The sequence below is a fragment of the Anaerobacillus alkalilacustris genome (genome assembly GCF_001866005.1).
In the GTDB taxonomy this organism is placed as follows: Bacteria; Bacillota; Bacilli; order Bacillales; family Anaerobacillaceae; genus Anaerobacillus; species Anaerobacillus alkalilacustris.
Genome location: NZ_MLQR01000016.1, coordinates 115,343 through 160,993, shown reverse-complemented (window position 1 = coordinate 160,993; position 45,651 = coordinate 115,343). Strand labels below are relative to the sequence as shown.

The window sequence follows — 45,651 nt, the reverse complement described above, 5'->3', positions numbered from 1 at the left end:
AGTAAGCGAAAAACATTGCAAATTAGCCGATATTTAAAGGCTACTTTGTGGAAACCAGCGCATATCTGGCTTCGAAAGATTGAAGGGAAAGCCCTCCCTTAATACGCAATTTGTCGTCGTTGCACCAGTCTAATTGTAAATAAATTTCCAAATGGATGGAGCCATCTTTAGTTGGGTATTAACTTTTTTGGCTCTAAACAAAGAATTAATTAAACTGAAAATTATGACAATATTTATACAACGCTAGTGTCTTTGGGTTAATGTCATAATTTTATTAACTTATTAATTTCTCACTTATACAATGAAGCGCCTTGATAATAATATTATGTTTTCTTAGTGTGACAATATTTATACAACGCTAGTGTCTTTGGGTTAATGTCATAATTTTATTAACTTATTAATTTCTCACTTATACAATGAAGCGCCTTGATAATAATATTATGTTTTCTTAGTGTGAAACGCGTTTTCTTAAAGAAAACGAATTAAGAAAAAATAAATGTTGTTAAAACCATACAAGTTTTGCTTATAATAGATAATGTCGATTATATATTTAACGATAATAAATATTTAACAGCTTCTTTTAATAAAAAGAAAATAACATTGAGATTCGTATGAGGTGAATAGAATGGAACGGTTACAAAAAGTTATTGCACAAGCAGGTATTGCTTCAAGGAGAAAGGCAGAGGAGCTTATTGTTGATGGCAGAGTTACTGTAAATGGTCAATTGATTCGAGAATTAGGAACAAAGGTTACACCGAATAAAGACAAAGTTGAAGTGGATGGAGTACCAATTGACCGTGAAGAACCTGTTTATTATATGTTATATAAACCAACTGGAGTCATTTCAAGCGTCAGTGATGATAAGGGGCGGAAAGTAGTAACAGATTTCTTCGATCATGAACATCGATTATTTCCAGTCGGTAGATTAGATTATGATACATCTGGTTTACTTTTATTAACAAATGATGGAGAGTTTGCTAATCAATTAATGCATCCCAAATATAAAATTACAAAATTGTATGTTGCAAAAGTACAAGGCGTTCCAAGTAGAGATAAATTAAGGCAACTTGAGAAAGGTATAGTTTTAGAAGATGGCAAAACAGCTCCTGCAAAAGTGAAGTTTGTATCCGGCAATACAAAAAATGGTACTTCAATCATAGAAATCTCAATTCATGAAGGAAGAAATCGTCAAGTGCGTCGGATGTTTGAAGCAATCGGGCACCCTGTATTAAAATTAAAAAGAGAAATGTATGGATTTTTAACTTTAAAAGGCTTAAATCCAGGAGAAGCTAGAACTTTAAGGCCTCATGAAGTAAAACAGTTACGTGAACTATCTGAAAAAAACAAAAATAAATAAGGTTTTATTAGTGAATGTTAGACGGTAAAACAGGAGAGAGGAAAATGAATAATCGTCATATATTTACGCGTATTGTAGTATTATCGTGTATTGTAATTGCAGTAGGTTATGCTATGTATTCAACTTTTATAGATCAAACAGAAATTGTAAATGTAGGTGATTTGGCCCCGAACTTTGTATTAAAGGATTTAGAAGGTAATGAAGTTGAATTAGAACAATTAAAAGGTAAGGGGATATTATTAAATTTTTGGGCTACTTTTTGTCCACCATGTAGAGAAGAAATGCCTTATATGGAAAACAGTTATGAAAAGTATAAGGGTGAAGGTATTGAAATTCTTGCAGTGAATTTTGATGAAGATCCTATTGTCATTGAAAAATTTGTTGATCATTATGAATTGTCCTATCCCATCTTATTGGATAGCGGGTTAAGTATTACGCATTTGTACGGAGTAAGAGAGTTACCGGCTACGTTTTTGATTGATGAAGATGGTTTTGTTATTGAGAGAAGACTTGGGGCTTTAACAGAACAAATGATAGAAGATTACGTAAAGCGCATACGACCTAATATTGATTAATAACAGCATAAATTTAGATAAATAAGCATGTGAGCATTTATTTATGACTAAGTAATGTAAGCCTATATTATCTACCATGAAGCTTTGAAGTGAGTAATTACTTCGAAGCTTCTTTCACATTATATAATAGTGTTAATGTGACAAAATTAAACTATTCAAAATTAGATGTTATGTTAAAATGTATGTATATGTAATATACTAATACTGGAGTATTAATTAATTATATTAAAAGATATTCTTACATACATTAAGGTAATTATACTTAGAAAACGAATAATTAACATTTATATTTTTTTAGTTTGGGGGAGTTAACATGTCAAAAGAAGCCAAAATTTTAGTTGTTGATGACGAGGAGCGTATTCGTCGCCTTTTAAAAATGTACTTAGAAAGAGAAAATTATGATGTAGAAGATGCAGAAAATGGAGAAATTGCTCTTCAGATGGCTGTTGAAAATGAGTACGATTTAATCTTATTAGATATTATGATGCCTGGTATGGACGGTATTGAAGTTTGTCAAGAACTTCGAAAGTCTAAAGCGACACCAATTATTATGTTAACTGCTAAGGGTGAAGAAGCAAATCGTGTTCAAGGTTTTGAAGCAGGAACGGATGACTATATCGTAAAACCTTTTAGTCCAAGAGAAGTTGTATTACGTGTGAAGGCTCTACTTAGGAGAGCATCTTCTACAAAGTTTTTACAAACGGAAACGTCTACGAAGGATGTATTAGTATTTCCTCATTTAACAATAGATAATGATGCTCATCGAGTTACTGTTAATGGGACTGAAATTAGCTTAACTCCGAAAGAATACGAATTGCTCTATTACTTAGCCCAATCTCCAGACAAGGTTTTTGCAAGGGAGCAATTATTAAAAGATGTTTGGAATTATGAATTTTTTGGAGATCTACGGACTGTAGATACACATATTAAACGCCTTAGAGAAAAGTTAAATCGTATTTCTCCAGAAGCTGCATCTATGATTTCAACTGTTTGGGGTGTAGGGTATAAGTTTGAGGCAGTGAAGGAGTAATGTTCTGGAGAAGTGTTGTAGGAAAATTATGGTTTACCATCTTATTATTAGTGTCTGTTGTACTAACAATTTTAACAATTATGCTACTACAGTACTTTGAGAAGTTTCATACAGATCAAGCTGAGGAGCAGTTAAAAAATCATGCTTTTTTGATAGCATCAATACTAACAGAGTATGAAACAGAGGAAGCTGCACTTACTACAAGTAAGCAAATAGTTGATAATTATAATGCTAAATTGTTATTACTACTAAATGAGGATGAATATTTGCACTTTCCTGATGAAGAAAACATTCCTGTTGAGTTATTTAAACAAGATCATCAGCTCAGAAGAGTAATAACTAACAATGAAGTCGTAATAACCAGAGGGGATTTTCCGTTTTATCTAAATGGAGAACAGATTCATAACGAAGTTCTTGTAGTTGGATTGCCGGTTGAATTAGTTCAAGACGGCAACGGGGTTTTATATATGTATCAAAACTTAGAAGTAGTTGAAGAAGCAGCTGCCCAAACTAAAAATATTATATACCTCGCTGCAGGGATTGCAATTATTCTAACGACCATATTTGCATTCTTTTTATCAACAAGAATTACAGCACCACTTCGCAAAATGAGGCAAGCATCACTAGAAGTTGCTAAAGGGAACTTTGATACAAAAGTACCAATTCTAACTAGAGATGAGATAGGTTCACTAGCCATGGCATTTAACCGTATGGGTAGGGTGTTAAATACAAATTTAACTGCTTTAAATCAAGAGAAAGAGCAGTTGTCAAGAATTTTAAGCAGTATGGCAGATGGGGTTATAACATTGGATCGAAAAGGTTCCATTGTTGTTACTAATCCCCCAGCGGAGCAATTTATACAAGCTTGGTATTTTGAACAAAGTGTCAATAACGAAAATAGAGATGATTTGCCAAAAGCAATAAAAAAACTTTTTCAACAAGTAGTAGCTCTTGAAAAGGAACAGATGGCAGAAGTTGATGTTCAAGGACGTACATGGGCAGTGCTAATGACCCCCCTCTACGATGAAAATTTCGTCCGTGGTGCGGTTGCAGTTTTGCGTGATATGACTGAAGAACGTCAGCATGATAAGTTGAGGAAAGACTTTATAGCAAACGTTTCACATGAATTACGAACGCCAATTGCAATGCTCCAAGGCTATAGTGAAGCGATTATTGATGATATTGCTGGATCTGAAGAAGAGAAAAAAGAGTTGGCACAAATTATATATGATGAATCTTTGCGAATGGGTCGACTAGTGAATGAATTACTTGACTTGGCTCGAATGGAAGCAGGCCATATTGAATTAAACATCGAGTCAATTAACATAAGGGAATTTTCTAGAAGGGTTTTAAGGAAGTTCCAAGGAATGGCTAAAGATCATAACATACAACTAAAAGCAGAAATTGCAGAAATTAAGCAAGAAATAATGGTAGATTGTGATCGAATTGAACAAGTGTTAACAAACTTAATCGATAATGCTATGCGTCATACTAGTGATAATGGATCAGTGATCTTAGCGATATCTGCATTTAGAGAAGGAATTAAATTTGATATACGGGATACGGGCTCAGGGATTCCAGAAGAAGACTTGCCATTTGTGTTTGAAAGGTTCTATAAAGCAGACAAGGCCAGAACAAGAGGTCGGTCTGGCACAGGATTAGGACTTGCTATTGTAAAAAATATTGTAGAAGCGCATAGTGGTCATGTTTCAGTTCATAGCAAATTAGGTGAAGGAACGACATTTTCTTTCTTTTTACCTTCGAAAAACGAAGAATAATAAATGTTTTTCACGAAACATCTTGTTTCATAAGAAACATTTAAGTGACGCTTTCAAGACTTGCTTAGCTAGTCAGTAAAAGACCTAGAGAGAGTTTACCTTAACAATCTTTCTGGGTTTTCTTACACTTAGGATATCCCAAGTGTTGTAGTGGAAGGAGAATTTTTTTATGTTTGATTATCACGTACACTCTAAAATTTCTGCAGATTCGAAAATGGAGATGAAAGATGCTTGTCAGACAGCAATTGAGAATGGAGTAAAGGAAATTGCTTTTACTGAGCATATAGATTATTTTTATCCCAATTGTGAATTAGTGTTTGATTTTGAATACCATGAGTATGAAAAATCAATACGAGAGGTAGAAGAGCTTTTTAAAGGTCAGTTGACCGTATTGAAAGCTGTTGAAATAGGTATACACCCATATTCAAATAAACAGAGTAAGGAATTTACTGACAGACATTTTTTTGACTTTATTTTAGGTTCTGTACATATTGTTGATGACTTAGACTTACATAATGGTGATTATTTTAAAAATAAAAACGTTGATGAAGCAATTAAACTTTATTTTGAAACAATAAATCGATATGTAAAAGATTACAAGGATTTTAATGTACTAAGTCATTTCACCTTAATAAAAAGGTACTTACATTTTGTTAACTCCCATTGGAAAGAAGTTAAATGGGAAAAGTATTTTGATGTGATTGAGGATACGTTTAAAAGTTTGATTGGATCCTCTCGTGGAATTGAAGTAAACATGTCTGGTTACCGTTATCGGCTCGATTGTGCACTTCCAGAATTACCTTTTTTAAAACTTTACCGACATTTAGGTGGAGAAATTATTACGGTCGGTACGGATGCTCATAGTAAGCACTTTGTTGGAAAATATTTAAATACTGGTTATAAATTACTGGATGAAGCCGGTTTTAAATACGTGACTACGTTCAAGGAGAAAAAACCTGATTTTCATTCAATTAAAGAAATGATTTAAAAAAAGGATGACTAAGATTCATAGTGAATTTTAGTCATCCTTTTTCGAATACAAACAAAACATGTTTGTGGAATCCTACTTCTGAGATTTTCTAGAAGATACAGAAGTACAATTAAGCTGAACTTCAATTAGTCGAAGTTTACCTTCCCCCACTAATTGTTAGTTTAACTTATCAACCATTAAGAGTGGGATAAATTTTTACGTCGATGAATAGAAGGTATTTTTTTCTTAATAGTCGAGAAGTTATACAGTGTGTATGAAAGCTCGAGGTACATAATCTGTATCATTCGAGCTTTTTTTCCGTTCCGAATTTATTTATTTAGGTCTTTATAAATTTCCCTCATGACGTGTGCTAACTCTGGGATAATTAGTTTGTTCATTGCAAGTTTTACAGCACCTGAAGAACCTGGCATAGAAAAAACAGCTGTTGCTCCTCTAACTCCTGCTATTGCTCGACTTAAGATTGCAGCTGGACCAATGTCTTCAGCGTAACTTAGGTATCTAAAAATCTCTCCAAAACCTGGCATCTCTTTATCTAACATTCCTTTAACAGCTTCGTATGTAGTATCTCTAAATGTTATACCAGTCCCCCCGTTTAATAAAACAGCCTCAACTTCTTTTTGTTCAGATGCCTCTCGAATCAAAGATTGAATTTGCGTGTATTCATCTTTAACAATACGGTAATCAACTACTTTATATCCACCTTGTTCTAATAATTCTTTCATAAGCTGTCCGCTCTTATCGGTCTCCATTGTTCTAGTATCAGAGACTGTGATAATCAAACAGTTAACAGATTTTGGTGCTTCTTTTCGATGTTCTTCTACTCCCATCTAGTGAAAATCCTCCTTAAGTCAAGTAAATAATTACAAATGGATTATATCACATAACAAAAAAAGAAAAAAATACTGGTTTATTACGGTAATAATAGGTATAATGATAAAAGTAAATTAATAGTAATCTTTAAGGTCATTTCATAAAAATGGAGTGTTAATAGGGAAGTTGGTGAAAGTCCAACACGGTCCCGCCACTGTAAACGTTAGAATACTTTCAAGATATTCCACTGTCTTTTTAGATGGGAAGGAAAAAGTATTTGCAATGCGTAAGTCAGGAGACCTGCCTTAAAGAACATGTTGTTCCTTCGAGGAAAAGGTAAACAGAATGTACAGCATTCTTATTTTTAAAATAATGTTGTTATATATCTGATTTATTTAAGCTCCTTGAAAAAGGAGTTTTTTGCATAATCAGAATTTATAAATTTCTAACTTGGAAACTGTCTAGCTTCAGCGCCTACGAGCTTGGTCACTTCAGTCAAGCTATTGACTTCAATAACTACATGAATAACGTCTCTGAATAGCTTCATGCAGCTTTGCTCCTGCGATTACTCGTCGCACAAAACACTGCTTCGAGGAAGCTTACTACGAAGCAATACTAGAAGACGCAGAAGCACGTAGGAAGCCAAAAAGCGGCTTCTGTCAAAGGTCTTCCAGTGCCTTTCGCTCGTGACCAAGGCGCTTGCGCTTTTCTTGTTTTCTAAAAATGGTAACAAATCCTTAACTTTTATTTACACAACAAAATTAGAAAAGGGGAAATAAAATGAAACAAAAATTACTATTATTTATGAGCGTCTTTTTTGTTCTTATGATGATTGGATGTTCAGAAACTGTTAACGAAGAGCCGGAGAGTAAATTAAGTCAAGCAGAAATTATTATTGTTATTGATGAAATCTCTGATAATCATCAAGTAGAGTTTGTAGATGGTACAAGTCTAATGGCAATCATGAAAGAAAATTTTGAAATTGAAACAGCTTTTGAAGATTCTTTTATTATCGGAATAAATGAAGTGCTTGCCGATGATGAAGCAAAGCTTGGTTGGATGTATTACATTAATGGCGACTTTGCTACAAGTGGGGCAAATGATTATATTCCAGAAGATGGCGATGTAGTTGAATTTAAATACGAATCTTGGGAATAAACGATCAATCAAACTACTAACGACAATGGCTATGCTATGTAGTTTAGCAGTTGTTGGAAGGTTAGCATTTACTTTCATTCCAAATGTTCAACCGACAACAGCAATTATTCTGTTGTCGGCTTTGTCACTTGGAGCGATTCCAGGAATTATGATTGCAATCGTTAGTACTCTAGTGACAAACTTTATTTTAGGAACAGGAATATGGACATTATGGCAGGTAGTGTCTTGGTCAATGATTGCACTAATTACAGGATTATTTAAGAATTTTCATCAACGATTACCTGTTTTTGTCTTATCTTTATATGCAGGGCTATGTGGGTTGATTTACGGGTTTATTATTTCGATACCCATGTCAAGGTTTGTAGGTAATTTCTGGGGATATTATCTTGCGGGGTTGCCTTTTGATATTAGTCATTCGATTGGAAATATTGTTTTCTTTTCAATCTTTTATCCTATATACTTTAAAATATTCAAAAATCAATTTAAAACTTTTTAAGAATTAGGGTGTGTTTATATGATGTTGTATACAAGGACTGGTGACGAAGGTAAGACAAGTGTTATTGGAGGTAGGGTAGATAAAGACCACATCCGTGTGGAAGCCTACGGCACAATTGATGAGCTTAACTCTTTTGTAGGTCTTGCTACAACTGAGCTTGAAAATAAATTGTTTCCGGATATTATATGCGAATTACAAAATATACAACACGAGTTATTTGATTGTGGTGGCGATTTAGCTACTGTAACTTCTCAATCCTCTTTTAAGGTTACTAGCGATATGATTCAATTTATGGAAGAGAGAATTGATATATATATTGTTGAAGCGCCTGAGTTACAAAGATTTATTTTGCCAGGTGGAGCTAAAGCAGCAGCAACGATCCATATTTGTCGAACTATAACTAGGAGAGCGGAACGGCTTGTTGTACAGCTTCACAAAGAAAATGAAATAAATCCAAATGTGTTAAAATATTTGAACCGGTTATCAGACTATTTTTTTGCGATAGCACGAGTTATTAATTTTCGTTCCGGAGTAAAGGACGTAGAATATAAACGAAGCGATATTGTTTTCCGCGGTGATAGAAAAGGGAAAATAGAATAAAAAGAAAATATACCAAGATAAAGAAGTGAGTTGTATAATAATTACAGCTCACTTTTTTTGTTTGAAATTTTTTCCAAAAATAACTCATCTGTTTTGGATTTTTTACATATATTATTTCGTATGAAATTGAAGGGGGACTTTGGATGAAAAGAGTTATTGCTGCTTTCATTTCAATTTTCTTTTTAACCAGTTGTTATGTAATTTCCGAAGAGGAGGTTGAAGAGAAAAAAGTTAGTGAAAAAGCTTATCTACTTCGCGATACACATATTAAAGAGAGAAAAGAACTAGAGTTTATTTGGACACTTTTTGATGGAAGAACAGGGGATGTAGTTATGACAGTGGAAGTATCTGAACTAGGCTATGTTAAAGGTGAAGGCTTAGAAGAGGAATTAGTTATTCAATTTGCTCAAAACTTAGCACAAGGTATAGATCAACCCTTGGTAAATCCAACCATTACGCGGACTGGAGAAGTGAAAGCTGGACAGAAAAGAGTTATTTTGTCGGAAATGGAGTTAGTCGAGAAAATGATGAGCCTCGCATATTACAATAAGCATTTTCACTTACCGATTTATGAAGAAGAACCATCAGTAACATTAGAAGACTTAGAGATTATTAAAAATTTATTGTTGAGTTCCTATACTACTTATTTCAATCCAAATGTCCATGGGAGGTCGGTAAATATTAACCTTTCATCTGAAGCGATTGATCATTTTGTATTAGGTCCTTCTGAAGTATTTTCATTTAATAAAGCTGTAGGACAAAGGACTAGGGAAAGAGGTTATCAAGAAGCAAAGGAAATTGTAAATAAACAATTTGTACTTGGAATTGGTGGAGGAATCTGTCAAACTTCGTCAACTCTTTTTAATGCGATTGATAAAGCTGGCTTAGAAGTTGTTGAACGCTATACTCATTCAAGAGAAATTGGATATGTTCCAACTGGCAGAGATGCAACTGTATCATGGGGGGGGCCAGACTTTAAATTTAAAAACCCTTACGATATTCCAATATTAATTAGTGCACAGACGAATCTTAAAACAGGTAAAGTTGAAGTACATGTGTATAGTTCTCAGATGCCAGGAAAAGCTATAGCTTCTAATCAATAATAGTTTGATTATTTTAATCAAACTGATTTGTACTTAAGGGTCATAGACCCCCACCTCTAAGCGTAGCTTAGGTGGGAACTTCTATTCAGGTGGAGTTGGGACTCCATCTGAATTTCCGATGTTCTAGCGAAGCTAGAACGAGTTCTCTTACACATAATTATTTTGAAAGTGTTAGGTCCACTTGTGTTGGTCAAAGTATACTGAAACAAGTGGATCATAATTGAAAATAATTTGAATAATAACTAATCATTTTGGAAAATCCTAAAAACGTTTCGTCCATTTATGGAATTATTTTAGTTATAAATATGATTGTACTTCCATAGGATAGGATTGTAGTAAAAATGATTTGTAAATATAGGGAGGATTACATGTACGACTATCTAAGGCGCTTTTTAATTGTTTTTGCTGTTGCTCTTTGTATAGGTTTATTGTTTGTTAGTGCAACAGTATCCTTTGCAGAAGCTAATGAAAAGTATGAAACGGTAAACTTCATTTGGCCAACAGTAGGAATGGTATCAGATACATTTGGAACGAGAAGTGGAAAACATTACGGAATTGATATTGCAGCACCTAGAGGAACAGAAGTAGTATCAGTTAGTGATGGAGTTGTAACTAAATCTTATTACTCTAACACGTACGGAAATGTTGTGTTTATTGAACATACCGATGATTTTGAAACAGTTTATGCGCATTTACATAAACGTATAGTAGAAGAGGGAGATATTGTGTACCAAGGTGAGCAAATCGGTACAGTAGGCGATACAGGTAGATCTTCTGGAGATCATCTACATTTCGAAGTTCATAATGGTAATTGGACAATGGCAAAAAATAATGCCATTGATCCTTTTCTATTATTAGGTGAAGATCAGAATACTTTTTTTGTTTTATCGGATGATGTTAAAGAAAATAAACAATACAAAGTTGCATCGGCCTCTACAAAGCCTGAACTAGAGTTTCATGAAGGTAGTGGTAGTCAATATACAGTAGTTAAAGTTAAGAAAGGCGATACTTTATGGAGTATTGCTGATAAATATCAAGTATCGGTCCACGATATAAAAATTTTGAACGGACTTAAATCGGACAATATTCTTGTTAACCAAAATATTAAAATTGTTTCAAAAGGTAATTATATTGTCCAAAAAGGGGACAACCTTTGGAAAATAGCAGAACAATCGGGTGTTTCTATTACAGAATTAAAAAAAATTAATGACTTACAAGGAGATACTATAAAAGTAGGGACGTTATTAAAAGTTAGAAAAGAATAATAAAACTATACAAGTTAATACATAAGAGAGCTTAAAGAATATGTTTTTCGTATTCTTTAAGAACTTTGTAAGGTGTTTGTCAAACAATCTTGATACAAATTACGACATATTTTTCTTCACTATAATAAGTTTAAAAGTTATAATAGTGTAAATAGTTTGTAATTAAATAGTATTTAACCTTTATATTATGAAAATCAAGCGTGACGGCTAAAGGCAAGAGCATACTTCACTACTACCTATTTCAAATAAAAAGTGGACAAGGTATCTAAAATGGAGTTCAAGTCACATACGCTTTAAGATGAGAGGGGATTTTTATGTTAACAGATTATCATAACCACCTTGAAAGAGGGACATTGACACTGGAGTATTTAAAACAGTTTACTGACCAAGCGAAACAGAAAGGGATCGAGCATTTTGGTATATCTGAACATGCTTATCATTTTTACCAAACTAAAAATATCTTAAGTAATCCGTGGGTTGATGAACGCAGATTTTATGATATGGATGATTACGTGAAACTTTTTCAGCAAGCATGGGATGCAAATATTGATGTGAAAATGTCAATAGAGATGGATTATACGCCTGGTAAACATAAAGAAATGGAACAATTTATTAAAAGTTATGACTTTGATTATGTTATAGGGTCTATTCATTGGGTCGAGGACTTTGGTATAGATCTAGGTGAATTCAAACATGAATGGGATCGACGTGACTTGAAAGAAACATATTCAAAATATTTTGATCAAGTTGTTACACTTGCAGAATCGAATTTATTTGATATTGTTGGCCACTTAGATTTAGTGAAAATATTTAATTATATTCCAAACGATGAAGAATTTTTAATGGAGCAGTATGAGCGAGCAACTACGGCACTAGCCAACTCAAAAACGTGTGTTGAAATAAGTACTGCAGGTTTAAGAAAATATGTAGGGCAACTTTACCCAGATCCAAGATTACTTAACTTATGTTATAAAAAGGGTATTCCTATCGTATTATCCTCAGATGCCCATATACCTGAAGATGTTGGGAAAGATTTCGATCAAGCAATTGCTCTTGCAAAAAGTGTTGGTTATTCAAAGTTGATGACATTCAACAAGGGAGAGCGTAAGGAAGTTTCTTTAGGTTAGTATCTTATGGGGTTAAGACTACAAATATAGAAAGAGAAACGCAAAGAATGAATTAAAGTTCTTTGCGTTTTTTTATATAATCAGAATTTATAAATTTCTAACTTGGATACTGTCTAGCGCAAGCAGCCTACGAGCTCGGTCACTTCAGTCAAGTTACTGACTTCAATGTCTTCTTGGATTACTTCTTGAATATGCTCCTTGCTACTTTGCTCCTGCGATTACTCGTCGCACAAAACACTGCTTCGAGGAAGCCTACTCCAAAGCTATGCTAGAAGACGCAGAAGCACGTAGAAAGCCAAAGAGCGGCTTCTGTCAAAGCCTTCCAGTACCTTTTGCTCGTGACCGAGGCGCTTGCGCTTTTCTTGGAGGAGGCAGCTTGTTCAGGGAAATGTTCGATGAGAAATGGTTATTAAAAGTAGAAGCTATAAATGTCAAAGGTTCTAGCTAGTGAATATATCATCTAACGAGAGTTATCTTTACATTGAATTTCCTTAAGGAAAGGTACATAGTACTTAAATAATTCATAAAAGAACTTTGATATGCATAAAGATTAGTTCGAGGTAGTAACTTGAAAGAGAAGTCTCCCCTAAGTGATTGACCCATTGAAGATTTTCAAGTTTTAAAAGATAGGAATTTATAAATTACTTAGAAATTGTCTAGCGCAAGCAGCCTACGAGCTCGGTCACTTCAGTCAAGCAACTGACTTCAATTACCTCTTGAAATCCTTCGTTGATTAGCTTCATGCAGTTTTGCTTCTGCGGTTACTCGTCGCACAAAACACTGCTTCGAGGATGCTTACTACGAAACAATACTAGAAGACGCTAAAAGCACGTAGGAAGCCAAAGAGCGGCTTTTAGTCAAAGGCCGCCCTAGTGAAGCTACTACTACTTGAATTACTTCGAAGCTGCTTTGCTCTTGAGTAAACGGATTGGCACAGGAGCAGCTGCTCGTGACCAAGGCGCTTGCGCTTTTCTTGCATAATCAGAATTTATAAATTCTAACTTGGAAACTGTCTAGCTTCTGCGCCTACGAGCTCGGTCACTTCAGTCCTTTTCGGAAGCCAAAGAGCGGCTTCTGTCAAAGGCCGCCCCAGTGAAGCTACTACTTGGATTACTTCGAAGCTGCTTTGCTCTCGAGCAAACGGAGTGGCACAGGAGCAGCTGCTCGTGACCAAGGCGCTTGCGCTTTTCTTGCAGTATCAGAATTTATAAATTTCTAACTTGAAAACTGTCTAGCTCCAGGCGCCATCGGCTCGATCACTTCAGTTCGTCAATTGCGGTCAAAGAGCAGACCGCTACTTGCCGACCTTCCAGTGTTTGTCGCCGATAGGCGGGCGCCTTACGCTTTTCTTATGATAATTCAAAAAAGGGGATGATGTCTTTGTATAAATATTTGGTTAAACAAGGAGATACGATTCATAAAGTAGCTTACTTATTTCAAGTTCGTCCATTAGATATTATTCTAATAAATCCTCAAATTAAAAATGAAAAAGATTATATATATCCTGGCGAATATCTTATTATTCCAAATGTCAAAGGTCGATATAATCGAGAGGATGAGCCATTTGATTGTACTATGGAGTACGGACCTACTGATCTTCAAGAAGATGTTCAAAAATTAAAGAAATATTATTCTTCATTAGTATCTATTCAAAAGATTGGAAATTCTGTTATGGGTAAACCTATATATGCATTTGTAATTGGTACAGGAAAAAAGGAAATATTTTATTCTGGTGGCTGGCATGCGAATGAATGGCTAACCTCAAAATTTTTAATCATTTTTGTAAAAGAACTTCTCCAGCACTTACAAGGGAATTTAACATTTTTTCATTATGATGTTGTTAGAATTTTACAAAATGTGAAATTATTCGTTGTTCCAATGGTTAATCCTGATGGAATTGAACTAGTTCAGCAAGGTATTTATAAGGAGCATCCTTTTTACCACTCGGTATTAAAAATAAATAAAGGGGCAAAACGTTTTGAACATTGGTCGAGTAATATACGGGGGGTTGATTTGAACCATCAATGGCCAGCGGGTTGGGACATAGAGGCAAGAGAAAGTCCAAAAATTCCCTGGCCGAGACATTATAGTGGAGAAGCCCCATTAACAGAACCAGAAGTTAATGCTATATTTCATTTAACTCAAAGACAGCAGTTTTCCTATGTTTTAGCATTTCATTCACAAGGGCAAGTTATATATTGGGGGTATAAAAATATTGAACCACCTCAAAGTAAAGAGATGGTAGAACGTTTATCACTTGTTAGCTCATATCAACCTATAAAAACAGCAGATAGTGATGGTGGGTATAAAGATTGGTTTATACAAGAGAAGAAAAGACCAGGGTTTACTATTGAGGTTGGAGTAGGTACGAATCCACTTCCTTTTACAGCTTTCAATGAAATTTGGGCAAATAATAGTTTGTTAGCATTAGAAGGTTTAATTTTATAAAAATTAAACTTTTATTACAGTATCAGAATTGATAAATTTTTAACTTTGCAACTGTCTAGCGCAAGCAGCAGACGATCTCAGTCACTTCACTCAAAGGAATGATTTCGCTACTAAATTAGTGTTTTTTCTAGTGGGGTTTTATCCCATTCTTAAGGGGCAGTAAGACCCCGCTGATTGAAGTTCAGCTTTATCGTCACTTTAGAGAAGTATAGTATTTGATGTCACCTTTATATTGAAATTAAGCTTTTTAAGGTCGCCATTCTTAACGTATTTCTGCAAATTTATTGTAGCAAACAAGTGTAATTCCTATCGATTAATGATAAACTCATATGTATAGTGAATAGTTATTATACTTTAAAGAGATTATGTTGTTACATGATAATATTATTATCATGCAACAACATTACGTATATGTAGGTTGACTTGAATTAAGATCTTTATAAAGGGGATTTAATAATAATGAGAGATTGGTTAACGATATTAAAGAAAATGGAATTCTTTGAAGGACTGACTAAAGAGGAGATAAGCCCCCTTTTAGACTTGGCGACCGAAAAGAATTTTGAGGATAAAGATGTATTATTTTCTGAAGGTGATGAGAGAAGATACTTATATGTATTAGGAAAAGGTACAGTTATGATAAGTAAACTGAATGAGGATGGAGAAGAGTCTTTTATTAATGTTCTGACTAGTGGCGAAATTTTTCCACATACAGGTTTTTTTGATGATAGACCGTATCCAGGTACTGCAACTGCTAAAAAACGAGCAGAAGTATTGATGATTCCAATCGCTGCTTTTGAAAGGTTTATTGAGGCACACCCTCGTTTGGCATTTAGAATTATTAAAGTAATGAGTAAGAAAATATATTCATTGCAACGGAAGTTAAACGAAACACTTTCATTAAATGTAGAGGATAGACTTTTGTCTACATTAAAACAAATGAATGATCTCTCAAAAACAGAAACAATTAACTTAACTCATCAAGAATTAGGGAACATTGTAGGGGCATCTAGAGAAACAGTTACTAGACAATTAAAGAAGCTTGAACAACAAGGAAAAGTAATAATAAAAAAGGACCATATATTGTTACAAGAATAATGTATATATACTTTAAGCTAATAAATACATATTTATTAAAGAACTTCCAAAATCTCAAAATTTAAAAATAGCTTCCACATTTGTGGAAGCTATTTAAAAAATTAATCGAATTTTAAAGCGTCACCGTTAAACGGCTCATCAGAAATTTTAATTGAATCTGTTGGACAGCCCTCTTGGCCATCAGTCATATCATCATATAAATCTTCTGGTACTTCAGCTGTTCCTTGGTTGTCATCAAGAATTACAAATGCAATTCCATCATCATCAAAATCATAGATGTCTGGAGCAGCAGCCCCACATGCCCCACATGCAATACAAGTATCTTTGTCTACAATTGTGTACTTTGCCATTAATAAAACCTCCCAATTAATTGTGAAATATTATATCCCCTTGACAAAATGATATGTAATTAAAATATACAAAATGCTAACATTTAATACATTTTGAAAAAGGAAATAAATTTCCTACCGTTATTGTATAAATAATTCCGATACATTTCAATAGTTAAATCCTATGAGAATACTTATCATTGCAGTGATAGGAAGATATTTTTTATTTTGGTACAAATTCATTACCAATAATTAAGGTGAAAATTATTCATTATTACAAAACCAACCTTGTTTAAATATAGTGCATAATAAATAATAGATTAATAAGGTTTTTTGTAATATTAAGCATAGTTTGGGGTTGTTTTGAATTGAACTATTTAAGTGTCATTTTTATATATATGTTAAAAAAATTCAATGGTAGTAGGACAGTATTTGGTGCTTTTCATATCCTTAAAGGAAAGAAGTCTGCACAAACAATTCAAGATAGTCGAATTTTCGATTTACCGAAACTTTTTGGTGTGTACAAGGATTTGAATAGGGAAACAGTATGCCAACTAATAAAAATATTAGTAGAAAATAAATTTGTAACCAATTTTGTAGAAGGTGATCATCGTTATATTGTAACCCAAGCTGGGAACGAGTTTTTAAATTCTAAACTACAAGTTTATCCTATTCCAAGTGATTTAAATGGCTTCATATATAGAGATGTAACAGAAATTTTTTGGAGAAGGCTAGCTCTTATAACTCAATGTTTGTCTCATCTAACAAGTAGTAAGCATGAATTCATTCCAATTATTAAAGAAGTTCATACCCAACTTTGGGTAAAACGGAAACTGACATCTCAAACTATGACTACAAATCAGTTGGCATCAGCCCTTCATCAAGAAATAAAAACGGTTCTAATGGTTACTAGTACACAGGAAGCTACATTATTTGTGATGAGATTAAGTGGTATTCATCGTATTGGCTTAACTGTTGAACAAGCTTCCCTTAAACTTCAAATTGATGAGCAATATGGAAAGTTACTTTTTAATGCTGCTATACATGGAATGATTGACAAAGTAATCCAAAATAAAGAAAACTATCCAATTCTATATAGCTTACTTGACCATCACTTTGACAATAATATCTTGACGGAAACAGCCCAAAAAACAATGACGTTAATAAAAAGAGGTTTTAGTATTGTAGAAATTGCTCAAATAAGAAATTTGAAACAGAATACAATAGAAGATCATATTGTAGAAATTGCCATGAATGATAATGAATTTTCTATAGATACTTTTGTTTCTGAAGACGAGCAAAACAAAATTCAATCAGTTATTAATGATATTGGTACAAAACGCTTAAAGGAAATAAAGAATCGACTTGACAAAGAAATTTCTTATTTTGCAATTCGATTAACTCTTGCAAGGAGAGAAGCTGAAAATGAATTTAAATAACATTCTATTTGATAAATTTAAATTAAGCTCATTTCGTGAAGGGCAAAAAGAAATCATAACTGACATATTAAATAATCAAAATGTACTTGCGATGCTTCCAACAGGTTCAGGAAAATCCTTATGTTATCAATTACCAGCTTATATACTTAGTGGTATGACCATTGTTGTTTCACCGTTACTATCGTTAATGGAAGATCAAGTACAACAGTTAAAAAGTCAAGGATTAAAAGAAGTTGTTGCACTAAATAGTTTTTTAAATCCCCAAGAAAGGGAAAGGGCCTTCAAACATTTACATAAACAAAAAATTGTTTATGTATCACCAGAAATTTTACAGTCGAAATCATTATTAAGGCGCTTGAAAAAGTGTAAAATATCCCTTTTTGTTGTTGACGAAGCTCATTGCATTTCACAATGGGGGCATGAATTTCGTACAGATTATTTAAAGCTGGTTGAAGTCAGAAGAGAGCTTGGTGATCCACCATGTTTAGCTATAACTGCAACTGCTACAAAAGAAGTTCAAATGGACATTGTTAAAATGCTCGAATTGGAAAATTATAAAGCTCATCTTTATAGTGTTGACCGTCCAAACATAGCTATAGTAATAAAAAAGGTAGCTCCTTTCATTGATGAAAAGATTGATGAGCTCGTTACTCTAATAAATAATTTAAAAGGGCCTGGAATTATTTATGCATCAACTAGAAATTGGACACAAGAACTTGTTAATATCCTAATTAGTAAAGGGATTGAAAACATCGCTTATTATCATGGTGGAATGAATAGTGAAGATCGACTACTTATTCAACAACAGTTTATAAATAATGAACTACAGTTAATTTGTTGTACAAGCGCTTTTGGTATGGGAATAAATAAACCAAATATTCGCTATGTTATTCATTTTCATTTTCCTCTTCAGCTAGAATCCTATCTGCAGGAGATAGGTAGGGCGGGACGTGATGGGAAGAATAGTATTGCGATTACCTTATACAATGAAGAGGAATCCGCTCTTCAGTTATCTTTATTAACTAGAGAACTTCCAAGCCAGTCACAATTAAAGGATGTAATACAGTTTCTTAAACGTAGAGAAAACATGGAAAGTTTTAATGAGAATGACATTATGGGTGCTACTGGGGTAACGGAGACTATGTGGAGATTTATTCGATTTCATCTAGAAGAACTAGGTGTTTTAAAAGAAGATAACTATTATCTAATAAAAGATGACCATTATATAGAAACAACAATAATGAACAAAATATTTAAAAGAATTGATTACAAGAAAAAGAAATTCGTTCAATTTCAACAATGGTTGAAAGAAAGTAGTAAATGTAGGAGAGAGCTAGTCCTAAAAGAATTTGAAGAACGCCTACTAAAAAATCCAGTGAATTGCTGTGATGTTTGTAGTTTTGCTTTGGAAAATTATTTTAGTATGGAAACCATTAACAAGAAATCTAATTTATCTTGGCAAGAAGAATTAGATCAACTATTTTCTATAGAAGAGACTGATTGAAAATATGAAACAAGAAGAAATAATAAAAAAAATGACAGAAAAAGAAATTTTATTTAATGTATATATTACTCAGCTAATCATATTCGCCTTAGCTGTTGTTTTAAGTTGGTTCTTATTTGAGAGTTTTGAGGATATAAAAATTTTATTTAAGTGGCAACCTTATTTAATCTTTGTCATAGGTGGTGGTTCAGCCCTTTTAATTATAGGATTTGAGCTTTGTCTAGAGAAAGTAGTACCAAAAAAGATGTTTGATGATGGTGGAATAAATGAAAGAGTATTTAAGAATCTAGGAGTCATTCATATTTTTATATTGTCTTTTATTATTGCGTTTTCTGAAGAACTATTATTTCGAGGAGTGTTACAAACGCATTTTGGGATCGTCCCAGCTAGTATTCTTTTTGCTGTCATTCATTTACGTTACTTAAAAAAAATAATATTATTTATAATTACTATTAGTCTAAGCTTCTTTTTGGGGTGGATGTATCAAATTACAGGAAATTTATTGGTTCCTATTTTCGCTCACTTTACAATCGATTTTGTTTTAGGTTGTATTTTACGCTTTCGAAATAAAGAAACTAATGTATAATTATTATTAGTCTATAAATCATATATGATTAGTTTGATGGTTGAGGTGAAAAGTATGACTTCTAACTTTAAGGAAGATCAAGCAGAGCAATTGCGTAAGCATTTCGAGGGTTTTGAAAAAAAGAACGAAATTCATGAAGAACTTGACGTATTAAGCTTACCGCCTCGTAAAGAAAAGTTTAAAAAAAATAAGATCAAGGTAAACAAAGAGAAACAGAAAACCATTGATCAAAAAGAAAGAAAAAGAAAAAGAAAAGTGGGATTTCCTCTTATTAAAACATTGTTACTATTATTTTTACTGTTAATCCTATTGGTTCTTACTTATCCAAGCTGGATCGAAAGAATAAACCTTAACTTTAATCAGTGGTTTTTTTATTTTTTCACTATTTGAAAGTATGTTAAAATTCTTTCTTAAACTTTTTTGATTAGTGGGTTTTGACTGGCCCGTATAGGGAAGAAATTTGAAAAATACATTCGGAACTTCTCCCCTAAAAAAGTTATCACTTAAAGCGGTTTGAATTTTCTGAAATTTCCATTTACTTTAGTGCTAATACGTGATAAAGTGTTAATTGTAAATGACCTCTTATTTTTCTCTCTTTGTAGAAAGCTTATTTTTTAAGCTTTCTTTTTTTTTTACAGTATCAGAATTTATAAATTTCTAACTTGGAAACTGTCTAGCGCAAGCAGCCTACCAGCTCGGTCACTTCAGTCAAGTTTGTGACTTCAATGACTTCTTGGATTCCTTCTTTGAAGATACTTTCATGCTACTTTGCTCCTGCGATTACTCGTCGCACGGAAAACAATTGCTCTTGAGCAAACGGAGTAGCACAGGAGCAGCTGCTCGTGACCAAGGCGCTTGCGCTTTTCTTACTTTTGTCTAACTAGTTTGGATTATAAATGTAAGATTCTGTAACAGATTTATGATATTGATTGAAAATTATAATAATTAGATGTATAATCTAAAGTAGAAAGCGCTTACACTGAAAGGTTGCTAGATGTATATTATTATGGAGCTATGGCTCTAAATAAATTGTGTGTCAATTAATTTTTAAAAAATATTTACAAGGAAGTGATCAGTATGACTATTACTAAACTTAAAAATAAGACGGTAGTTACTGATGATGATCTTGGTTATAATCAACGAATAGGTATGCCGATTGAAGTATTTTGTTTAGAGAAAAAACAAACGGTAGCCTTTGGTAAGATTCAATCGTTTAATTATTATGAAGTATGTATAAATGGTGAGAGTTATTGTAGAGATCAATATGTTTTATTTGGATTTCCTGCCCGGATTGATAAGATAATAAAAACAGGGACTGACGTTTAATCAGTCCCTGTTTTTATTATTTTTTGAAGTTATAAGTTGTCTAGCTTCTAGCACCATATCGATTAGAAAGCTTCCCACGCCTTGTCTACGATAACAAGAACGGTCTAATCGACTCTTCTATTACTAGATCGACTCAGTTAAGCTACTTATTTTAATCACAATATGAAAACAGTTCCTCGTGTAGCTACATATAGCTTTACTACTGCGGTTACTAGTTGCACAAAACAATGATTCGAGGAAGCCCACCCAAAAGGTTACTGGTAGACGTAAGTAGATAACTTATACGTTTGTTAATTTTTTACCCTTTTTCAATAGGTTTAACTTCACTAAGAAAAAACAATAGTTGAAATATGCGTTTTTATGGTTACCAAAATGGAAAAACTCCTTACAAGGATAGTAATTTTAATTATGTTCCGTTAAAATGAATGAGTTAATAATAATTCCAAGGGGGCTATATGATGACTCGAAGCTTAGAAGTTAAAACAGATATCGAAATTGCCCAGCAATGTATAATGAAACCAATAGATGAAATTGCTGCACAATTAAATTTAGAGAAAGATGATTGGGAACCTTATGGTAAATTTAAAGCGAAAATTTCTCTCGATGTTTTAGATCGCTTACATAATAAACAAGATGGCAAAGTTATATTAGTAACCGCAATAAGCCCAACTCCTGCTGGGGAAGGTAAATCTACTGTTACGGTTGGTTTAGGTCAAGGTTTATCAAAAATCGGAAAAAAATCAATGATTGCACTAAGAGAACCTTCATTAGGTCCATGTATGGGAATAAAAGGTGGTGCTGCAGGTGGAGGATACTCTCAAGTAGTCCCTATGGAAGATATCAATTTACACTTTACCGGTGATTTTCATGCAATTACTACTGCTCATAATGCACTTGCTGCATTTTTAGATAATCATATTCATCAAGGGAATAGCTTAGACATTGATGTTAGACGTGTTACTTGGAAACGTGTTGTTGACTTAAATGATCGTGCTTTGAGGCAAGTAGTAATTGGCCTTGGTGGACCAATTCAAGGGGTACCTAGAGAAAGTGGATTTGATATTACAGTTGCATCGGAAATTATGGCTATCCTTTGTTTAGCTAACAGTTTGAAAGATTTAAAAGAACGAATTTCAAAAATTGTAGTAGCCTACGATTACGAGCAAAAACCGGTTACCGTTAAGGATTTAGAAGTTGAAGGAGCCCTAACTTTATTATTAAAAGACGCTTTAAAACCAAATTTAGTACAAACTCTAGAAAATACTCCTGCAATTATTCATGGTGGTCCATTTGCAAATATTGCCCATGGCTGTAATAGTATTATTGCTACAAAAATGGCTGCAAAACTTTCAGATTACGTAGTAACAGAAGCTGGTTTTGGCGCTGATTTAGGAGCAGAAAAGTTTTTAAATATTAAAGCTAGATATGCAAACCTTAAACCAAACTTAGTAGTAGTAGTTGCCACAATTAGAGCTCTTAAGATGCATGGTGGGGTACCGAAAGATGAGCTGAAACAAGAAAATTTAGAGGCTCTAGAGCGGGGAATGGAAAATTTACGTAAGCATATTGAAACAATAAAGGCTTTTGGTTTACCGTTAGTTGTAGCTGTAAATCGTTTTATTACTGATACTGATGCTGAAGTAGAGTTGTTACAAAAGTTATGTGAAAACGAAGGCACTGATGCAGTATTAACAGAAGTATGGGCAAAAGGAGGAGAAGGTGCAGTAGATTTAGCAGAAAAAGTTGTTTCGTTAATTGATGAAAAAGAAAATAACTTTAATTACCTTTATCCTTTGAGTACTACGATTCAAAATAAAATAGAAACGATTGCAAAAACAGTTTATGGAGCAAGTATGGTCGAGTTTACTATTAAAGCTAAAAATCAAATGTTACAGTTTGAGGAAGAGGGATGGGGGAAACTTCCTGTTTGTATGGCTAAAACACAATATTCTTTATCTGATGATCCTAATAAATTAGGTAGACCAGAAGGTTTTACTATTACTGTAAGAGAATTACGTCCTTCAATTGGGGCAGGCTTTATTGTAGCTTTAACAGGGGATGTAATGACGATGCCTGGTCTTCCAAAGCAACCCGCAGCTCTTAAGATGGACGTATCGGAAAATGGAAAAGCATTAGGTTTATTTTAAAAGATAAAGAGTTAGAAAGCTGTCTAGTTGCAGTGTTATCGGCTATTCTAGGTATCCTTTTCTACCTCGACTTAGTCAAGTTGCTGCATGGTTTCTTCATAGCTGTTTTGCGACAAGTAATAGAGTGGTCAGGTCAGGGAACAGCTGCTCGTAAACAAAGAGCTTTACTTTCTAAATATAAAAAGGGCTTAATCAAAAATAAACTGTACCCTATAGAGAAGACACAAGAAAGTCTGCCTATAGGGTACAGTTTAAAATGAGTTAGCCCTTTTCAACTTGTTGATTTGTTTCTTCAGTATACGCAATTAACGCAACTTGTTTACCTAGCTGAGTTTCTATCTTTTTTTCTAACATTGTTAACTCATTTATTATCTCCTTATTATTTCCAATGTCTTCAATTTGAAATTCTTTCATTTAAAATATCCCACCTTTTTTATCGTTAAATATAGTTTGTCATTTATTAATAAAATTATGTTTAGTACTCGTATATTATTGTTTATCCCACTCTCAATGGGCAGTAAGACCCCCACTTCAAAACGTAAGAAAATCGAAAAGATTAGGTGGGGGTTTAACTGCCACTAATGGTCCGATAAGTTAAACTAACAATCAGTGAGGGGTGATGGAAAACCCTGGCTGATTGAAGTTCAGCTTTATGAAAAACAGAAAATTTTTTTACGTCGTTTAGTTGGAATATAATGAAGGATTAATTGAGTAAATCTTATAATTCCTTTCAACTAGATAAAGTACCTTATTCCGTCGTATCTTTATTATGAAATTTCATTAAATTAAAATTAATTGTGAATGATTTCAAATAACTATAAATAAGATAATATCGTATTTAGTTGACAATGGATGAGTTTAAAGCCCCCAGCTCATAACTTAATCAAGCTGATTTGTACTTAAGGGTCACGGACCCCCACCTCAAAGCGTAGCGTAGGTGGGAACTTCCATTCAGGTGGAGTTGAAGACTCCAACTGAATTTTCGATGTTCTAGCGAAGCTAGAACGAGTTCTCTTCTAAATATGTGTTTACGCCACTGTCTTTAAATGGTGTACGTTCTTATCTTTCAAATTTAAAGCCTAAACTTAAATAGGTGGTTGTTTATTCCACTCTTAATGGGAAGTAAGATTCCCATAGATTGAAGTTCATCTTTATGGAAAACAGAAAAGTATAAGGTCGAATTAGAATAACTTCCCAGCAGTGGAATGAAGCAAAAATAAATAAATAAGGAGTTGGCTTTTGTGAAGAAACGTATTGCTTTCCTTGTAATTGGCTACCTTTGCTTAAAACAATCCAATAATCTCTTTCCAAAAATAGAGGGATTATCTAGCGACTTTATAATCAATAAGTTAGTTTTTAACCCGTTTCAATGGTTGGGATCCGTACTATTGTTTATTATAGGTTTTTTATTTATAGCTAGGGTAATTAAGAGTGTAGCTGAAACGATCATAAAAAAAAGTACGACATATCAACAATTAGGCTGGATTTCTGTAATAATTCTGGTGTTTTTATTAATAGGATTTGAGAGTCTTTGGCTTGCAATAGGTAGCGGAATTGTATCGTTATTTTATGGTTTAATGGATGCTAATGTAACAAAAAGAAATCGGTATTATCAAAGCTAACGAATCATCTTAAGGTTGTATAAATTTTACATGACGTTCATTTGTATAATATACTATTGTTAAATCAAAGATTGGTTATATTACTCGGGGGCTTATTTATGGCAGAAGATCAAGGAAAGTATAATATTAAAGCAATCTCAAACTTGCTAGGGATACAACCTGGCACATTAAGAGCTTGGGAAAGAAGATATAATATCATTGAACCGATTCGAAATAATTCCGGACATCGGTTATATAGTGATGAACACGTAGCAATATTGCGATGGTTAATAGAGAAAGTAAACAAAGGGTTTACAATTGGACAAGCAGTGGGTCTTTTAGATAAGGGAGATATACATGAAGAGACAAATCAAAGTTCTCATTATGAGAATAGATTACAAACTTTGACTAATGAGTTAAAGGAGAGTTTAATAAGTTTTCAAACTTCAAAAGCAAATGTAATATTAGATGAGGTTTTTAGCTTGTTTAGCATTGAAAAAGTAGTCATGGATGTCTTTAGCGCGCTGATAGAAGACATTGGTATTATGGTTAAACATAAGAGAATTACAGTGGCGCATGAACAATTTATTACACATTATTTAAAAGGTAGATTGGGTATTATATTTAATAATATACAATCGGATACGCTGTTACCTAAAGTAGTTACTGTTTGTGGTCCTGGAGAAAATAAAGAATTGGATTTATTAATTTTCACAATATATTTACGAAAGAAAGGTTATGAAGTTATTTACCTAGGAACGAATGTACCTCTAGAAGCACTAAAAATAGTTGTTCAAGAGTTTAATGCTAAATATTTATTTCTTTCATGTACAGTTTCTGAAAATATACCAAAAACAATTTCTTTCATCGATGCTATCAATCATTTTAGTAACGATATTAGACTTGGTCTTTTCGGTAATGGGAAAAAACTGTTATTAGAAGGCGAATATAAGAAAATAGTTATAGGGTCAACAAAACTGGAATGGGATGAATGGTTAACTACCTCTTTTAATAAAAATTAGAAAAAATTTTTTTGCTCCTAATTTTAAATGAACCTCTTCACACCTTTTTTCATATCTTAATATTACCCAAATAGCTAGAAGCAACTGTTCGGATATATTTCCTAACAGAATGAATAAGGAACCAATAAAGTGAACTCGATTCAGCAAGCTGAAACATCGGAAAATCAGGTGGAGAGTCTACTCCACCTGATTGGAAAATCCCACCTACGCAATGCTCAGAGGTGGGGGTCTTTTACCCCAAAAAAATTCAGATAAATTAGTAAATAATTTCTAAAAAGTGTCGGATTTTAATTAAGGTATCGATATTATGGCGTTTGACCTGTTCCTATAAAACTGTGGAAAAAGGAGGGAAAATAAACATGCGCTTAGAGAGGCTTAATTATGATAAAATAAAAATTTTTCTAACCTTTGATGATCTCAGTGAACGTGGCATAACAAAGGAAGAGATGTGGCAAGATATTCCCAAAGTACATCAATTGTTTCGAGATATGATGTTAGAAGCTAGTGATGAATTGGGATTTGAAGCCGATGGTCCTATTGCGATAGAGGTTTTTTCTATGCCAGCGCAAGGAATGGTTATTATCGTTACAAAATCAAAAAAAGACGATGATATTGAAGAAGAATTTGATGACGGTTATATAGAAATGCAAGTGACATTAGATGAAAGTGAAGATATAATTTACGAATTTTCTACGATTGAAGAAGTAATTTCACTATCGCCTAGACTTAATAGTTTTGGAGTACCGACCGGCTGCCTCCTTTATTTTGAAAACCGATATTTTCTAACCTTTGAAGAAAAAGATTTGTATGGTATTGACACGGATGCTTTTATTGCTCTCTTATCTGAATACGGAAATCCTTCTACAATAACCATTTTTCGGTTAATGGAATATGGAAAAGAGATAATTAAAGACAATGCTATTCAACAATTATATAAGGTGTTTTTTAAGCAAGAAAGTTTTTAAAAACCTCTAGTTGGGGTTTTTTTTACATAATCAGAATTTATAAATTTCTAACTTGGAAACTGTCTAGCTCCAGGCGCCATCGGCTCGATCACTTCAGACCTTCTCTTTCGGTCAAAAACCCGACCGCTACGAGCAGGTCTTCCAGTGTTTGTCTCCGATAGGCGGGCGCCTTGCGCTTTTCTTGAGTTAAAGCTAGAAAGCTGTTTAGCTCCATTTTTATCTAGACAAGACTTGTTATTTTTGTTTTCTAGAATTTCATTGATTTTTAGAGGGACAATGTTAATATAAAATAGACTTTAGAAAACAAGGTACAAATTAGTGAATAGGCGAATATACTAATTTACATAATCTGTTGTAGGAGTGATTAAGTGTAATGAAAATAGGTGTACTTTATGGTGGAACTTCATCAGAAAGAGAAGTTTCGTTATCTAGCGGAAAAGGAATCGTTCAAGCTTTAAAGAAAAAAAATCATCACGTAATTGAAATTGACTTTAAAGGAACGAAAGAATGCTTACTACAAATTATGAATTTAGATGTTGATATATTTTTTATTGGGTTGCATGGGAGACTTGGAGAAGATGGGAGAATTCAAGGTCTATTAGATTTATTAGGAATCCCATATGTAGGATCAAATGTTTTAGGTTCTGCCTTGGCTATGGATAAGGCAAAATCTAAAAAGATGTTTTACTTAAATGGAATTCGTGTTGCTAAGGAAAAGGTTGTTGAAAAACATTCCTTTAATGAAACTGATTTTTCTCATGAGCTTTCTTATCCGGTTGTGGTTAAGCCAAATCACGAAGGTTCAACAATTGGTTTAACAATTGCTCATAATAAAAAAGAGCTAATAACTGGAATTGCCTCAGCGTTTCAACATGATGATGTTGTATTATTAGAAGAGTTTATCTCGGGAAAAGAAGTAACTATTGCGGTTATGGGAAATAAAGGTGATGTAAAAGCATTACCAATTGTTGAGATTGTCCCGAAAAATGCATATTATGATTATGAATCTAAATACGCCCCGGGGATGAGTGAGCATATCGTTCCAGCTAGACTAAGTGATGACCTGACTAAGCAGTTACAAAACCAAGCTATACTAGCCCATGTTGCTTTAGGGTGTGATATTTATTCTAGAGTCGATTTTATTGTTCCGCACGATGGATCTGAACCGGTAATACTAGAGGTTAATACTCTCCCAGGAATGACTCCTACAAGTCTTTATCCGGATGCAGCCAGGGAAGTTGGTTTATCCTATGAAGATATGATTGAGAAATTTATACAATTATCTTTAAATAAGTAATTAGAACGGGACTAGATATAGTATCTTAGTGGCAAGAAGAATGAATGATGAAATTCATAATAATGAAAGAAAAGTAATAATAAATGGATAGAGTAGCGTTTTGATAGAGAATTCTGTATCATCTCATACTACCTATTTCTTACAAATTTTTAACGCGAGTAATTTAACCTTAATAAAAGCTCTTTCTACAAGTGCCAGCTCACCTCAATGAAATATTCTATAGAAAAGTCGTGTGAAATTTTTTCTATAGCTCTTGAGGCGGCTGGTACTTTACTATTAGCACACCATTTTCTTGTGAAATCTCTATGTGAAGTTTAAATATGTTTATAAGAGTGAATTTCATACTTACCTAAAACGAGCCGCATGCAGGTATATCTAGGTACGAAGGGTTCAACGTATGTAAATATTGCAACTAAGTGGCGAGAATAACGAATTATGAAATTCATTAATTAACAAAGGAGATAAAAAATGAATTTCCTCAGAAAAGACATGTTATTCATAGAGGGGTGAAAATCGTGGTTACAGGCTCAAATGGTAAAGAGGAATCTACAGATGTATTAAAGTCTACACAATCAGTTATTAAGTTAGCGTTAGATAAATTAGGATATTCGACCGAAGTATATGAATTAATGAAGGAACCGCTTAGAATGTTAACGGTAAGAATTCCAGTTAGAATGGACGATGATACAATTAAAATATTTACTGGTTTTAGGGCACAACATAACGATTCAGTTGGCCCGACAAAGGGTGGTGTTCGCTTTCACCCTAACGTCACAGAAAACGAGGTAAAGGCACTTTCTATTTGGATGAGTTTGAAAGCTGGTATTGTTGATTTACCATATGGCGGTGGGAAAGGTGGGATTATTTGTGACCCTCGAATTATGTCTTTTCGTGAATTAGAGAGACTGAGTAGAGGTTACGTTCGTTCAATTAGTCAAATTGTTGGTCCGACAAAAGATATACCTGCTCCTGATGTATTCACTAATTCACAAATTATGGCATGGATGATGGACGAATATAGTAGAATTAAAGAATTTGATTCGCCTGGCTTTATTACTGGAAAACCAATTGTTTTAGGGGGGTCACACGGTAGGGAAACAGCAACCGCCAAAGGTGTTACTATATGTATACGTGAAGCCGCCAAAAAGAAAAATATTCCTATCGAAAATGCTCGTATAGTTATTCAAGGCTTTGGTAATGCGGGCAGTTATCTAGCTAAATTTATGTATGATGCCGGAGCAAAGGTCATCGGTATTTCAGATGCTTATGGTGCACTGCATGATCCAAATGGGTTAGATATTAGTTATTTGTTGGATCGTCGTGATAGTTTTGGAACTGTTACGAAACTTTTTAAAGAAACTATTACAAACAAAGAGCTATTAGAACTTGATTGTGATATTTTAGTTCCCGCTGCGATTGAAAATCAAATTACTAAAGAAAATGTGAATAATATTAAAGCAAAAATTGTAGTTGAAGCCGCTAATGGGCCAACTACATTAGAAGCAACAAAGGAATTAAATAAACGTGATATTCTTCTCGTTCCTGACGTTCTTGCGAGTGCCGGTGGTGTTACTGTTTCGTACTTTGAATGGGTTCAGAATAATCAAGGGTATTACTGGAATGAAGAAGAAGTTGAAAAGAAATTAGAAAAAGTCATGTCAACTTCTTTTGAAAATGTTTACCGAGTTTCAACAACAAGAAAGGTAGATATGCGTTTAGCTGCTTATATGGTAGGTGTCAGAAAAATGGCTGAAGCCTCTCGCTTTCGAGGCTGGATCTAAAGTTCAGGTATAACTTGTATATAATGAATTATATATATTCAGCTTTTACGTCACACCACGCGAATTTACTTCAGTTGATCGTTCGTAACTAAATTTGCTTGGTGTGGCTTTATTATATAATCAGAATTTATAAATTTCTAACTTGGAAACTTGTCTAGCTTCAGTGCCTTTCGCTCATGACAAGGCGCTTGCGCTTTTCTTGTAGTGAATTCTTAACCTGGCTATATGGTGATAAGAGAAAAAGCTTACATTGATCCCACCCTAAGGGGCAGTAAAACTCCTACCTCAAAACTAAAAAAGCGAAGGTGGTGATTAACTGCCCCTTAGGTCAGATAAGATATAATAACAATCAGTGGAGGGAAAGGAAAATCGTCAATGATTTAAGTTCAGCTAGCAAGCCTTTTAATGTCAGTTTAAGAATAACTCTTGCAGGTCATCATGATTATTTGTTAATTCCAAAGCAACCATAAGCTTTAAGCGAGCTTTTTGTCCATTTAATCCATTTGTGAAAATGACACCTAACTTTTTAAGCTGCCTTCCGCCCCCGTCATATCCATAAGTATCCTGAACGATTCCGTTGAAGCATCGTGATACTAATACGATAGGGATTTGATTTAATAATAGTTTTTCTAGACTAGGTACCATGTTTGGAGGTAGGTTTCCTTGGCCAAAAGCTTCTATGACCACCCCGTCTAATTTCATGCTTGAAACTGCTTGAATAAGCTCGTCGTCCATTCCGGCAAAAGCTTTTAATAGTAATACTTTTTTAGATAGCTTTTTGATTACGTAGCTATCCCGTTTCGTTGGGATATGATGAAAAAATACGCCTCTTTTTGTTACTGTTCCAATTGGACCGTATTGAGGGCTTTGGAAAGTTGCTATGTTGCTAGTATGAGTTTTGGTTACATTTTTTGCTGTATGTATTTCATCATTTAAGACAATAAGAACCCCTTTACGATAAGCCTCGTCACAAATAGCGACCCTCAAGGCTTGTAATAAATTATATGGACCATCGGCGCCCATTTCATTACTTGAACGCATTGCGCCTGTTACAATTACTGGGATACTTGTTTGTATTAGTAAGTCTAATAAATAAGCAGTTTCCTCTAGAGTATCTGTACCATGAGTAATAATAACTCCATCATATTTTTCTTTAATAATCTTTTCGTCCACATGCTTAGCAAGTTCAAACATAATTTTTGGAGTCATGTGAGGGGAAGGAATATTAACATATTGTTCAGATGTTATTTTTGCGTGTTTTTCTAATGCTTTTAAATTCGTTTCTAATGGATTTTGTCCTTCAGGGGTAACAGCACCAGTTTCGTGGTCCTCGCTCATTGCAATCGTCCCACCAGTATGTAGTAATAAAATATTTTTCAAGTTTATCATTCCTTAATTTAGTTAATTTATCTGAATTTTTTAGGGGGAAAGTCCCCCACCTCTAAGCGTAGCGTAGGTGGGATTTTCCGATGTTTCAGCTTGCTGAAACGAGTTCACTTAATATAGCTATTTTAAATATAATTGATTTTATTCTCAAATAAAAATAAATTATGGTACCATGAAAAAAAAGAGAGGAAAAATAATTGTAATGGTAAGTATAATTTTTGCTAGTTTAGCTCCTAGTGTTGCGTTACTCTGTTTCTTTTATTTAAAAGATCAGTACAACTCTGAGCCGATTGGTATGGTCATACGCAGTTTTATTTATGGTGTATTAATTGTTTTTCCAGTGATAGTTATTCAATATGCCTTTCAAGAAGAAGGTTTATTATTAGGTCCATTCTTAGAGTCATTCGTTTTAGCTGCTTTATTCGAAGAGTTTTTTAAGTGGTTTATTTTGTATTATATCGCCTATAAGCATGTTCAATTTAACCAACATTATGATGGCATTGTTTATGGTGTTTCTGTTTCTCTTGGCTTTGCAACAATGGAAAATGTTTTTTATTTGCTAGCATTGGGAGTTGAACAAGCTTTTTTTAGAGCGTTATTGCCAGTTTCAAGTCATGCTCTATTCGGTGTAATTATGGGTTATTATTTAGGAAAAGCAAAGTTCAGTAAAAAAGGTAAAAGAGAGAAATTAAAACTATTGTCCTTTCTTATTCCTTGGGTTTTACATGGGGTATTTAATTATATATTACATGTACAAAAATATTGGATATATTTTATGTTGCCCTTCATGTTTTTCTTGTGGTATTTAGCGTTAAGAAAAGTTAAATTAGCAAACTCAAAATATTTTACAAATCATAGTACTGAGGTGAAAAATATTTGAGAAGTTGGGTAAAAATAGTAGGAGTAAGAAATATAAAAACTGAGGTGAGCCTATTGTTAAAAATAAAGCAAAGGTTTAAGGTAACCGTTCGCTGTAACAAATGTGGGGAAAAGTATATTTTACGGGGAAAGCGGACTTCTGAAGGCCAGTTTGAAACAGGGTTTAAACGTTGTATATGTGGGAACGAAGAGCATTTAGAAGTTGATGCTAACCCTGAATAACCAGATAATCATATGAATTTTAGAATACATTACCCTCAATACTATGGTAAAATTTTTAGTTGCGTTTGACCGTTCGCGACCAGAAATAGATTTATGTAGCTCGTTTTGTAATTAAGATATTTATTCAATTAAATAAATTATTTGCAATTTTAATAAAAATAGTGTAGTTTAATAATCAAAGAAAATTTAAAATTTTTTTAAAATTCTTATCGAGAGAGATGGAGGGAAGTGGCCCTGTGATATCTCAGCAACCAGCCGGACTCCGGTCAGGTGCTAAATCCACCAAGTGATCAAATTACTTGGAAGATGAGAAGAAGTCTAATTTATATTAGTCCCTTCTTCTTATTTTGGAAGAAGGTTTTTTGTTATAATTTTTTAGGATAATCGATTATGTTGACTTCATACTTTATATTTTATTAGGAAGCCTATTTCAAGGTGCTTCAATGAAAAAGTAAAGTATATATTGAAGGGGAAAGGTCACTAATAGACTTTTGAAAAAAGAGTTTTCTAATAATTTAAACTATTAAGATTTAAACATAATTATTATGGGGGAGTCAAAATGGGTTACAAGCATATTGAGACGAATTTAGTTCAGTTAGGCAATAGAAGTGAAGCGAAAACAGGAGCAATTAATCCACCCGTTTATTTTTCGACAGCTTATCGTCATGCAGGGATTGGCCAATCAACAGGTTATGATTATACGAGAACTGGAAATCCGACTAGACAACTTTTAGAAGAAGGAATTGCGGAGTTAGAAGGTGGAGATAGAGGTTATGCTTGTAGTTCAGGTATGGCTGCTATTCAAACGATAATGTCTATATTTAAAGAAGGAGACGAGTTGATTGCTTGCCAAGATTTGTATGGTGGAACATATCGTTTGTTCGAGCAAGGCTGGAAGCATTGGGGGTTATCTTTTCAATATTGGGATGGAGAGAGCTATGAAGAGCTCTCCTCATTAATAACAGATAAAACCAAAGCTATATTTATCGAAACACCAACAAATCCACTTATGCAAGAAATAGATATTCAAAGAGTGAGTAAAGTTGCAAAAGAAAACGATCTGCTGTTAATTGTCGATAATACATTTTTCACCCCACTTTTACAAAGGCCAATTGAGTTAGGTGCAGATATTACGATCCATAGTGCAACTAAATATTTAGGCGGACACAATGATGTACTTGCTGGTCTCGTTGTTGCAAAAGGAGAAGAGTTGTGTGAGAGAATTGCTTTCTTTCATAATGGTATAGGGGCAGTACTTTCTCCGTTTGATTCATGGTTACTTATTCGTGGAATGAAAACTTTAGCATTAAGAATGGAAAAGCACGAAGAAAATGCTAAGGCAGTTGCAAATTTTTTACTAGATCATCCGAAAGTTACAGATGTACTTTACCCTGGTCGAGGTGGGATGCTTTCGTTTCGAATAGAAAATGGAGCATGTGTGAATTCCCTTTTACAACAATTAAAATTAATAACTTTTGCTGAGAGTTTAGGTGGAGTAGAAAGTCTTATGACGTATCCGACAACACAAACTCATGCAGACATACCACTTGAATTACGTGAAAAGTATGGAGTATGTAGTAGACTTCTTCGACTTTCAGTTGGAATTGAGAATAAAGAAGACTTAATTGATGATTTAACTCAAGCATTCGAGATATTAAAATAAGGAGTTGTTTGTTTTGTCTGAAAATTATCACATTCATACACAATTATTGCATAATGACCATAAAGTTTGTCCGTCAACAGGAGCGGTTAGTGTTCCTATTCATCATTCCTCTACATTTCATCAAAACTCATTTGATGAGTTTGGTATTTATGAATATGCAAGAGGATCGAATCCGACGAGAAAAGCATTAGAGGATGTAATCGCTCAGCTTGAAGGAGGAACTAGAGGCTTTGCTTTTTCTTCAGGAATGGCTGCTATATCTACTGCATTTATGCTTCTTTCAGAAGGTGACCATGTATTAATTACAGAAGATGTTTATGGTGGAACGTATCGTTTTGTTACAGAGGTTTTACCTCGATTCGGAATTGAACATACATTTGTAGATATGACAAATGAAGTGGAAGTTGCTGAGAAAGTTCAACCAAATACAAAATTAATTTACATCGAAACACCATCAAATCCTACATTGAAAATAACAGATATTCGTGCAATGGTTAAATTAGCTAAAAAACATAATTGTTTAACATTTTGTGATAATACCTTCTTAACACCTGTTTTTCAAAGACCTTTAGAACTGGGAGTAGATATTGTACTACACAGTGCTACTAAGTTTCTTGGTGGACATAGTGATGTTGTAGCTGGTCTTGCAGTTGTTAAAGATGAAGAGTTAGGAAAGCGACTAGCTTTTTTGCAAAACTCGTTTGGAGCAATTTTAGGCGTACAAGATAGTTGGCTTGTACTAAGGGGATTAAAAACATTACAAGTTAGGATGAATGCTAGCACTCTTGCTGCTGCAAAACTAGCTGAGTGGTTAAATGGTCGACAAGAAGTTGAAAAAGTTTACTATCCAGGTCTGCCACAGCACCCAGGAAAAGAAATTCAAGAACAGCAATCAACAAGTCATGGTGCCGTTCTATCATTTGAGTTTTCATCAAAAGAAAATGCTAAAGCCTTCGTTGAAAACGTAAAACTACCAGTGTTTGCAGTAAGTCTAGGAGCGGTCGAAACGATTCTTTCCTACCCAACTACAATGTCTCACGGTTCAATGCCTAAAGAAGAAAGGGAAAAGCGTGGGATCAGTGATGGTCTATTGAGATTATCTGTAGGTTTAGAAGATGTTGATGATCTTATTAGTGATTTTACACAAGCCCTTGAGACCATAGAAAGTAGTTTAGTAAAAAAATAAACGAAAATAGTGATACTAGCTTTGCTTAGAAAGGAAGAGACGGATGGGTTTTTTAGAGGAAATGAAAACGAGAACGTTAATTGGAGATGGAGCAACGGGAACATTTCTATACTTAAAAGGGCTAGATCGCTGTTTTGAAGAGTTAAATATATCTGATCCACAAAAAGTACGAGACGTTCATAATGCTTATATTGAAGCGGGTTCAGAAGTTATTCAGACGAATACGTATGCAGCTAATAAAATTAAATTAGCTCGTTATGGTTTAGAAGACCAAACTGATCTTTTCAATAAAAGTGCTGTGCAGCTAGCTAAAAGTGCAGCGGCAGATAAAAATGTTTATGTATTAGGTACACTTGGTGGAATCAGAGGATTTCAAAAAAGAGCTCAATCATTAGAAGAAATAGAGGAAAGCTTTAAAGAACAGCTAGATAGTTTACTTAATACTGAAATTGACGGACTCCTATTAGAAACCTACTATGACTTTGAAGAGCTTACAAGATGTTTAACTATTGCAAGGAAAGCGACCAATTTACCTATTGTTTCACACGTTTCGTTAGATGAAGTTGGTGTGTTACATGGTGGACTACCTTTAGGGGATGCGCTATCAGCCTTGCAGGATTTAGGTGCTGACGTAGTTGGGATGAACTGTAGGATGGGGCCGTTTCATATGCTCCAATCTTATGAAGATGTACCATTGTTAGATAAGGCTTATTTTTCAGCTTATCCTAATGCAAGCTTGCCAGATTATATAGACGGTAGACTTGTTTATCAAACAAATCCACAATACTTTGGAGAAAGTGCTAAATCATTTGTTCGAGAAGGAGTAAGGTTAATTGGCGGTTGTTGTGGAACCACACCAGACCACATTCGAGCTGTTAGTAATGCTGTAAAAGGTAAAGAACCAATTAAAGTCAAACATGTGAAAGCAAAACAGAGAAAGAATATTACTGTTTTTCATAAGGATAATAAAGAGTCTCTTCAAGAAATTACTTTGAGAAGAAAATCTGTAATCGTAGAGCTAGATCCACCAAAAAAGTTAAATGTTGATGATTTTATCGAAGGGTCGAAAAAATTAAAAGAAGCTGGAGTCGATGCTGTTACTTTAGCTGATAATTCACTAGCATCTCCTAGAGTTTGCAATTTATCACTAGCGTCTATTATTAAGAGCCAACACGATGTGAGGCCGTTAGTACACATTACATGTCGTGATCGGAATTTAATTGGATTACAATCGCATTTAATGGGACTTCACACATTAGGTATTGATCAGGTACTAGCAGTTACTGGAGATCCTACTAAAATTGGCGATTTCCCTGGAGCGACATCAGTGTATGATTTGGCATCTTTTGATTTAATAAGACTTATTAAACAAATGAACAAAGGTGTATCTTTTTCGGGAAAAGACTTGGGAGCGCAAACGAATTTTGCTGTCGGAGCCGCTTTTAATCCAAACGTAAAGCATCTTGAACAAGCTGTTAAAAGGATGGAAAAAAAGTTAGAATATGGAGCTGATTATTTTTTAAGTCAGCCTGTTTATTCTAAAGAGCAGATCAAGAAAATTTATGAGGCTACTAAGCATATTAAAGCACCAATTTATATTGGGATCATGCCTTTAACAAGTTCAAAAAATGCTGAATTTCTTCATAATGAAGTGCCGGGCATTAAACTTACAGATGAAACAAGAGAAAGAATGGCTAGATTGTCTAATGATAAGATCGCCTCTCAAAATGAAGGGGTTCAAATGGCAAAAGAATTAATTGACGAAGTTCATCGTTACTTTAACGGGTTATATTTAATTACTCCATTTTTACGATACGAAATGACAATTGAGTTAACAAACTATTGGACGTCGCTAACAAATGTTTTATCACCCCCTAAAAAAGTAAGTTATTAAAGTCAGCATTGGAAAGGGAAGGGTTATATATGAAATTCCAATCGTTTGAAGAACGGTTAAAAAATCAAATATTAATATTAGACGGTGCTATGGGAACGATGCTTCAAAATGCTAATCTTACCGAAGAAGATTTTGGTGGGGAGGATTTTGAAGGTTGCAATGAATACTTAAATATTACCGCACCAAACGTTATTCAGGATATTCATGAAGCATATTTACAATCAGGTGCAGATATTATTGAAACGAATACGTTCGGAGCAACAAATATTGTATTAGCTGATTATGACCTACAACATTTAGCTGTAGAAATTAACGAAAAAGCAGCAAAAATTGCAAGAATAGCTGCAGATAAGTTTTCAACACCTGAATGGCCAAGATATGTAGCAGGCTCGATGGGGCCTACAACTAAATCATTATCCGTCACTGGTGGTGCAACATTTGATGATTTAATAGAAGCATATGAGCAGCAAGCGTATGGGTTATTAGTAGGTGGCGTTGATTTGCTCTTAGTGGAGACAAGTCAAGACACAAGAAATGTGAAAGCGGCTTATGTTGGAATCGAAAAGGCATTTCAGAAGCTTGAAAAAAGAGTACCATTAATAATTTCAGGAACAATTGAACCTATGGGGACCACACTTGCAGGGCAGAATATAGAAGCTTTCTATTTGTCAATCGAACATATGAAGCCTACTGTTGTCGGACTGAATTGTGCAACTGGGCCTGAGTTTATGCAAGACCATATTCGTTCTTTATCAAATCTTTCATCAACAGCCGTCATTTGCTTTCCTAATGCGGGGTTACCGGATGAAGAAGGACAATATCACGAATCACCAGATATGTTAGCTCGAAAGTTAAAGCAATTTGCAGAAAAAGGGTGGTTAAATGTGGTTGGTGGGTGTTGTGGAACAACTCCTGATCATATAAAAGCAATACGAGAAGCTGTTTCGAATATGAAACCTCGCCCGTTAGCAGAAGGACATCCTCATGCGTTAAGTGGAATTGAGCCTCTCATCTATGATGAAACAATGCGTCCTTTATTTGTTGGAGAACGAACAAATGTTATTGGCTCCAAAAAGTTTAAAATGTTAATTAAAGACCATAAATTTGAGGAAGCTTCAGAAATTGCACGTGCACAAGTAAAAAAGGGAGCTCACGTCATTGATATTTGTTTAGCGGATCCTGATAGTGACGAACTTGAGGATATGGAAAATTTCCTTCCTTTTGTTGTAAATAAAGTTAAGGTACCACTTATGATCGACTCGACAGATGAAAAAGTAATTGAAAAATCTCTAACGTACTCACAAGGGAAAGCTGTCATTAACTCCATTAATTTAGAAGATGGATTGGAACGCTTTGAAAGTATTACTCCAATCATTCGTAGGTATGGTGCAGCGGTGGTTGTTGGAACCATTGATGAGGTTGGAATGGCTGTAACAGCAGAGAGAAAATTAGAGGTAGCCTTACGCTCTTATGATCTACTCGTTACTCGATATGGAATAAATCCAAAAGACATTATTTTTGATCCGCTTGTTTTTCCAGTAGGGACGGGTGATGAACAATATATTGGTTCTGCAAAGGCGACAGTTGAAGGAATTAGAAAAATAAAAGAACGTCTTCCTGAATGTTTAACGATTTTAGGTATTAGTAATATTTCATTTGGTCTGCCACCAGTAGGAAGAGAAATACTGAATTCTGTATTTCTTTATCACTGTACTCAGGCTGGACTTGATTATGCTATCGTTAATACTGAAAAATTAGAACGTTTTGCTTCTATTAAAGAGGAAGAGCGACTTTTAGCAGAAAAGCTTCTCTTTGAAACATCGGATGAAGTATTAGCTGAATTTACGGCGTTTTATCGAGGGAAAAAGAAGGAAGAAAAGAAAGCTTCAACGAACCAAACATTAGAAGAACGTCTTCAAGATTATGTTGTGGAAGGAACGAAAGAAGGATTAATTCCAGATTTAGAGCTAGCATTAAAAAAATACGAAACACCACTTGAGGTAATTAACGGTCCTTTAATGGTTGGGATGGATACTGTAGGCAAACTCTTTAATAACAATGAACTTATTGTCGCAGAAGTACTACAAAGTGCTGAAGTTATGAAAGCATCAGTTCAATTTTTAGAGCAGTTTATGGAGAAAAAAGATGATAGTGGAAAAGGGAAAATATTATTAGCAACTGTAAAAGGTGATGTTCATGATATAGGTAAGAATCTAGTTGAGATTATATTAAGCAATAACGGATTTAAGGTTATAAATTTAGGTATTAAAGTAACCTCAAACGAATTAATAGATGCAGTAAAGAGAGAGAATCCTGATGCGATAGGATTATCGGGCTTACTCGTGAAATCCGCTCAACAAATGGTATTAACTGCTGCAGATTTACGGGAACAACAAATTTCTATTCCTATATTGGTGGGTGGAGCAGCTTTAACTCGTAAATTTACAGAAACAAAAATACAAGACCAATATGAAGGCGAAGTTCATTATGCAAAGGATGCGATGAATGGATTAGAAATCGCTAATCAGCTCTTCAAAAATGGAGAAAATAGAAGTCAAAATAATCAGAAGAAAAAAGCTGTGAAACCTATTTCTGGTACTATAGAAGAACAAGTTGAAAATGATAGTACAAATGTTGTAATTAGATCAAAGGTGTCAACACAAACTCCTGTTTATGTTCCTAAAGATCTAGTGAAGCATGCTTATCTGGATTATAAATTAACGCATATCAAACCTTATGTTAATATCCAAACATTACTAGGTAAGCACTTGGGGTTAAAAGGAAAAGTTGAACGCTTAATAAAAGAAGGTAATGAAAAGGCTATTGATTTAAAAACAAAGGTAGATGAGTTGTTTAAGGAAGTAGTTGAAAAAGAGTACTTGAAAGCAAATGGTGTATATCAATTTTTCCCTGCTCAATCAGAAGGAAACGAAATTATTATTTATGACCCTCTTAATAATGAAAAGGAAATTGAGAGGTTTACCTTTCCGCGCCAAAAGAAAGAGCCTTACTTATGTTTGGCAGACTTTCTAAAGCCAGTATCATCAGGTGAAATCGATTATGTGGGGTTCTTTGCGGTTACTGCTGGAGTTGGAGTGAGACAACTTTCGACTGAATGGAAAGAAAAAGGAGACTATTTAAGAAGTCACCTATTACAAGCACTAGCTTTAGAGTTAGCGGAAGCTTTTGCTGAGCACTTACACCATCTTATGAGAAATTCATGGGGAATTCCAGATGATCCAGAACTCTCGATGCAAGACCGTTTTTCGGCACGCTATCAAGGGATTAGGGTTTCATTTGGATATCCTGCATGTCCTGACTTAATGGATCAAAAAAAGCTCTTTAACTTAATTCACCCTCAAGAAATTGGGATTGATTTAACAGAGGAAGCGATGATGGATCCAGAAGCATCGGTTTCTGCGATGGTTTTTGCCCATCCAGAAGCTCGCTATTTTAATGTTGAATAAATATCATTCAGAAAAACGTCACTGAGTTAATCAGTGACGTTTTTCTTTGTAACTTAAGTATAAAATTTTTGAAGTTGGAAGCTGTCTAGCTCTAGGAGCTTTCGGCTCGAACACGGCAGTCGAGTTTCTGAATTCACTGACCGCCTGGATTGCTTCTTTGATGATTTCATGCTACTGTGCTTCTGCTGTTACTCGTTGCATAAAACAATGCTTCGAGAAAACCTACTTCGAAGCATTGCTGTTAGACGCAGATGTAATAGATTGCGGTCAACGAGCAGACCGCTACTTGCGGACCTTCCAGTGTTTGTCATCGATAGGCGGGCACCTTGCGATTTTCTAATGGGATAGTAAACGCATACTCTAATTTTTGAGTATTAAATCCTAATTTGTATAAAACTTGGTAAATAACAAACACTATTTTTAAATTTATATGGAAAATCAGTTAAATTTCTAATTTTATTAAGGAGGTATAACAACATGAATAAAACAGTAAGGAAATCTCCTCTAATGATTGTTTTATGTTTAATAATATTCTCTACATTTTCAAATGTATCAAATGTAGAGGCTTTTTCTGATCAGATCATTCAACGAGGAGCAACAGGTGATGATGTGGTAGAACTACAATCTAGGCTTCAATATATTGGTTTTTATAACGGAACCATAGATGGTGTTTATGGTTGGAGCACGTATTGGGCAGTTAGGAAATATCAAGATGAATTTGGTCTTGAAGTAGACGGGCTTGTAGGTCCTCAAATGAAAGCGATGCTTGAGAAAAGCACTGATTTTGATTATGAATGGGTCCATCGTCAACTTGAAGAAGGTAGGAAGTTTACATACTACGGAAGAACACCAAAAGATATTCAAAGTGGACCAAAAGGTAGTAGAATTCCACCTCTAGAGAAAGCTAGACGTCAAGGACAAAAAACAGGTGAAGTGCCACAGGCACCCAGAACACCTGCGCCAGGTACAGAAACACCAGAAACACCAGGAACACCGGGAACACCGGGAACACCTGCGCCGGGTACAGAGACACCAGGAACACCGGGAACACCTGCGCCGGGTACAGAGACACCAGGAACACCGGGAACGCCTGCGCCGGGTACAGAGACACCAGGAACACCGGGAACACCTGCGCCAGGTACAGAAACACCAGGAACACCGGGAGAACCAGAAACTCCTACTGAACCAGTTCCGAAACCCGAACCTGTTCCTGATGAAGCGGACCCAGGGGATGCTCCTGACATACAAGAAGCAATTAATGTACCAGGTGGTTTTTCTGAAAATGATATTAGAATAATGGCCCAAGCTGTATATGGTGAAGCACGCGGTGAACCTTATGTTGGTCAAGTTGCAGTTGCTGCGGTTATTTTAAATCGTATTAATAGCCCGACATTTCCTAATACAGCTTCAGGTGTAATTTTTGAGCCAAGAGCATTTACAGCTGTTGCTGATGGACAAATCTATTTAGAACCAAATGAAACGGCACGAAGAGCTGTGATTGATGCAATAAACGGTCAAGATCCATCAGGACATGCATTGTATTATTTTAATCCAGATACAGCTACTTCAGGTTGGATTTGGACAAGACCACAAATTAAAAAAATTGGTAAACATATTTTTTGTAAATAATGGAGGTGAATATAAATGGTAAGATCAATTTTATTAGCGGTACTAGCGATTGCAGTTGTGTCGACAGGATATTGGGGCTATCAAGAACACCAAGAAAAAAATTCTATTCTAATTAAAGCTGAAAATAACTATCAAAGAGCTTTTCATGATTTAACTTATCATATCGACCAGCTACATGATGAAATTGGATCGACTCTTGCAATGAATTCGAAAGAGCAGCTATCCCCATCGTTGGCAGAAGTTTGGAGAATAACATCACTAGCACAAAGTGAACTTGGGCAACTTCCTTTAGCATTAATGCCGTTTAGTAAGACAGAAGAATATTTATTTAAAATCGGAAATTTCAGTTATCGAAATGCAATAAGAGACTTGGAGCATGATCCATTAACAGATAAAGAGTATGAAACCTTACAAAATCTTTATGAACAAAGTGGAGAAATACAAAAAGAGATGCGAAAAGTTCAATCAATGGTATTACAAGAAAATCTTCGGTGGATGGATGTAGAACTAGCTTTAGCTGCTGAAGATGAACCGTTAGATAATGCGATTGTAAATGGATTTCAAATTGTAAATGAAAAAGTTGAGGGGTTTAGCGAAGTGGATTGGGGAGCTGACTTACCTCAATTACAAACGAACGATGAGCAATTAAAAGAAAATTTAACTGGAAAAGAAGTAACAGCTAAAGAAGCTGAAAAAATTGCATTGAAGTTTGTGGAAATGGAAAATGCAGATGTTGAAGTAGAAGAAACTGGTGAAGGTTTAGCTTACGAGTCATATAGCATCAAAATTAATGATCCAGAACATGAAGCTCATATTTTTATGGATATTTCAAAAAAGGGTGGACATCCAATCTGGCTATTGCAAGATCGTCAAATAGGAGATGTAAATATTAGTTTGAATGAAGCGTCTGAAAATGCAAAAGAGCTTCTTGAAAAGCAGGATATAAAAGATATGCAGCTTGTAGAGAGCAAACAATATAATGCTGTAGGAGTGTTTGAGTTTGCTTACTTAAAAGACAACGTAAGAGTGTATCCGGATTCGATAGTTATCGAAGTTTGTTTAGAGGATGGTGAAATCATCGGTTATGAAGCATCAGCTTACTTAGCTAACCATCGTGATCGAGATATAGGCAATCTAGGTATAACATTAGAAGAAGCGAAGGAAAGTTTAAATCCATCATTAGAAGTGATGGAGCACCATGTTGCTTTAATTAAAAATGATCTTAGTGAAGAAGTGTTAACATATGAATTCTTCGGTGTTATTAAAGACGACACTTACCGAATATTTATTAACGCAGAAAACGGTAATGAAGAAAAGATAGAAAAAATCGATAACGCAGAACCTGTTTATGAAACAGCGTGATAACAAAGAAAACTCCTTAGATTTGTCTCTTAAGGAGTTTTCTTTTGCAATAATCTTAAATTGTTGATGTTAGAAATGTATTTTAGTTTCAACACTGAAATCAATTAGTTTATTTACCTATATCAATAAGAGAGTGCTAGACAGTTTTCAAGTTAGAAATTTATAAATTCTGATAATGTAAAATAAACAAAAATAAAACATTTGTATTAATAACTACTAGTATCCGTAACTTTATTTTTTTGCTAATATTAAATTAGAGAACTTGTTTTGTTGGATATAACAAATTTGGAAGGAAGTAGTAGTTTGCTTAATATCGGTGATACGATTTATTTAGAATTAGAAGATGATAAAGATGAAATTAAGAAGCGATTTAAGTGTCGGCTTGTTGATCGTGTAAAAGAGTTTCTTTTTATAGATTACCCAATAGATGAACGAACGAAAAAGGTAGGTTTTTTCCATGATGGCACTCAATTTCGAGCTTCTTTTATAGGTAAAGATCAAGCGGTCTACCTTTTTTCCACACAACTACAAGGTAGACAAAAGGGTCGTATTCCAATGTTAATAATAAGAGACCCTGGAAAAGAAAAATATATTCGAATACAGAGGAGGCAGCATGTTAGAGTGAAAGCCTCTGTAAGTGTAGCGGCACATCCTGAAAATGAGGAATTTACCCCGTTTGTTACAGTAACTGAAGATATAAGTGGAGGTGGTATTGCTTTAGTTTTACCTAGAAATCATCAATTACCTGCTGGGCAACAAATTATCTGTTGGTTGTCATTACATATGCAAACAGGTGAAATTAAGTATATAAAAGTAACTTGTTTTGTGATTAGAATAATAACAAGCAAAAATAATGCGAGAGAAAAAGCATCGATTCAGTTCATTAATATTAATGAAGGTGATCGTCAAACAATAATTAGATATTGTTTTGAAAGGCAACTATATTTAAGAAAAAAAGGTTTATTAGAATAAAATTGGCTAAATGTATTAAACTATCCTTGATATTATACATGAATCATAAATTTATATTATAACGCTTAATAAAGGGGCTAGTTTAAAGTGGATATAATAAAAAAGCTTGAAGAAAGATTACTAAAAATAACGTTAGTGCATTTATTTTTAGTAATTTTATCCCAAGTACTTTTATATAAAAAAGAATTATCTCCGTATTTAAGTAGGACGATTTTTTCAGAGGGAGTACTACTTGAGTATACACTTCGAACAGTTGAAATATTAGACCAACTTCCGTCAATATGGTATGATATTTAGAGATATTTGGTAGGACATGTCTTTCTTGAAATATGGGTAAAAAAGGTTTAACTAATGAGAGAATAAATAGAGTAGGAACAAGATCAAAGTGAAATTGTTAGTAGTAGAGGTGTATGATGGAACAAATAAACATTGCCATTGATGGCCCTGCAGGAGCAGGTAAAAGCACAGTAGCAAAACTAGTTGCGGGACGACTAGGCTATATTTATATCGATACAGGTGCAATGTATCGTGCGCTTACATATAAAGCCATTAAAAATGGTATAGATCTTCATAACGAAAGTCAATTAAATGATTTATTATTGAAAACTGATATCTCACTATCATCTGATGAAAAAGTATTTTTAGATGATGAAGACGTGACAAAATTAATTCGAACTGAAGAAGTGACAAATTCAGTATCATTTGTAGCAAGTCATAGTCTTGTTAGAAAAAAAATGTTGCAAAGACAACAAAGTATGGCGAAAGCTAAAATGACAGTAATGGATGGGCGAGATATCGGTACGGCTGTCTTGCCTGATGCAGAAGTTAAAATATTTTTATCAGCATCGGTAGAAGAACGTGCCAAAAGAAGGTATGAAGAAAATCTCTCAAAAGGTTTTCCGGCAGATTATGAACGATTGAAAGCGGAAATAGCTCTAAGAGATAAGCGTGACTCTGAAAGGGAAGTTGCTCCATTAAAAAAAGCAGATGACGCCATTGAAATTGATACTACGTTGATGTCAATAAATGATGTTGTCACTACAATATTAAAGATAGCGGAAGAAAGGACCTGATTATCTTGAATTTGTATTCAATTGGAAAAGCTGTATGTCGAACTTATTTATCGTCGATATATAAAGTTAAAGTAATCGGGAAAGAAAA

40 protein-coding genes and 2 riboswitches (1 of these 42 running past the window's edge) are annotated in these 45,651 nt (G+C 34.2%); of the genes, 36 read left to right on the top strand and 4 right to left on the bottom strand.

Annotation, left to right across the window (positions count from 1 at the left end):
- Nucleotides 1-625: 625 nt before the first annotated feature.
- From BKP37_RS07750 to BKP37_RS07730, 5 genes are all read left to right on the top strand, one after another.
- Nucleotides 626-1,357 (top strand): pseudouridine synthase, encoded by a 732-nt coding sequence (locus BKP37_RS07750; RefSeq protein WP_071309035.1) that lies wholly within the window; start codon nucleotides 626-628, stop codon nucleotides 1,355-1,357.
- Nucleotides 1,358-1,401: 44 nt separating this feature from the next.
- The gene (resA, locus tag BKP37_RS07745; protein WP_071309034.1) at nucleotides 1,402-1,932 is read left to right on the top strand and encodes a thiol-disulfide oxidoreductase ResA; all 531 of its coding nucleotides are present in this window, start codon (nucleotides 1,402-1,404) and stop codon (nucleotides 1,930-1,932) included.
- Nucleotides 1,933-2,245: 313 nt separating this feature from the next.
- Complete coding sequence (locus BKP37_RS07740) at nucleotides 2,246-2,962, top strand: response regulator transcription factor (RefSeq protein WP_071309033.1); 717 nt, start codon at nucleotides 2,246-2,248, stop codon at nucleotides 2,960-2,962.
- Nucleotides 2,962-4,740, top strand: a complete 1,779-nt coding sequence (locus BKP37_RS07735) for an ATP-binding protein (RefSeq protein ID WP_071309032.1) — start codon at nucleotides 2,962-2,964, stop codon at nucleotides 4,738-4,740. The genes BKP37_RS07740 and BKP37_RS07735 overlap by 1 nt, the downstream gene beginning before the upstream one ends.
- A 169-nt stretch (nucleotides 4,741-4,909) precedes the next feature.
- Nucleotides 4,910-5,728, top strand: coding sequence for a histidinol-phosphatase HisJ family protein (locus BKP37_RS07730; RefSeq protein ID WP_071309031.1), 819 nt, complete (start codon nucleotides 4,910-4,912; stop codon nucleotides 5,726-5,728).
- A gap of 311 nt (nucleotides 5,729-6,039) precedes the next feature.
- Here the strand turns inward: BKP37_RS07730 and BKP37_RS07725 are convergent, their stop codons facing one another.
- Nucleotides 6,040-6,558, bottom strand: coding sequence for a MogA/MoaB family molybdenum cofactor biosynthesis protein (locus BKP37_RS07725; protein ID WP_071309030.1), 519 nt, complete (start codon nucleotides 6,556-6,558; stop codon nucleotides 6,040-6,042).
- A 116-nt stretch (nucleotides 6,559-6,674) separates the two neighbouring features.
- Nucleotides 6,675-6,863: riboswitch (cobalamin riboswitch) on the top strand.
- A 458-nt stretch (nucleotides 6,864-7,321) separates the two neighbouring features.
- Between BKP37_RS07725 and BKP37_RS07720 the strand changes: the two genes are divergently transcribed.
- From BKP37_RS07720 to BKP37_RS07680, 8 genes are all read left to right on the top strand, one after another.
- On the top strand, nucleotides 7,322-7,699 hold the full coding sequence (locus BKP37_RS07720; protein ID WP_071309029.1) for a DUF4430 domain-containing protein: 378 nt from the start codon (nucleotides 7,322-7,324) through the stop codon (nucleotides 7,697-7,699).
- Nucleotides 7,671-8,195: an ECF transporter S component gene (locus BKP37_RS07715; protein ID WP_245712466.1), complete on the top strand. Its 525-nt coding sequence runs from the start codon at nucleotides 7,671-7,673 to the stop codon at nucleotides 8,193-8,195. The genes BKP37_RS07720 and BKP37_RS07715 overlap by 29 nt, the downstream gene beginning before the upstream one ends.
- 18 nt (nucleotides 8,196-8,213) lie before the next feature.
- Entirely contained in the window at nucleotides 8,214-8,795 is a 582-nt protein-coding gene (locus BKP37_RS07710; RefSeq protein WP_071309028.1) for a cob(I)yrinic acid a,c-diamide adenosyltransferase, read from the top strand.
- 143 nt (nucleotides 8,796-8,938) lie between these two features.
- The gene (locus BKP37_RS07705) at nucleotides 8,939-9,898 is read left to right on the top strand and encodes a VanW family protein (protein ID WP_071309027.1); all 960 of its coding nucleotides are present in this window, start codon (nucleotides 8,939-8,941) and stop codon (nucleotides 9,896-9,898) included.
- 368 nt (nucleotides 9,899-10,266) lie between these two features.
- Entirely contained in the window at nucleotides 10,267-11,163 is an 897-nt protein-coding gene (locus BKP37_RS07700; RefSeq protein ID WP_071309026.1) for a M23 family metallopeptidase, read from the top strand.
- A gap of 314 nt (nucleotides 11,164-11,477) precedes the next feature.
- Nucleotides 11,478-12,290, top strand: coding sequence for a histidinol-phosphatase (locus BKP37_RS07695; protein WP_071309025.1), 813 nt, complete (start codon nucleotides 11,478-11,480; stop codon nucleotides 12,288-12,290).
- A 1,374-nt stretch (nucleotides 12,291-13,664) separates the two neighbouring features.
- Nucleotides 13,665-14,738, top strand: coding sequence for a M14 family zinc carboxypeptidase (locus BKP37_RS07685; RefSeq protein ID WP_071309023.1), 1,074 nt, complete (start codon nucleotides 13,665-13,667; stop codon nucleotides 14,736-14,738).
- 459 nt (nucleotides 14,739-15,197) lie between these two features.
- Nucleotides 15,198-15,833, top strand: a complete 636-nt coding sequence (locus BKP37_RS07680) for a Crp/Fnr family transcriptional regulator (RefSeq protein WP_071309022.1) — start codon at nucleotides 15,198-15,200, stop codon at nucleotides 15,831-15,833.
- A 101-nt stretch (nucleotides 15,834-15,934) separates the two neighbouring features.
- Here the strand turns inward: BKP37_RS07680 and BKP37_RS07675 are convergent, their stop codons facing one another.
- The gene (locus BKP37_RS07675; RefSeq protein ID WP_071309021.1) at nucleotides 15,935-16,183 is read right to left on the bottom strand and encodes a ferredoxin; all 249 of its coding nucleotides are present in this window, start codon (nucleotides 16,181-16,183) and stop codon (nucleotides 15,935-15,937) included.
- Between the two features lie 347 nt (nucleotides 16,184-16,530).
- Here BKP37_RS07675 and BKP37_RS07670 point away from each other — a divergent pair, with 347 nt between their 5' ends.
- The 6 genes from BKP37_RS07670 (at nucleotide 16,531) to BKP37_RS07645 (ending at nucleotide 23,164) form a co-directional block, all read left to right on the top strand.
- Nucleotides 16,531-17,601: a YpbB family protein gene (locus tag BKP37_RS07670; RefSeq protein WP_084034589.1), complete on the top strand. Its 1,071-nt coding sequence runs from the start codon at nucleotides 16,531-16,533 to the stop codon at nucleotides 17,599-17,601.
- The gene (locus BKP37_RS07665; protein WP_071309020.1) at nucleotides 17,588-19,105 is read left to right on the top strand and encodes a RecQ family ATP-dependent DNA helicase; all 1,518 of its coding nucleotides are present in this window, start codon (nucleotides 17,588-17,590) and stop codon (nucleotides 19,103-19,105) included. The genes BKP37_RS07670 and BKP37_RS07665 overlap by 14 nt, the downstream gene beginning before the upstream one ends.
- Before the next feature lie 4 nt (nucleotides 19,106-19,109).
- Nucleotides 19,110-19,691, top strand: coding sequence for a CPBP family intramembrane glutamic endopeptidase (locus BKP37_RS07660; RefSeq protein ID WP_071309019.1), 582 nt, complete (start codon nucleotides 19,110-19,112; stop codon nucleotides 19,689-19,691).
- Between the two features lie 54 nt (nucleotides 19,692-19,745).
- Nucleotides 19,746-20,081, top strand: a complete 336-nt coding sequence (locus BKP37_RS07655) for a hypothetical protein (RefSeq protein WP_071309018.1) — start codon at nucleotides 19,746-19,748, stop codon at nucleotides 20,079-20,081.
- Nucleotides 20,082-20,768: 687 nt separating this feature from the next.
- Entirely contained in the window at nucleotides 20,769-21,017 is a 249-nt protein-coding gene (locus BKP37_RS07650; protein ID WP_071309017.1) for a hypothetical protein, read from the top strand.
- A gap of 458 nt (nucleotides 21,018-21,475) precedes the next feature.
- Entirely contained in the window at nucleotides 21,476-23,164 is a 1,689-nt protein-coding gene (locus BKP37_RS07645; RefSeq protein ID WP_071309016.1) for a formate--tetrahydrofolate ligase, read from the top strand.
- 261 nt (nucleotides 23,165-23,425) lie between these two features.
- Here the strand turns inward: BKP37_RS07645 and BKP37_RS19980 are convergent, their stop codons facing one another.
- Nucleotides 23,426-23,578: a hypothetical protein gene (locus BKP37_RS19980; protein ID WP_169823101.1), complete on the bottom strand. Its 153-nt coding sequence runs from the start codon at nucleotides 23,576-23,578 to the stop codon at nucleotides 23,426-23,428.
- A gap of 827 nt (nucleotides 23,579-24,405) precedes the next feature.
- On the opposite strand from BKP37_RS19980, the gene BKP37_RS07635 reads away from it, so the two are divergent.
- From BKP37_RS07635 to BKP37_RS07615, 5 genes are all read left to right on the top strand, one after another.
- Nucleotides 24,406-24,786 carry a hypothetical protein gene (locus BKP37_RS07635; protein ID WP_071309014.1) on the top strand — a complete coding sequence of 127 codons (381 nt, stop codon included), beginning with the start codon at nucleotides 24,406-24,408 and terminating at the stop codon, nucleotides 24,784-24,786.
- A 98-nt stretch (nucleotides 24,787-24,884) separates the two neighbouring features.
- The gene (locus tag BKP37_RS07630; RefSeq protein ID WP_071309013.1) at nucleotides 24,885-25,787 is read left to right on the top strand and encodes a MerR family transcriptional regulator; all 903 of its coding nucleotides are present in this window, start codon (nucleotides 24,885-24,887) and stop codon (nucleotides 25,785-25,787) included.
- Nucleotides 25,788-26,146: 359 nt separating this feature from the next.
- Complete coding sequence (locus tag BKP37_RS07625) at nucleotides 26,147-26,752, top strand: genetic competence negative regulator (protein WP_071309012.1); 606 nt, start codon at nucleotides 26,147-26,149, stop codon at nucleotides 26,750-26,752.
- Nucleotides 26,753-27,125: 373 nt separating this feature from the next.
- A complete protein-coding gene (locus tag BKP37_RS07620; protein ID WP_071309011.1) occupies nucleotides 27,126-28,049 on the top strand; it encodes a D-alanine--D-alanine ligase family protein in 924 nt (307 codons plus the stop codon).
- Between the two features lie 512 nt (nucleotides 28,050-28,561).
- Nucleotides 28,562-29,830, top strand: coding sequence for a Glu/Leu/Phe/Val family dehydrogenase (locus BKP37_RS07615; protein ID WP_071309044.1), 1,269 nt, complete (start codon nucleotides 28,562-28,564; stop codon nucleotides 29,828-29,830).
- Between the two features lie 408 nt (nucleotides 29,831-30,238).
- On the opposite strand, the gene BKP37_RS07610 is transcribed toward BKP37_RS07615, so the two are convergent.
- A complete protein-coding gene (locus tag BKP37_RS07610) occupies nucleotides 30,239-31,210 on the bottom strand; it encodes an asparaginase (RefSeq protein WP_071309010.1) in 972 nt (323 codons plus the stop codon).
- A 208-nt stretch (nucleotides 31,211-31,418) separates the two neighbouring features.
- On the opposite strand from BKP37_RS07610, the gene prsW reads away from it, so the two are divergent.
- The 12 genes from prsW to BKP37_RS07550 all read left to right on the top strand — a co-directional run.
- Nucleotides 31,419-32,096 carry a glutamic-type intramembrane protease PrsW gene (gene prsW, locus BKP37_RS07605; RefSeq protein WP_071309009.1) on the top strand — a complete coding sequence of 226 codons (678 nt, stop codon included), beginning with the start codon at nucleotides 31,419-31,421 and terminating at the stop codon, nucleotides 32,094-32,096.
- Nucleotides 32,093-32,317, top strand: a complete 225-nt coding sequence (locus tag BKP37_RS07600) for a hypothetical protein (RefSeq protein WP_071309008.1) — start codon at nucleotides 32,093-32,095, stop codon at nucleotides 32,315-32,317. The genes prsW and BKP37_RS07600 overlap by 4 nt, the downstream gene beginning before the upstream one ends.
- A gap of 203 nt (nucleotides 32,318-32,520) precedes the next feature.
- Nucleotides 32,521-32,630: riboswitch (SAM riboswitch) on the top strand.
- Between the two features lie 246 nt (nucleotides 32,631-32,876).
- The gene (locus tag BKP37_RS07595; RefSeq protein ID WP_071309007.1) at nucleotides 32,877-33,980 is read left to right on the top strand and encodes a methionine biosynthesis PLP-dependent protein; all 1,104 of its coding nucleotides are present in this window, start codon (nucleotides 32,877-32,879) and stop codon (nucleotides 33,978-33,980) included.
- Nucleotides 33,981-33,993: 13 nt separating this feature from the next.
- Nucleotides 33,994-35,166, top strand: coding sequence for a cystathionine beta-lyase (gene metC / locus BKP37_RS07590; protein WP_071309006.1), 1,173 nt, complete (start codon nucleotides 33,994-33,996; stop codon nucleotides 35,164-35,166).
- A 43-nt stretch (nucleotides 35,167-35,209) separates the two neighbouring features.
- Nucleotides 35,210-37,060 (top strand): bifunctional homocysteine S-methyltransferase/methylenetetrahydrofolate reductase, encoded by a 1,851-nt coding sequence (locus tag BKP37_RS07585; protein ID WP_071309005.1) that lies wholly within the window; start codon nucleotides 35,210-35,212, stop codon nucleotides 37,058-37,060.
- Between the two features lie 29 nt (nucleotides 37,061-37,089).
- Nucleotides 37,090-40,527 (top strand): methionine synthase, encoded by a 3,438-nt coding sequence (gene metH / locus BKP37_RS07580; protein WP_071309004.1) that lies wholly within the window; start codon nucleotides 37,090-37,092, stop codon nucleotides 40,525-40,527.
- 477 nt (nucleotides 40,528-41,004) lie between these two features.
- Nucleotides 41,005-42,156: a cell wall hydrolase gene (locus BKP37_RS07575; protein ID WP_071309003.1), complete on the top strand. Its 1,152-nt coding sequence runs from the start codon at nucleotides 41,005-41,007 to the stop codon at nucleotides 42,154-42,156.
- Between the two features lie 15 nt (nucleotides 42,157-42,171).
- The gene (gene ypeB, locus BKP37_RS07570; RefSeq protein WP_071309002.1) at nucleotides 42,172-43,518 is read left to right on the top strand and encodes a germination protein YpeB; all 1,347 of its coding nucleotides are present in this window, start codon (nucleotides 42,172-42,174) and stop codon (nucleotides 43,516-43,518) included.
- A 267-nt stretch (nucleotides 43,519-43,785) separates the two neighbouring features.
- Nucleotides 43,786-44,490 (top strand): flagellar brake protein, encoded by a 705-nt coding sequence (locus BKP37_RS07565; RefSeq protein WP_245712464.1) that lies wholly within the window; start codon nucleotides 43,786-43,788, stop codon nucleotides 44,488-44,490.
- Nucleotides 44,491-44,577: 87 nt separating this feature from the next.
- A complete protein-coding gene (locus BKP37_RS07560) occupies nucleotides 44,578-44,787 on the top strand; it encodes a DUF5359 family protein (RefSeq protein WP_071309000.1) in 210 nt (69 codons plus the stop codon).
- Between the two features lie 113 nt (nucleotides 44,788-44,900).
- Entirely contained in the window at nucleotides 44,901-45,563 is a 663-nt protein-coding gene (cmk, locus tag BKP37_RS07555; protein ID WP_071308999.1) for a (d)CMP kinase, read from the top strand.
- A 5-nt stretch (nucleotides 45,564-45,568) separates the two neighbouring features.
- Nucleotides 45,569-45,651 carry the 5' portion of a lysophospholipid acyltransferase family protein gene (locus BKP37_RS07550; RefSeq protein ID WP_071308998.1) on the top strand. The gene runs 505 nt beyond the window's last position, so 83 of the gene's 588 nt are visible here — the first part of the coding sequence; the start codon lies at nucleotides 45,569-45,571; its stop codon lies beyond the right edge, outside the window.

Coding starts and splice junctions, on each gene's coding strand:
- BKP37_RS07750 (WP_071309035.1), top strand. CDS start 626: ATGGAACGGTTACAAAAAGTTATTGCACAAGCAGGTATTGCTTCAAGG.
- BKP37_RS07655 (WP_071309018.1), top strand. CDS start 19,746: ATGACTTCTAACTTTAAGGAAGATCAAGCAGAGCAATTGCGTAAGCAT.
- cmk (WP_071308999.1), top strand. CDS start 44,901: ATGATGGAACAAATAAACATTGCCATTGATGGCCCTGCAGGAGCAGGT.
- BKP37_RS07625 (WP_071309012.1), top strand. CDS start 26,147: ATGCGCTTAGAGAGGCTTAATTATGATAAAATAAAAATTTTTCTAACC.
- BKP37_RS07680 (WP_071309022.1), top strand. CDS start 15,198: ATGAGAGATTGGTTAACGATATTAAAGAAAATGGAATTCTTTGAAGGA.
- BKP37_RS07710 (WP_071309028.1), top strand. CDS start 8,214: ATGATGTTGTATACAAGGACTGGTGACGAAGGTAAGACAAGTGTTATT.
- BKP37_RS07575 (WP_071309003.1), top strand. CDS start 41,005: ATGAATAAAACAGTAAGGAAATCTCCTCTAATGATTGTTTTATGTTTA.
- BKP37_RS07650 (WP_071309017.1), top strand. CDS start 20,769: ATGACTATTACTAAACTTAAAAATAAGACGGTAGTTACTGATGATGAT.
- BKP37_RS07660 (WP_071309019.1), top strand. CDS start 19,110: ATGAAACAAGAAGAAATAATAAAAAAAATGACAGAAAAAGAAATTTTA.
- prsW (WP_071309009.1), top strand. CDS start 31,419: ATGGTAAGTATAATTTTTGCTAGTTTAGCTCCTAGTGTTGCGTTACTC.
- BKP37_RS07595 (WP_071309007.1), top strand. CDS start 32,877: ATGGGTTACAAGCATATTGAGACGAATTTAGTTCAGTTAGGCAATAGA.
- BKP37_RS07585 (WP_071309005.1), top strand. CDS start 35,210: ATGGGTTTTTTAGAGGAAATGAAAACGAGAACGTTAATTGGAGATGGA.
- metH (WP_071309004.1), top strand. CDS start 37,090: ATGAAATTCCAATCGTTTGAAGAACGGTTAAAAAATCAAATATTAATA.
- BKP37_RS07630 (WP_071309013.1), top strand. CDS start 24,885: ATGGCAGAAGATCAAGGAAAGTATAATATTAAAGCAATCTCAAACTTG.
- BKP37_RS07620 (WP_071309011.1), top strand. CDS start 27,126: ATGAAAATAGGTGTACTTTATGGTGGAACTTCATCAGAAAGAGAAGTT.
- BKP37_RS07665 (WP_071309020.1), top strand. CDS start 17,588: ATGAATTTAAATAACATTCTATTTGATAAATTTAAATTAAGCTCATTT.
- BKP37_RS07725 (WP_071309030.1), bottom strand. CDS start 6,558: ATGGGAGTAGAAGAACATCGAAAAGAAGCACCAAAATCTGTTAACTGT.
- BKP37_RS07730 (WP_071309031.1), top strand. CDS start 4,910: ATGTTTGATTATCACGTACACTCTAAAATTTCTGCAGATTCGAAAATG.
- BKP37_RS07645 (WP_071309016.1), top strand. CDS start 21,476: ATGACTCGAAGCTTAGAAGTTAAAACAGATATCGAAATTGCCCAGCAA.
- BKP37_RS07695 (WP_071309025.1), top strand. CDS start 11,478: ATGTTAACAGATTATCATAACCACCTTGAAAGAGGGACATTGACACTG.
- BKP37_RS07700 (WP_071309026.1), top strand. CDS start 10,267: ATGTACGACTATCTAAGGCGCTTTTTAATTGTTTTTGCTGTTGCTCTT.
- BKP37_RS07720 (WP_071309029.1), top strand. CDS start 7,322: ATGAAACAAAAATTACTATTATTTATGAGCGTCTTTTTTGTTCTTATG.
- resA (WP_071309034.1), top strand. CDS start 1,402: ATGAATAATCGTCATATATTTACGCGTATTGTAGTATTATCGTGTATT.
- BKP37_RS07675 (WP_071309021.1), bottom strand. CDS start 16,183: ATGGCAAAGTACACAATTGTAGACAAAGATACTTGTATTGCATGTGGG.
- ypeB (WP_071309002.1), top strand. CDS start 42,172: ATGGTAAGATCAATTTTATTAGCGGTACTAGCGATTGCAGTTGTGTCG.
- BKP37_RS07740 (WP_071309033.1), top strand. CDS start 2,246: ATGTCAAAAGAAGCCAAAATTTTAGTTGTTGATGACGAGGAGCGTATT.
- BKP37_RS07705 (WP_071309027.1), top strand. CDS start 8,939: ATGAAAAGAGTTATTGCTGCTTTCATTTCAATTTTCTTTTTAACCAGT.
- BKP37_RS19980 (WP_169823101.1), bottom strand. CDS start 23,578: ATGAAAGAATTTCAAATTGAAGACATTGGAAATAATAAGGAGATAATA.
- BKP37_RS07735 (WP_071309032.1), top strand. CDS start 2,962: ATGTTCTGGAGAAGTGTTGTAGGAAAATTATGGTTTACCATCTTATTA.
- BKP37_RS07685 (WP_071309023.1), top strand. CDS start 13,665: ATGTCTTTGTATAAATATTTGGTTAAACAAGGAGATACGATTCATAAA.